Origin of the sequence: Thermoleptolyngbya sp. M55_K2018_002, assembly GCF_015295965.1 — a bacterium.
GTDB lineage: Bacteria > Cyanobacteriota > Cyanobacteriia > Elainellales > Elainellaceae > Thermoleptolyngbya > Thermoleptolyngbya sichuanensis.
The window spans coordinates 1-44,883 of sequence record NZ_DVEA01000430.1; the positions used below are offsets into that span (position 1 = coordinate 1).

A 44,883-nucleotide genomic window follows, 5' to 3' on the forward strand; every position below is an offset into this window, starting at 1 on the left:
ACGACGGCCACGAAACCACCGCCAGCCGCATTTTCCTGATTGGCACGGCGGCTCCCGGCGGCGAGGTGACGGTCAACGGGCAGCCCATCGAGCGCAGTCCAGCCGGCCACTTTGCCCCCAGTTTTCCGCTAGAACTGGGCGAAAACGTCTTCACGCTGCGGCGCGGTTCGGAGGTGGTGGTGATTCGCGTGGTGCGCGTGGCGGCGGGGGCAGCGGCTCCGGTGGGCGCTAGTTTTGCAGAGGGGTCGCTGTGGCCAGCGGTGGATGTGGCGCGGCGGCCAGGAGAGACCGTCTGCTTTGGGGCGATCGCCCCGCCCAATGCCACCGTTTCCGTCAGCCTTGCGGGGCAGACCATTCCCCTCGCGCCCCAGCCCAGCGCCGTGGATTTGCCGCCCAACTCCGCCGTGCTGACAGACTTGAACCAGCCCGCTGTGATGGAGGCTGCCCAGCGCTACCAGGGCTGCTTGCCGCTGAGCCAGCCGATCCTCACCTACGGCAACGCAATTTCCACCGGGGCCGTGCTGCCGAACCCGGCACAGACCGTCGCGCTGGGTCAGCCAGACTATCAACTCCAGCTTCGCGGCGAAACCCTGCGCCAGACGGCTCCCGGCAGCGTGTCGCTGTTGCCGCTGCTAAACCCGCCTGTGGTGCAGGTGGTCGCTGCATCGGGAACCGCCCGCACCGGCCCCAGCACCGACTATTCCCGCCTCACCCCCCTGCCCCAGGGCACGCGAGATGTAGTGACGGGGCGCGAGGGCGGCTGGCTGCGGCTGGGCTATGGCGCGTGGATTCGCGAGTCGGAAACCCAGCCCGTGCCCAATGCCGCGCCGCCCCAAACGCTGATTCGTGGCGTTCGCTCTCGCTTGGCTGGAGAATGGACGGAAATCGTGTTTCCGCTGCAAGCACCTGTGCCCGTGTCGCTGCATCAGGGCGATCGCACGGTGGCCCTCACCCTGCACCACACCATCGCCCAGACCGACACAATCTTCGTGCCGCGCGATCGCCTGATCCAGCGGTTCGACTGGCAGCAAATTTCGCCGACCCAAGTGCAATACACTGTGCTGCTCAACTCGCGCCACCAGTGGGGCTACAAGCTGCGCTATGAGGGCACTAGCCTGGTGCTGTCGCTGCGAAACCCGCCAGTGCTGTCGTCATCGCGGCGGCAACCGCTGACGGGACTGCGGATTTTTCTCGACCCCGGCCACGGTGGCCCGGATGACCTCGGCGCTCGCGGCCCCACGGGCTATCCCGAAAAAGACGTGGCGCTGATTGTGTCCAAACTGCTGCGCGATCGCCTGCAAGCGAGGGGCGCAACGGTGATCATGAGCCGCACCGAAGACATCGACCTCGGCCCCAACGAACGCGCCGCCATGATTGTGGAACAGGAGCCACACCTCGCCCTCAGCATTCATTACAACGCGCTGCCCGACGATGGCGACGCGATCAACACCGCAGGCATTGGCACGTTCTGGTATCAAAACCAGGCGCAAGACCTGGCGGAATTTCTGCATGATTATCTGGTGGAAACGCGCGATCGCCCTTCCTACGGGGTCTTTTGGAATAACCTCGCCTTGACGCGCCCCGCCGTTGCCCCATCCGTCCTGCTGGAACTAGGCTTTATGATCAATCCCTTTGAATTCGAGTGGATCGTCAATCCGCAGGAGCAGGAGCGCCTGGCCGATGCCCTGGCCGACGGCATCGAAGCATGGCTGCGGCAGACCACCCGCGAATAACCAGATTGATTCTCGATTAGTTCTCGATTAGTTCTTGATTTTGGATTTGCGATTTTGGATTTGCGATTTTAGATTGCCAGTCCAGCGCCTGTCAGCCTTCCAGCAACTTCATTAGCGCCACTCAATTAGCGCCACTCAGAAGAATTGGGCAATGTGACTCGGCAAAATTGCTGACAACTTTGTTTTAGCCTCGTTTCAGTCAAGTTTCTGTTTTTTTTTGTGGATCAGGCAGGATGCCCCGTGCCAAGATAGTCTGGATCGCAACGCTCATGGCTTGGCTTGGATGGAAATTCCCTATGGCAGTTTCAGACGAGTTTCATCAGCGCTGGTGTGCCTTGCTCGATCGGGTCGATGGCTGCAATTCTGAAAAAGCGCTGGAAACCGAAGTCATTCTGCCCATGCTAGAACTGCTGGGCTACCGGCCGCAGGATATTCTTCAGCAGGTTCCATTCGGCAAAAAGCGGGTTGATTTTTTACTCAGGGCGCAGCAATCTGCCCCCTATTGCCACTACCTGATTATCGAAGCGAAGTCGCCCAAGCAGGCGATCGCCCACAATAGCTGGCAACTACGGGATTATCTGCTCGCTTCGGGCAGCATTTTAGGACTGTTGACCAACGGCAAGCAGTTTCGCCTGCTCTACAACGATGGCGAGGCGGTTCACTCGCTCTGGAACTATAGCCGCGACTACCTCTACCAAAGCTATCGGGTGTTGGGGTCGCTGCTGTGGAAGCGAAACTGCGATCGCGTCATGGAGGCCTTTGGCAGCAGCCACCGCAAAATTCACGAACAGCTTGTGCGGGCGATCGCCCAACTGTCGCAAGACTCCCACGTCCTCTCAGTGCTGCCCATACAGCCCGATTTGTCCCCCCACACTCCACCCCGAAACGCTATGATCATCACCGTTTTCAACAACAAAGGCGGCGTTGGCAAAACCACCCTAACCATTAACCTGGCTGCGGCCCTAGCGCAACTGGGCAAGCGGGTGCTGCTGATTGACATCGACGCACAGGCAAACCTAACGACGGGCCTGGGAATCGACCCGCTAGAAGATGTGGAAAAAGTTGGTCGAAAAGACATTACCCATTTGCTCACCGAACCCCGGCTGGTGCTGGACGATGTGATTATGAAAAAGCGCTGGGGCAACGTGGTTTTAGATGTCGTGCCTTCCCACATCCGCCTCAGCAATATGGAGAATCAGTTGATTCAGATTGTGGACAGCGATCGCATTTTGGCCAAAAAGCTCAAAAGCCAGGATTATGACTTTGTGTTTATTGACCCGCCGCCCTCCTTTGGCAAGGTGAACCGCATTTCCCTGATGGCCTCTGGGGGCGTGCTAGTGCCGACTCAGCTTTCGCCCTATCCCATCCGGGCGCTGGAATTTGTGCTGGGGCAAATCGAAGAAGTCGGGCAGTTTCGCGAAACGCCGCTGCCCATCGTGGGCATTGCAGTCAGTATGCACGATCGCACCTCGCGGGCCTTTAATTTATCGATGGTCGAAGAGCTATACGGACGGCTGAATAAACTGCCTGGGGGCAACCAGGTGCAACTGTTTTCAGAAGCAACCTGGGTGCCCCGCCTCAATATCGTGTCCAAGTCTCAGAGCGAGGGCTGCCCGCTGTTTGCGGTGGAATCTCTGGACGGACTCAGCGCCCAAGACCGCACTGCTGCCGAGAATGCGCTTGCGTCCTTTGAGTCGCTGGCCCAAGAACTCCTGCAAAAGGTCGAAGCGGCGGCATAGCCTTCAGTCGCGGCATAGCCTTCAGTCACGGCATAGCCTTCAGTCACGGCATAGCCTCATGTCACAGATGAACAGACTCAGCGGCGTTGCTGAACAGATTTCCAATGACTCAGGAAGCGGCCAGGTGGGTCAACGTACCATCAGCCACAAACCAAGCCGTGCCAGTGCCTTCATAGATAGCAGCGAATGTGGCCCCTGAAGGACGGTGCGCGTCCACCGTGAGTTTTCCCTTGAGTCCGTATGCGGTTTCTTCGTATCCAGCCGTAGTCATCCGCAGGTTAACGTCATAGTAGTTGAAGTCTGGCATTTCCCTTGTAATGCTGCCTGGCGTTTTGGGGTGGAGAAACCAAACTGCGGAACCATGCACCCATTCTAGGCGGATGGGCTTCCCTGTTTCGGTGTCCCATTCAATCGTAAGCTGCTCCGCTGGACTGGGAAAACTGGCGTAATAGGCTTCATCGGTCGTAAACTTGGCGATCATACTTGTCCTCCATATCTCCATAAAAGTTGAGTAACGTGGGGCGGCTCATGGGTACAACATGAGTACGCATGAGTACGCATGAGTACGAAAGTTATTAGATAGTGAGTAGATGTGAGCAGATAGTGAGCAATTGGCTTGGTTAACGCAGAGGAGGTTTCCCATTGATGAACCGCCATTGATGAACCGCCATTGATGAACCGCCATTGATTAATCTCGATTGATTAAAGCGATGGCATCTTCAGCTTCCTGACTCACAGTCCACCATCCCTCCACAAAGGTCTTGTCGTTCTGAGCTAAGAATTGGAGCTTTGACAGGGCTTCCTTGCTTTTGAGACAGCCCGCAGCAAAGCAGGCCCAAAACCTAATGACAGCTTCCGAGTCGTCAAGTGCGGTCAATATTGCGTTCACTGCTTCCTGATGTAGAGTTAGTAACTCCTGAGAAAGTTGATTTCCCAGTCCTTCTAGGGCTTGCGCTCGAACAGAAGGAGCCTCACCCTGATGAGTTGCAACGTCAGTCAATACCCGAATCACTTGCGGGGTAATCTCGCTGTCTGATTGGAAAGAGAGAGCATACACAACACTTTCTCGCTGTGCCGGATCAAAACTCGTTTCAAGAATCGAGAGCAGGGGCCCTAAATGCCTCTGAGTCATGATTGAACTCAGGGATGCCGCTGCCTGCACCCATAATTCACTGCGTTGACCCGCTAACACATCGGCGAGCGCATCTGCATCTTGGTCATCTCCTATCTTGCCAAGTAGCCAACAAGCGGTCATTGCCTTGTCTAGGTCGAGGGTGTTGATCCAACCAGGCTGGCGAGTCGCAAGCCCCAAGGTTTCAAGAGCTTCGATGTCGCTGGCTGACTCTGGAAATAGTTGTTTGATGGATGCAAGATTCATAGACTGCCCGTGTGTTGCGTCTTGCTCTCTCAGCTTCCCCATCAGTCATACCTGAATCGCGCGATCGCGCTAACGCGGTACGGGGTATGCGTTGGCATCGACTCCCCAGGAATGTAGACGGCCAGTATTGCAGTTTCCAATCCAGCCTTCCGCGCCAATCAGCACACTCTGGGAACCACGGGCATAGTTGTTGCCCAAGAAAACATAATCTGATTCCCCTGCATTCAAGAAAGTAGTGCGACCCAATAAGCGGCGCTGACCGTCATTGGAGTACACCAGGTATCTCACGGCTGAACAGTGGGTTGACGGAGCCTTGAGCGTAACAGCATACTCTATCCCTGGCCCATCCGAGGTAAAGTTCAGCGTTGCCGTGCGGTCACAGAGTTGGCTAGTAGAGGTGCATTCAACCGTAAAGGTTTCAGCAGAGACAGCCGTAGCGAACCCCAAAACGCTCATAGCGCCAAGAGCAAAGGCCATAATGTGCTTCATAGGAAGTTACCTCAAAAATCAAAAGAACTGGTGAAATTGAGAAAATTAGGGAAACCGAGAAGCCAGAGCTGATCGATAAACCGTATCCCAAGAAAACCAAATACTTTGATTGGCTCGATCTCCAGCCTGGGATGACCTGACCAGCGCCACTCTTCAGCGGTTACGCACTTATCAGGCCATTCAGGCAACTTTACGCATCAATTTCCGAATCAATTCCGATCGATTCCAACAGGGGCGTGGCTGAACGCAGATAGCCGAACGCAGATAGCTGAACGCAGATATTGCTCACCCTGCGATAGGCAGACTACATCCCCATATATCCGAAAATATTTCCCTAGAGGAGAAGGCGGTCAGGACTCTTGTTTTCTCTCCGTTGGGAGCGACTAACCCTCATCGGCGCTTCGCTGCACTGCATAGCGCAGTTCGACAAAGGCTGTGCCATAGGTCGTTGCAGACACCAGCTTGAGCGGCGGCGTGGTGATTTGGCGTGGCAGTAGGGGCGCACCGCTGCCCAGCGTTACCGAGGCAATGGTCACGATAATTTCATCCAATAGCCCCTGGTCATAAAACTGCCCTGCCAGGTCGCCGCCGCCTACTACCCAGATGTTTTTGTCCTGGGCGATCGCCCGCATTTCCTCATACACCGGACGCACGTCGCCTTTCACAAAGCGAATATCCGCACCCGGAACGGTGGGCAGCGTGCGCGTGGTAAACACCCAAGCGGGCTGCGTGTAGCTCCAGGCGGGCTGCGCTGGGCTTGCGTTGGGATTGTCGGGGCTGTCGTGGTTGAGAATCCATTCGTAGGTGGTGGAACCCATAGCGATCGCCCCCACTTCTTGAATAAAGCTGGGATAGCTGCCGTCTTCTGGGTCGCCAAACTGAAACAGCCACTCCAAAGAATGGTTGGCATCGGCGATGTAGCCATCCAGGCTGGTTGCGGTGTAATACTGCGTTTTCATTGAGAATTCCTGACATTCCTGATCGAGACAAGCTGGGTGCGCCGTGCGTCGTGTCCAGGATTACCAAATCTTCTGGAAGCGCCTGCGTAGAATGTGGAGCAATCGCATTGGGTATTGGCTTTGGTGTCGATTCCCCATCAATAGGCTCCTACAAGAGGCTTCTACAGGGCCGCTGGAGATCTTTCAGCAGCGCTGGCTTGGCAACCCAAAATCGCCACTCTAGAATCCAAAATCTAAAATCCAGAATCTAAAATCTAAAATCCAAAATTAACAGTGTTCTATTCGGCTAGCGCTGATGTCATGTCTGCTGGCGATCGCCCCCCGCTCAAAATCTGCCCCTGCTCAAAATCTTATGCTTAAAAATCTCTACATTGCCGCAATCGAACCGGGCAACGGCAAGTCGCTGGTGCTGCTGGGGCTGATGGAACTGCTGTCGAAACGGGTGGGGCGGCTGGGCTTCTTTCGTCCGGTGATTCACGCGGGCGACACGCCAGACAACGATATTGACTTGGTGCGGAGTCGCTACGCCATTGCTGCGCCCTACAACTCGCAATATGCCCTCACCCATGAGGAAGCGCAGGCGCTATTAGCTACTGGCCGTACCGATACATTGCTGAAACGGGTGGTGGAAGCTTACAAAACGCTGGAGGCGCAGTGCGATTTCGTGGTGTGCGAAGGGGTGGACGCGACGGAAATCGGCTCTGCCTTTGTGGATGATTTTGACGCACAGGTGGCAAATTTGCTGGCGGCCCCGATCGCCCTAGTGTCGAGCGGCGAGGGCAAAACGCTAGAGGAACTGATCAGCGCAGTGCGGACGGAGCGGGAGGCGTTTTTGAACTACGGCTGTGCGATCGCCGCTACGTTCATCAACCGGATTGCGCCAGAGATGCGCGAGGAACTGGGCGATCGCCTCCAGGCTACATGGCAAACTGACGACCCCGTGTTCCTGCTGCCGGAAGAGCCGCGCATTACCAAACCCACGGTGGCCGAGGTGATGCACACCCTGGGCGGAGAACTCGTGATGGGCGACGAAAGCCAGCTTAACCGCGACGTGCTGGGCTATAAGGTGGCGGCGATGCAATTGCCCAATTTCTTGACCCATGTGCAGGAGGGGGCGCTGGTGATTGCGCCGGGCGATCGCGCGGATATCGTGCTGGGCTGTCTGACGACCATGTTTGCCGAAGACTATCCCAAAATTTCGGGCATCGCGCTGACGGGCGGGCTGGAACTGGCTCCGTCGGTGCGGGCGCTGCTGGACAGTTTTCGGCGATCGCCCCTGCCCATCTTCGCCGTCGCCACCGATACCTACGAAACGGCCACCCGCGCCAGCCAGGTTCGCGCCCAGCTCAACCCATTCAACGAGCGCAAAATCGCTGCCGCCCTGGGGCTGTTTGAATCGTCGGTGGATCTGTCCAGGCTGGAGGCCCGCATTGAGGTGGCCCGCTCGACGCGCATGACCCCACTGATGTTTGAATATGAACTGATCCAGCAGGCGAAGACGATGCGCCAGCGGATTGTACTGCCGGAGGGAACGGACGAGCGCATCCTGCGGGCCAGCGAAATCTTGCTGCAACGCAATGTGGTAGACGTGACGCTGCTGGGCAACCGGGGACAGATTCAGGAGGCGATCGCCGCCCTCGGACTCCATCTCGACGACGCAACGCTGATCGACCCGCTGGAATCCGACTGGCAGGAAGAATTTGCCCAGACCTACTACGACCTGCGGAAGCACAAGGGGATCACGCTGGAATTTGCCCACGACCTGATGCGCGATGTTAGCTACTTTGGCACGATGATGGTCTACAAAGGCCTGGCGGACGGCATGGTGTCGGGGGCGCTGCACACCACCGCCCACACGATCCGTCCCGCGCTGGAGTTTATCCGCACGCAGCCCGGTTGCTCCATCGTCTCCAGCGTCTTTCTCATGGGTCTGGAAGACCGGGTGCTGGTCTATGGCGACTGCGCCGTGAACCCCAACCCCAACCCGCAGCAGTTGGCCGACATTGCCATTAGCTCGGCGGAAACCGCTGCCTTGTTTGGCATCGAGCCGCTGGTGGCGATGCTGTCTTATTCCACAGGCGATTCGGGCAAGGGCGAAGATGTAGACAAGGTGCGGGAAGCCGTCCGCATTGCCCAAAGCCAGCGTCCCGACTTGCAAATTGAAGGGCCGATTCAATATGACGCGGCGGTGGATGCCAGCGTCGCCAAAACCAAGCTGCCCGATAGCAAGGTCGCAGGCCACGCAACGGTGTTTATCTTTCCTGACCTGAACACGGGCAACAATACGTACAAGGCCGTGCAGCGCTCTGCCAACGCCGTCGCCATTGGGCCCATCCTCCAGGGCTTGCGAAAACCCGTCAACGACCTCAGCCGGGGCTGTACTGTGCCCGATATTGTCAACACCGTCGCCATCACCGCAATTCAGGCGCAGCGGGTGCAGGCGGCGGCTGGCAGTGTGGAACCTGTGGGCGACTGGGTGGGGGCTGGCGTGTGAGAGAATGCATTGGCGGAAGTCAGGACGACCGCGCACCCCGGACAACAAAAAGTAGAACAGGCAGCGATAGAGCCTGAATCAGCACCGAAAAAATCACCAGGGCGGGCCGCGAGAAATCGTAGAGCGTGCCCATCAGGGCGCTGCCCGCAAACCACGCCAGCCCATAGCCTGTGTTGAAAATGCCGAAGGCCGAGCCGCGTCGCTGGGGCGGGACGATGCCCGCAACCGCCGCCTTCATGATGGATTCCTGTGCGCCCATGCCAATGCCCCACAGCACTATCCCCCAGATTGCCGTCTGGAAGCTGCCCAAAAGGACCAGCGGCGCGAACAGCAGCGACAGGGCGATCGCCAGCATCAGGCTGCCCAGCCCCACCCGGTCAAACCAGCGCCCAAACAGCAGCGCGGCGATCGCATCCACGCCCATCGCCAGCGCATAGAGCAGCGGAATCTGGCTGGTGGATTCCACGCCCGTCCGTTGCAGATGGAAGGCAATCAGCGGAAAGTCGGCATAGCCTGCCGCGACCAGGGCGATCGCCCCCAGATAAATCCAAAAGCGGCGCGGCAGCCCCTCCGTGTGCAAATCCGCCGGAGTCGGCGGCTCAAAGTCCCTCGGATTCGGATAAATCCGCTGCGTCACCAGCAGCACCAGCAGCCCCAGCACCGCCGGAATCACCAGAATCGCAAAGCCGCCGCGATAGCCATACTGCCAGGTCAGCATTGCCGCCACCATCAGCGGCCCGCCCACCGCCCCAATTTGATCCATCGCTTCGTGCAGCCCAAAGCCCAATCCCCGCCCGATCTGCATCGCGCCGTGGGACAGCAGCACATCTCGCGGCGGCGTGCGAACCGCCTTGCCTGTGCGTTCGGCAATCATCAGTCCGGCGGCGGCGGGCCAGGTGGTGGTCAGCGACAGCAGCGGTACGACGGCCGTGTTGATGCAGTAGCCCAGCGTGGTGATGCGCCAATATTGCCGAGTGCGATCGCTCAAATAGCCAATGACCAGCCGAAACCCGTAGCCAATCAGTTCGCCCAGCCCCGCCACCCAACCCACCACCGCACCGCTTGCACCCAGGCTGCCCAAATACGCGCCCGTGATGCTCCGTGCCCCTTCGTAGGTCGCATCCGCGCACAGACTCACCACTCCCAAACAAATTACGAACCAAAGTGCAGAGTTTTTCATGCCAAAGGATTGGTAGCAGGAGGATTTGTAGTAGACACTCTTCCAAGAGTTTCCAGGGAAGCAACTGCTTCTAGGGCATCATCAGGCAACAAGCAGATTAAGCAACACTTGTTGCATCAGAGTTTGACACGTCTTTAGGATAAATGCAACACCTGTTACAATAAACCCATGTCTGGTCAGTCCTGGAATCTGCTGATCTACCGTGTTCCCTCTCAGCCGTCCACGCAGAGGGTCTACGTCTGGCGAAAGTTAAAAGGGTGGGGAGGCTTATATCTCCAGCAATCGGTGTGCGTGCTGCCCCAGCGCCAAAATTTGCAGATACAACTAGAGACATTGACGATGGAAATTATCGACGGTGGCGGGGAGGCAGATCTGCTGACCGTCACGATTGAACAGGAGAAGCAAAACTCAAGACTGATTGAGCGATTTCAGCAGCAGGCGGAGGCCGAGTACGAGGAATTTCTGGGGCGCTGCCAGGACTTTCACAAAGAGCTAGAGCATGAGCGGCAAGAGCAGAATCTTACCTTTGCCGAACTCGATGAAAATGAAACAGAGCTAATTAAGCTGCGCTCATGGCTGCCAAAGATCCGCGAGCGAGACTTGTTTGATGCGGCTGGATATGCGACTGCGGTGGAGGCGCTAAAGCTCTGTGAGGAAGACTTTCAGCGATTCAGCCAGCAAGTTTACGAGGCTCAAGATTTGTAGCCTGCTCTCGCCTGGAGTTATCTCGCCTGGAGTTATCTTGCCTGCGATCGCCAGGCCTGGGTTCGGATTTGCAGGCCGCGTGTCAAAAACCAGTACAGCAGGCGCACGCCGATACTGGTGACCACGATGAGGGTAGACATGGCCGCAGCGGGTGCAATGTCTCCAGCATCATCCATGTTGATAATGGCCACGGCCGCCAGCGGCAACGTGGGCGGATAGAGAAAAACGATGGCAGAAATCGTCACCATCGCATTCACAAAAAAGTAAATGCCGATGTCTAAAATGGCTGGAACGCAGAGCGGCAGCGTGACGCGCCAAAAGGTTTTGTAAAATGGCACCCGCATGGACGCAGACACCGCCTCAAACTCTGGATCAATCTGTTTCAGGGCAGTGGTGGCCGTCAGAAAGCAAACGGTGAAAAAGTGGATCACATTGCATAACACCAGAATCGCCATTGTGCCGTAGAGCCAGTTCAGCGGGTTTCTGATTGCCAGTCCGCCAATATTCCAGGTGGGATTGTTGAAGAAAAACACGTAGGCCAAGCCCAGCACCAATCCGGGCAGCGCTAGGGGAATCGTCGCCAGGAAATAGTTGGACAGGCGCAGGCCCTTAAGTCCTTTGCCCTTTTCGACAAGGTAGGCGATCGCAAAGACAGCAGCAGTCCCAAAAATCGCCGTATAGAGCGACATGCGAATGCTGTTCCAGTAGGCGGCGTAGCCCCCACCCCCGACTGCATTGAAGTTATAGTGCCGCAGCGTTGGCTCAAAGTTGTAGGGCCAGACCTTGACAATCGAAGCCAGGACGATTGCCGCAAACACCAGCAGCACAAAGCAGGCGATCGCCCCACAAATCGCAAACATCAGCCAATCGAGGGCAGGCTTGGGCTTGGGCTGATAGGGCACCGACTTGGCGCTGACCATTGCCGTCTGGCGGCGCTGCACGATGCGGTCGAGGATAAATGCTAAAACCGTTGGCAGCAAAAGAAAAACGCTGATGGTTGCGCCCATCGAAAAGTTTTGCTGCCCAATCACCTGCTTGTAGATGTCGGTCGCTAGCACGTTGAAGTTGCCGCCCACCACCTTGGGCACGCCAAAGTCGGTAAAGGCCAGGGTAAAACAGACAAAAATGGCGCTCATCAGCCCATACTTGACGCTGGGCAGCGTTACCGTCAAAAACGTCCGCAGCGGCGGCGTTCTCATCACGTCGGCGGCTTCATAAAGGCGAGCATCGGTGAGGCTGAGGGCGGTCGCCAGAATCACGACTGCCTGCGGGAAGCAGTAGAGCGCTTCGCCCAAGGTAATGCCAACGGGGCCGTAGAGGCCGATATCAAACGGCGGCAACAGCCCAAAGAATCCAGTCGTAAACAGGCCCTTATTGCCAAACAGGTAAATTAGCCCAATCGCATGGGCCAGCGGCGGAATGAACAGCGGCAAAGTACCGAGAATGCGAAAGATCCCTTTGCCGCGCATGGCGGTGCGCGTCAGCGCGTAGGCATAGAGGAATCCCAAAATGACGGATAGGAGCGTACTGGCGATCGCCACTGAGAGGGTATTTGTGAACGACACCAGCAGCGAGGGCGTGGTCAGGTAGCGAACGTAGTTGGCCCAGCCCACCCAGTTGCCCTCTGTGTCCTGAAAACTCCGCTGGATCATCGGCACCAGCGGCAGCACCACGCCCGCCAGCAGAAATAACGTGGCGATCGCCAGCATCAGCCGCATGATCCAGTCTTCGCGGGTGATAACGTGGCGCACCTGTGGGGGAAAGAGGCGATCGCGCAGAGAGGAGGAAGCAGGAGATGTCGTCATGGTTCAGGCTCTCACGGGTTCCTGGGCAAAGACTTGAATGCAGTCGGGCGGCAATTGCGCCACCAGTGCTGCCCCCACTTGCAAATCCAGCAGTTCCGCCGCATCAGCAGGCAGTTCGCTGGTGATCAGATCCTTGGCATCGCCTTCCAGTCGCATCCCAATTCGATAGCCAGACCCCAGAAACTCCACTTCCTCTAGCTCCGCCACAATTACATTCGGCAGGCTGCTGTCAAAGGCATCCTTTTGCGGCAGGATTTTTACATTCTCTGGACGGATTGCAATCTGCACTGGCGTATTCACGTCAAACTCATTGCGAGGTGCATCGAGCAAGAGATTGCCGCAGCGGACTTGTCCAGAAGAAGCTACCACGCCCCGCAAAAAGTTCATCACCCCGATGAAGTTGGCTACGAACGGGGTTGTGGGGCGCTGATAAATGCTGTGGGGTGTACCAACCTGAGCAATGTAGCCCCTGTCCATCACCACGGCGCGATCGGCCATGGCCAGCGCCTCCGCTTGGTCGTGCGTCACCATAATGGTGGTAATTCCCAACCGCTTTTGCAATTGCGCGATCTCTGTCCGCAGTCGCACCCGCACCTGGGCATCCAGCGCCGACAGCGGCTCATCCAGCAGCAGCAGTCCGGGAGACAGGGCCAGCGCCCGCGCCAGCGCCACCCGCTGCTGTTGCCCGCCCGAAAGCTGGGCTGGATACTTGGCTCCAAATCCCGCTAAGCCAACGGTTTCCAGCAGTTCTGCAACGCGAGCATCAATTTGCGCCTTGGGCATCTTGGCGTTTTGCAGTCCGTAGGCGATGTTCTGCGCCGCTGTCAGGTTGGGAAACAGCGCGTAGGATTGGAACACGATGCCAAAGTCTCGCTTGGCAGGCGGCAAGCTTGAAACGTCTCGCCCTGCTTGAATCACACGCCCGCTGGTCTGTTGCTCTAGCCCCGCAATAATCCGCAGCAGCGTGGTCTTGCCGCAGCCGCTCGGCCCCAGCAAACAGACAAACTCGCCCGGATACACATCCAGGTAAATGTCTCGCAGCGCCACAAAGCTGCCGAAGCGCTTGTGAACATTCTCAATTTGCAGGTAAGGAGTTTCCAGAGCGCGATCGCCCTCGGGGTAGGCAACGGGCATCCTCACCGACGCAGATGAACTGGCTGGAGAAACTGGACGAGCCGTTGCTGGCGGATCAGGCGAGTAAGTCATGATTCTAAAAAATCTAAAAAATTAAGATAAGGCTCACAATGAAGCTCGAAAAATGCTCAGAACAGGAAAAGAGGATGAACCGATCTGCAAGCCAAAGAAACCGATTCATCCTCTGAGTGATCTCTGGACATTCCGTAGGAATCAGTGAGCGAATTCCTGGAGTTACTTCACTGCGTTACTGACCGAGCAACAAGGGCGATCGCTCTCACTCCAGCCCATGTCTCAGACTTGCTCCAGTTTTGCTCCAGTTTTGTTCCAGTCTCTATTCGCACTCACGTTCCTACTTGGGCTCCGATTTGCTGTCGTAGCGCTTTGTCCACTCGGCTAAAATCGCATCCCGGTTCTTGGCTGCCCAGTTAAAGTCATTCTTGATCAGTTGCTTGGTGGGATCAGCCGGGTATCCTTCAGGAATCGGTACATCCGTCTTTATCGCAGTCACCGGAAAGTTCTTGGCATACTCGACCATAATCTCCGGAGAAATCGCCCAATCCAGGAACGCTTTCGCTCCGGGCTTGATATTCGCCTTCTTCACTAGCGCATTCGCCTCAATATCCCACCCCGATCCTTCAGTTGGAAACACCGCAGCGATCGGCTCCCCGTCGTTTTTCTGCTTCACAGCCCGATAGTCAAAGGAAATGCCGATGGGATACTCGCCTGCGCCCGCCATCTTGCAGGGCTTGGAGCCAGAGTGGACATATTGAGCCACGTTCTGATGCAGCGCATCGAGATACTTCCAGCCCTGCTCTTCCCCCATCATTTGCAAAATAGCCGATACCGACAGGAAGCCCGTCCCCGAAGAGGCCGGGTTCGACATCACAATCATGCCTTTGTATTCAGGCTTGGTGAGATCTGCCCAAGAGGTCGGCACGGGCACACCCTTTTGCTCCAGTTCTACCGTGTTGGCACAGAAGGCGCTCATCCAGGCATCAATCCCGACCCAAGTCGGCGGGTTCCGGTCATCGCGAAACTGGGGCTGTACAGCTTCTAAGCCTGCCGGAGCATAGGGTTCCAGCATTCCCTGCTGATCAGCTACCAGCAGACTCGACACCGCCGTTCCCCACACGACATCGGCCTGGGGATTGTCTTTTTCGGCCAGCAGTTTAGCGGTGATGATTCCCGTAGAGTCGCGTACTTTATTCACTTTGATATTGGGATGAGACTTTTCAAACATAGGAATATATTCCGCAAGCTGGTCATCTTCCAGCGCGGTATACACCGTAATTGTTTCCGAACCCCCAGCTACAGTCGCTGAACCCGTCCCAGTGCCCGTTCCAGGGTTTGTGGTTACAGGGCCAGAGGTGCAGGCAGCCACCACGATGGCCAACCCAAACGCTGCCATAAATCCAGTCAAAAAGCGTGACCTACGCTTCCCAATCCATTTCTCAAGCATTGTAATAATCCATCGTTCAATGTAATTGCCGAACCAAGCTTAAAAGCGTCAGGACAGCCGAATTAGAACCGAAAACCAGAGCAGTGAGAAAATTTAAAGAAACGTGAAGACCGGGTACATAAAAAACCTTATACACCTATCTCTTTTGGATATTTAGCAGGCATTCAGAACAAGCCTGTCGGTTGCTCAGCAAAAGTTGAAATAGTAGAATGCAGATATACATGCTCTGACGGTACTATCAGCAATCTAAGAAGAGTTCAAGGAAAGATTAAGGCTGGATTATTTCATAATTCTCAAGATTTAAGCGCTGCTACCCTGTAAGAAATTTCGATATAGTAGCTACGGCTTGGGGGACTCGTCATAGTTCAAGCTTGAGTCAGTTCGCGCTGTCTGGTTTGTTCCAAGCTATCATTCAACCTACGCAGGAAAATTGCTGTGTCTAGTATTCAGCTTGTTGTGTTCGACATGGCGGGCACAACGGTTAAGGATGAGCAAGAAGTTGAGAAGTGCTTCTTTCTGGCAGCCGAACAAACCGGACTGGAAGCAACGACTGACCAGATTGTGTCCATGATGGGATGGGCAAAAAAACGAGTTTTTCAAACCCTTTGGGAAGCCCAACTTGGTGCAGGTCATCCAGATTTATCCGAACAGATTGATGTGTCCTACGCTGCATTTTGCTCGGTACTGGAGGAGCATTATCAAACCCATCCTGTTTCGCCTACAGAGGGTTGTTTGGCGATGTTCTCCTATTTGCAGAACCAGGGAGTTGCGATCGCCCTCAACACAGGTTTTTATCGAAAAGTAACGGACATCATCCTAAATCGTTTGGGTTGGGACGTGGGGCTAAATTCGGACTATGTGGGTGGCCCCAACTCCATCATTCAAGCCTCCGTTACGCCATCAGAAATTTACAACCAGGAGGGCAGACCTGCGCCCTACATGATTCAGAAAGCGATGTATAAATTAGGCGTTAAAGACCCCCAGGCGGTGGTGGTGATTGGGGATACGCCGTCTGATTTGGCCGCTGGAATCAATGCTCATGCGTGCCTGTCTCTGGGGGTTACCAACGGAACCCACGAGCGATCGCAACTGGCGGCTTATCCCAATGACGGACTGCTGGATTCGCTGATGGAGCTAAAGGGAGTCTTAGTGAGTTTGGAAGCGTCGTCGTGAACGTCCCCCAAAGACAAAATTGATGAATAAAAATGAGTAAAGTAGAGGTCATTGTTGTCGGGGCGGGGATAGTGGGGCTGGCCCACGCGCTGGCAGCCGCAAAGCGCGGTCGGCAGGTGGTGGTGTTTGAACGAAATACGCGGGCGATCGGCGCGTCGATTCGCAACTTTGGCATGGTGTGGCCGATTGGGCAACCCCAGGGAGCGCTGTATGCGCGGGCGCTAAAGTCACGTCAGATTTGGCTGGAAGCAGCGAAGGGCGCTGGATTTGGCATTGAGGAATGCGGGTCGCTGCACCTGGCCTATCGGGCCGATGAGCTGGCGGTGCTGGAGGAATTTGTCGCGGCAAACCGCGCCGCCGATTCCATCCAACTGCTCACGGCAGACGAAGTGGCCCAAAAAAGTGCGGCGGCAGTGACGGAGGGGCTGTTGGGGGCACTGTGGAGCGCGACAGAGATGACGGTTGACCCGCGAGAGGCGATCGCCCAACTGCCGGATTACTTGGCAGCCAAGTATGGGGTGGAGTTTCGGTTTGGGGAAGCGGTGACGGCGATCGCCCATCCCCAGGTGCTAGCAGGCGGCAAACCCTGGAGCGCGGAGGAAATTTTCGTCTGTAGCGGCGCTGATTTTGAAATGCTCTATCCTGACCTGTATGCTGCCAGTGGACTGACCAAGGTCAAGCTGCAAATGATGCGAACCGGGCCACAGCCCAACGGCTGGCGAATTGGGCCATCCCTCTGCGCCGGACTGACGCTGACCCACTATGCTGCCTTTGCCGACTGTCCATCGCTGCCCGCCCTGAAACAGCGCATCGCCACAGAAACGCCCTTTTTTCCCAAGTGGGGCATTCACGTCATGATGTCGCAGAATCGTGCCGGCGAACTGGTGCTGGGCGATTCCCACGAATACGGTCTGTCGCCCGATCCGTTTGACCGTGCCGAGGTGAATCAGGCCGTGCTGGAATATCTGCGAGGCTTTGCCCGCGCTCCCAGTTTTGCGATTGCCGAAACCTGGCACGGGATCTACGCCAAACTGCCAGGGCAGGTGCATTGGATTCAGCATCCCGAACCGGGTGTGACGGTGGTGAATGCGCTGAGTGGCGCGGGCATGACGCTTTCCTTTGGGCTGGCAGAAGAGGTGCTAGATCGGCAGGTCTTGGTCTAATCCAGCGCGGGCGATCGCCCCACTCCTTTCCTATCCTGCCTGCTCTGCGGCTTCCCTAAAACCAAGAGATGCCAACTTCTCCCCAGCAGGGTCGATCCCGTGTCAAAATAGACCATCGTACCCGGCCCTTCGTGCCCTGCTGCTTGACACACCGCCCTGCCCTAATGGAGTTTCACCCGTGGGTCGTTCTCCCAACTTAGCCATCACTATCTTTCTGTACGTCGCTGGCATTTTGCTGGTCATGATGGCAATCTTGCTGTTGCTGCAATCCTTCGGTCTGCTGACGGAAATCCCCAGAGAAGCGGTCTACGCGCTGGTGCTGCTGGCGATCGGGTCGGGCATCTTGGCGGGCGTTCGCAGGCGCGGCTAAGCTATCACTATCCTGTCGTTCGCCTGTGGAGAACAGGGGGCAAGAATGGAGCGAATCTGGGGCGAACCCTGAGGCGAACCCTGGGGCAAACTGCTGAGGCAAACTGCTGGGGCAAACTGCGATGAAGCCAACGACTGCGGCGTTTCTAATTCTCTTGGGCATTACGGTCACGGTCTGGGTGATGCGCGGGCTGGGCGTTCTCACGTTTATTCCCGGCGGGCTGCTGTGGATCTTGCTGCTGGCCACGGTTGGCGCAGGCGTAGTGGATATTGTGCAAAAAACTCGCCGCTGGTAGGTCAAGCTGCCTGGAAGTCCGACCTGTTCTGCTGTAGTTCTAGATCAAGACGCTGGCGCTGGCTGCTGCATGTCTAGAAGCAGGTTCAGGGGATGAAAATTCAGCTTTTGGTTTTATTCACAGGCGCGCTGCTGGGTGCAGGGATGTCCCTGGCGCTGCCACGCTCTGGGCCAACCAATCTGGCATCAGAAACCAATCTGGCATCAGAACTGGGAGCTACGCCTTGCCCTGACATCGCCGAAGTGCACGCCTCAGGCAGCCTGCGGACGCTGGAACTGCCACAGTTTGGTGTGGCGATCGCCATTCCAGAGAACTTCAGAACCCGCACGCTGCCCGACGGCACGGTAGAAGTCCTCGACCCTGGAACCTTTGAGGTGCTGCGTTGTGTGGAACAGGGGGGACGGGCGATCGCCCCTCGCGGCATTTATTCCTTCCGCATCCGCAGCCTGCCCAATCCAGCGAACCTCGCACTTCCGGACTTTCTCCGGCAGCAGGGCGAAGCAGATCCCAGCGCCCAACCAGGCAATTTGGACGCAATTCCGGTTCTGATTACTCGCCCCGAACCGGGCTACACAGTTCGCGCCTGGTTCAGGTCTCCAGACTCGCAAACCGTGATCGTACTAGCCGAAAGCTGCGACTGTGAACTGGAATACGACGACATGCGTCTTTGGCTCCAGCGCACCCACCTGCTACCCTAGCTGGCAATCAGCAAGCCCTTACTTGCCAGCCATTCGCGGTTATACAGACGCGACTGATAGCGGGCCCCACCGTCACACAGCACCGTCACAATCGTATGCCCCGGCCCCATCTGCTTGGCTAGGGCTACCGCCGCTCCCACATTAATGCCGACTGAACCGCCCATAAACAGCCCGTCTTTGTGCAAAAGCTGATAGACCACGCGCAGCACTTCATGGTCGTCAATGCGGATCGCGTCATCCACTGGCGCACCCTCCAGGTTGGCCGTCACGCGGCTCGTGCCAATCCCTTCCGTAATCGAGCTGCCTTCGATCTTGAGCTCTCCCGTTTTGAAATAGTTGTACAACGCGCTGCCCATCGGGTCAGCCAGCACGCAGCGGATATTGGGGTTCTTTTCTTTGAAGAACATCGCGGCTCCGGCGTAGGTGCCGCCTGTGCCCGTCGCCGCTACCCAGGCATCGATCTTGCCGTCTGTTTGCATCCAGATTTCGGGCCCGGTGGTTTCGTAATGCGCCCGCCGGTTGGCCAGGTTGTCGAACTGGTTCGCCCAGATGGCATTCTCTGTTTCTTCGGCAATCCGCCCCGACAGCTTCACGTAGTTGTTTGGATCGCGATAGGGCACAGCGGGCACCGGACGCACTTCTGCTCCCAATGTCCGCAGCAGCTCCATTTTTTCTTGCGACTGGGTTTCGGGAATGATGATCAGGCACTTGTAGCCTTTGGCATTGCAGATGTGGGCCAGCCCGATGCCCGTGTTGCCTGCTGTCCCTTCTACCACCGTCCCACCCGGTTTCAAACGCCCCTGCTGTTCGGCATCCTGGATGATGTATAACGCCGCCCGATCTTTCACAGAGCCGCCGGGGTTGAGAAATTCTGCCTTGCCCAAAATTTCGCAGCCCGTTTCTTCGCAAAAGCTGTGCAGGCGAATCAGGGGCGTATTCCCAATCGTGCCGATAAATCCGCTCTTAATATCCATGCCGCTGTGTCGTGAAGTCCTCCCAGCATTCTAGAGCTTGGGGTGAATTGGGGGAAACCGATCGATGGGGGTTCTGGCTGGCTTCAGGCTGCTTTTAGGGCGATCGCCCCCCGCCTGCTAGTCTAGTTTTATCCTTCTCTGGTCAGGACTTACGCAGTTGGACAATTTTTCGCAGGCGCAGCCCGCAAAAATTGTCCAAAACCCAAAGAGCTTATCGCAAGTGCGTCAGTCCTCTCTGGTCTTATCGCTCTCTACTCTACAGCCTTGGGGTCAGCGCAAATGGTGACTCAACCGCTCCAAACCCAGCCTGCTCTGCCACCGGAAACCGCTCCATCGCCCCCCCCGGTGGTCTATCCCAGTTCCGACGGTAAACCCTTGGCCGAAACTTATATTCACCTATACGCCATTATCGTGACCCTGGAAGTGCTAAAACAGTACCTCAAAGGGCAGCGGGCAACGGTGCTGGCAGATCAGTTTTTGTATTACGCCCAGGGGTTTCCCCGCCTGCGGGTGGCTCCAGACGTGATGGTGATCCAAAACGTAGAGCCAGGCGGACGCGACAGCTACAAAATTTGGGAAGAGGGCGAAGTGCCTGCGGTGATTTTTGAGATGACCTCATCCAGCACGGCCCGGCACGACGAAACCTTCAAATACACGCTGTATGAGCAGTTGGGCGTGCAGGAATATTGGCTGTTTGACCCCAAGGGCGAATGGATTCCTGAACAACTGCGCGGCTATCGGCTGCACCGTGAGGTGTATGAGCCGATTACCGACGGGCGCAGCGCCGTGCTGAACCTGCGGCTGCACCCTGATGGGGAACTCATTGCCTTTTATCGGGAAGACACGGGCGAAAAGCTGCTGATTCCTGATGAACTGTGGGACTTGGTGGAGCAGGAACGGCAGCGAGTCGAGGCAGAGCGGCAGCGGGCAGATGCAGCAGAGCGATCGCGCTACGAGGCCATTCCCAAGCTGCAAGCCCTCGGCCTCAGCGCCCAACAAATCGCCGAAGCCTTAAGCCTGCCGCTGGCAGAGGTTGAGCAGTGCATGGCTCAGGCAAACGAGCCGGCCGATTAAAACGCCTGAATCCATTCCTTCAGGTGATATTCCGTCCAGATACCCGCGCTCCAGTAGGGGTCTTCTTCGACCAGCGTGCGGGCAGCGGCCTCGTCGGGCGCGTCGTACACGCCAAACACCATCGTCAGGTCTTGGGTGGGGCCAAGGGTGACGACGGAGCCTGCGGCTTTAAGCTGAGCGAGACGATCGAGGTGGGCCTGGCGATAGGGGGCGCGTTTTTCGACGACGTTTTCACAGTAGCTGCCCCACATGACGTATTTCGGCATTTTTGCAGTTGAGAGCTATAAGCTATATCAGTTTTCGATCTTCAATCTTCGATCTTCAATTTTCAATCTTCCCCCCCGGCTTACTCCGGGCTGATTTTTCGCAGCTCGTAAATGTTCCAGAGCGCACCGCCCAGCGCAGAAAATTTTACCCCGTCTACGGTGTTTCTCACCGCCGACAGCGACAGCGCATTCACCAAGTGAATAAACGGCAGGTATTCCTGTGCAAGGCGCTGCGTTTCGGCATAGATGGCTTTGCGTTTTTCGTCGTCCAACTGCTGGCTACCTTCGATATAGAGGTCACTGATCCGCTGCTCCCAATCAGCGATGACGCGCCCTTCGATGGGGTCTTGTCCGCGCAGTGCCCCCTGATTAAAAGCGTGTAGCGTCCCGTCAACTGACCACACATTGCGGCTGCCGTCTGGCTCCACGCCCGCGCCCGAAAAGCCCAGAATATGCGCTTCCCAATCCAGCGTGTCGGAAAGCTTGCCGACCAGCGTGTTAAAAGCAATCGGCTGAAAATCCACCGTCATACCCAGCTTGTCCAAGTCTTGCTTGACTTGGGCCCCCATGCTTTCGCGGATCTTATTGCCTGCGTTGGTGATGAGGGTGAACCGAACCAGGTTGCCGTCGGCATCGGTCAGCCGCCCTTGGGCATTGGTGCGAAAGCCCGCCTGCTGGAGCAGTTCCTTTGCTTTGTCGAGGTTGTAGTCATAAACGGGCAAGCCTTCCTCTGGCGATAAGTGATAGGGGCTTTGCTTGTTAATGGGCGAGTCTTGGGGCACGCCAACACCTTGGTAAATGTTGTTGATCATGCGCTGGCGATCGAGCGCGTAGGCGACGGCCTGGCGAAACTCCACGCTGTTGAACCAGCGGGATTTGATGGGATCTACCAGGGGTCTGCCATTGCGGCTGCCCTGGTTGAGGTTGAAGGCCAGGAACGTCGTCGTCAGCGCCGGGCCGCCGTTATAGATGGTGAAGTTGCCGCGTTCTTCCTCGCGCTTCAGCAGAGCAAAATAGTCCGGCGCGACCCCCAGCACATCCAGCCCGCCGGAACGAAACTGGATTAGCGCCGTGTCGGTCGAACCTGCAATCTGCATGATGTATTGCTCGATGTAGGGCTGGGGGTTGCCCTGCGCGTCTTTGCGCCAGTAGTGGGGGTTGCGTTCCAGCGTAATCCGCTCGGCGGGCTGATAGCTTCTAAGGCGATAGGGGCCACTGCCGATTAATTCTGATGGTGGTGTGTCAGTGCCCCAAACGGAGAGAAACCGGGGCTTGCCGTCAGATCCGGTGGAGAACACGTAATCCGCTAGGGCATGTTTGGGCAGAATCGGCACCCCTCCAGCAAAGCGGAGCAGCGGGGCGAAGGGCTCCGGTGAGGCAAACTCGACCTGGCGATCGCCCACTTTCGTCACCGTGGGAAACTTGCCCTCTGTGCCAATTCGCAAGATGTCGCTCTCGCTGCTGGGAATATCTGGGTTGAAGTAGATGTCGTTGAAGCTGAACAGCACATCATCTACCGTCAGCGGTTCGCCATCAGACCATTTCAGCCCGTCGCGCAGGGTAAACGTAATGCGTTGCTGATCGTCAGAAATTTCCCACGACTCGGCTAGCTCCGGCTCTAGCTCACCTGTTTGTCCGTTTTGCGACAGCAGTCCATTAAACATCAACCCCAGCGACGGGTTGACCTCGTTACTCATAGGGGGGTTAAACGTTTTGGGATCGCTCAGTTCTGCTAGCACGATGCGCGGCACCTGGGCTGCCTGGGTGGTGAACTGCGTCGGGTTGCAGCCTGTGAGCGCGATCGCCATGACCAGCAGCACGCCCAGAGACAGCACTGCCCAGCGCAGCCTGGGGGCCACCGTCCAAGTAGGACTCTGGTGAAAGCCTGTGCGCCCAGAGCGCCATCCGCGCCGCCGACCTATGAGCCGTGAGAAAAGCCTGAAAATCATGATTCGCATGGAAGAATACGGGAGCGACCTGCAATAGTCATACCATAGCGAACTGGAGGGGCTGGCCTGACGGGGCGACCTGAGGAGGGACTGAAGCCCCTGGCTAGGGAACGGCGTGGCTTCGATAGTCGATTATTCATTCGATCCTTCGATTGACTGTGGATAGTGCGGATGTTTTAGTTATATAGTAAGGGCGATCGCCCAAAGATGTCCTCAAAACGCTGGGAAGAACGCTAGGCAGGGTCTTAAAACCTTCTAGGTCGTTGATTGCCTTGAGTCGATCCCCCCAAATTCCCCTTATTAAGGGGGACTTCCGGAGTGGTTTGGCTCGGTTCCCCCCTTTTTAAGGGGGGGCAGGGGGGATCGGCTTTAAAACACGCCCTCGCAGTTGCACCGGCAACAAACCTTCGACAAACCTGCAACAAAAAATTTAGTGGACTGAATGAGCCTTTTTTGAAAATTGCCCATACCCTTAGTAAGACTCGTGATCGACTACTGTCCAGTCCTGATCACCTAGACAAAATTGTTTAGACAAACTCTAGACAACCCCTAAACACCCCCAATCCCTTTACGCAAGATCCGACGCATGAAACCCCAATCCAACCCAGATCCTTCACTGCGGAACCCTGGGGCCGCCCTGCCCAATCCTCCTGCCGCGCCCGCTGCGGGCTACGCGCCGACGGTGCCCATGTCGGTCTATCGCGAGCTATCGGCAGAGCTTCAGGCTAGCAAAGCCATGCTGGACTCGCTGCATCAGCAGAACCAGCAGCTTGCCTATCAAAATCAGCAGTTTCGCCAGGAAATTGAGCGACTGAGTGCGTCGGTGCTAAATCTTCAGCAGATTGCAGGCATGTCTCAACCAGCATGGGTTGCGCCCACTCGCGCCGACCAGGAAGACGCAGCGGCGATCGCCCAGCAGATCCGCCCCGTTGCCCCGCCTGTCTCTCAAACGCCTTCCAAGAAATCGCCTACCTCCTCCAAACCCAAAGCCCCGCCGTCTCAGCCTGCCATCTCCGAGGCCCACGCCCTCGCAGACAGCCTCCGGTTTACAGAGCAGCCCGGTAGCCTGCCCCTTGGCGACCCATCGGAAAGCAGCCCCCGCGACCTCAGCGGACTCTGGCTCTGGTTCACCGTGCTGGCGATTATCATCACGGCTTTTGGGGCTGGGTTTATGGTGGTGCGGCCGCTGCTGCCCAACAGTAGCCGCTAGAGAGGAATCAGTCGTTTTGCGTGACTCACCCGCCTCAATCAAGCTACTAACTAGTGCAGTGTCATAGTTTAGTTTTGGGGTGATGCCTTGGCTCGTAGTATGCGCTTCAGCGCTAAAGCGTTTACACCACTGTGGACTGGGCGACCGTACTTGAAGAATTGATTGAGCCAACGTAGTACGCGCTTCAGCGCTAAAGCGTTTACTGCCAACCTAAGTTCTAGCTGTGACACAGCACTAGGACACGAGTCGGGCAAAGCGGTTCTTGCCCACTTGCAGAACTTTGCCCGTCAGCGCGTCGGGCGTATCGAAGCTGGTGTCAGGATTGTCGAGGCGATCGCCATCCAGCCGCACCGCGCCACCTTGAATCTGTCGCCGTCCGTCGCTGCTGCTCTTGCACAGGCCGCTGGCGCTGAGAATATAGGCCAGCTTGGCGGGAAACTGAATCTCTGCGAGGGAAAACTCCGGCACGGCTTCGGCCTTGGTTGCATCGCCCTGCACCAGATTCAGCGCCGCTTTCTGGGCTTCGAGAGCCGCCTCTTTGCCGTGATACTGGCTGACCACTTCGAGGGCAAGGAGCTTTTGGCGATCGCGCGGGTTTTCTGGCAGCGAGTCCAGCGGTAGGTTGGTGAGTAGCTCAAAATATTGCAGGATGGCGCTGTCGGGAATTTTCTCCAGCTTGGAATACATCGAGAGCGGGTCTTCCCGCAGCGCCACGTAGTTATTGAGCGATTTGGACATTTTCTGCACACCGTCCGTCCCCGGCAAGATCGGCATCAGCAGCCCAAACTGTGGTCGCTGCCCAAAGTGCCGCTGCAAATCGCGCCCCACCGCCAGGTTAAATTTTTGATCCGTGCCGCCCAGTTCCACATCCGCCTCCAGCGCCACCGAATCATAGCCCTGCATCAGCGGATAGAGAAACTCATGCAGATAAATCGGAGTCTCTTTTTCATAGCGCTCGGCAAAGCCCTCCTTCGCCAGCATTTGCCCCACGGTCATCGTGCCCAGCAGTTCTAGAATCTTTGCCAGGTCTAGCTTCGATAGCCACTCGGAGTTGTAGCGGATCTCCAGTCGCCCCGGCGTGTCAAAGTCCAAAATCGGCCGGAGTTGGTCGAGGTAGGTCTGGGCGTTTTGAGCCACTTCTGCCTCCGTCAACTGCTTGCGAACGTCCGACTTGCCGGTGGGGTCGCCGATGCGGGCAGTAAAGTCGCCGATTAGCAGAATAGCCGTGTGGCCTGCGTCTTGAAAGGCCCGCAGCTTGCGATAGACCGTGCTGTGCCCCAGGTGAATGTCCGTGCCCGTGGGGTCGATGCCAAACTTAATGCGTAGGGGGCGATCGCTCTCCGCTAGCCGCCGCGCCAGGTTCTCATCAGCGTTTTGAGACTCCCGCTGATCGGGAAAAATTTCGCTGATGCCCCGATACAGCCATTGAAAAGAGGAATCAGTCGATAAGTCAGCCATAGGATAAACGGTACTGGAGGAATGAGTTGACAGTAACAATTTGACAGTTATAAAAACCGCGATAGGCGCAATCGGGCAACCTTTGATGCCCCCTGTAGAGCAAATCTGCTCCCTATCTTTAGAAAACCGCGCAAGACTCGAAAATTATGTAATCATCAGCCATACTTACTGAAGGCTGTACTTCAAGTTATAAAAAAGAGTGGCGGTTCGATATAGCTCAGCTTTAGTGAGTCACAATACCTGAGTCACAATACCTATGACAAAAGCCATGACGAATCAGCAGATCCTCCGCTATCTTAGTTAGTTACTCGACTTCTTTTTCTTTTCTCTAACTCATTTAGCCTATGCTCTGAATCCATCTCGATGTAGGTTCTTCTCGATATAGGTAGTTTGTGGGGCATCCCTCAGCGCAAATTGTTCCAAAAGCCAAAGTCTCATTTTTTCACGACTCGTCTCGCTTTACTACCTGCACATCGCCATTTTTGCTGCTCAGCTTGAAGGTTCACAACTTCCCGTAGTTTTGCCAGTGAGGTCGAGTCTATCTCCTGCGGTGACGCACCCCCACTTCACCCTTTCCTCCGTCCTGTAACCCTTTCTGACTGAATCCCCAACTCTTTCCTGCCGTGTCGTCAAACACCGCCCGTCAAAAGAAGCCCCAGAAGAAAGCATCTGCCAAGGTGCGTGCTGCCAATGCTGCCGATGCGCCTCGGGTTGAGAGCTATGTTCAGACCAGTAATCTTGCCCCCATTTACAAGTTTGTGCAGGCGGTCGGCAAGGTCACGGCTGGAACGCTGCTGGGCACCACAATGCTGACCAGTTCTGTCATCGCGGGGGGGCTGGTAGGGCTGGCGATTAGCTTCCGCAACCTGCCTGATGTTCGAGTGCTGCGGAACTATATCCCTGCTGAGACGAGCTATGTCTATGACGTGAAGGGGGTGCTGCTCGACAGCATCCACGACGAATTCAATCGGGAAGTGGTGGACTTGGATGAGGTGTCACCGCACCTGAAGCGGGCCGTGCTGGCGATTGAAGACAGCTATTTCTATCAGCACCACGGTATTAACCCCACCAGCGTGGGGCGGGCGCTGCTCAGCAACCTAGAGGAAGGGCGCACGGTGGAAGGCGGCTCGACGGTGACGATGCAGTTGATTAAGAACCTGTTTCTTACGCCAGAGCGATCGCTCAGCCGCAAAATCGCCGAAGCCGTCTTGGCCCTGCGTCTAGAGCAAATCTTCACCAAGCCCCAGATCCTGGAAATGTACCTGAACCAGGTCTATTGGGGACACAACAACTACGGCGCACAGACCGCCGCCCAGAGCTATTTCCGCAAGCCCGCTTCGCAGCTTAATCTGGCGGAGGCGGCCATGATGGCTGGGCTAATCCAGGCTCCAGAAGAATATAGCCCCTTCGTGGATTACCAACTGGCTAAGCGTCGTCAGGCGGTCGTGCTGAACCGGATGCTGGAGCTAAAGTGGATCACACCCCAGGAAGCTGCCGCTGCCAAGCAGCAGCCGATTATCCTGGGCGACATTACCTCTTTCACCACCAGCCGATCGCCCTACATCACTGAAGCCGTGGAGCAAGAACTCCAGACGCGGTTTGGTCGAGATGCCGTACTTAAAGGTGGGATGCGGGTGCAGACCACTATTGACCTGAATATGCAAAATATGGCCGAACAGGTGGTTCGGGAAGGACACCGCAGCCTGCGTCGCCAGGGCGTTCGGGCAGACCAGATGGCGCTGGTGGCCGTCGATCCGCGCACCCATTTCGTGAAGGCAATGGTCGGCGGCGTGGATTATCAGACCAGCCAATACAACCGAGCGATCCAGGCAATGCGACAGCCGGGGTCTGCCTTCAAGCCGTATGTGTATTACGCAGCACTGGCTTCGGGTAAATACACGCCAGAGTCTACTGTGATGGACACGCCCGTCAGCTATCCCGACGGCTACGAAACCTACCGCCCGCAGAACTATGGCGGCGGCTTTTATGGAGCCATGAGCTTCCGGGCGGCGCTGGAGCAATCGCGCAATATCCCTGCTGTGAAGCTGGGGCAAGAAGTGGGGATTAACCGCGTCATCGAAGTCTGCCGCACCCTGGGCATCAAGAGTCCTATCGAGCCGGTTGTGTCGCTGCCCTTGGGGTCGGTGGATTTGACTCCGCTGGAAATGGCGGGTTCCTATGCCACCTTTGCTAGCGGCGGCTGGCAGTCGGACACGACCTTTATCGTCCGCGTGACGGACAGCACCGGGCGTGTGCTGCTAGACAACACTCCCCGCCCGCAACTGGTGCTAGATCCCTGGGCGGTTGCTTCCCTGAACGACATCATGCAGGGCGTGATTACTCGCGGGACGGCGCAGGGGGCAGATATCGGCCGCCCGGCGGCAGGCAAGACGGGCACAACCTCTGCGGAACGAGATATCTGGTTTGTGGGCTATGTGCCTCAGCTTTCGGTAGCCGTGTGGGTGGGCAACGACAACTATAGCCCCGTCGGACAGGGCGCAACGGGGGGGCGCTATGTCGCTCCGATTTGGCGAAACTTTATGCTGCGGGCGCTGAAGGATGTGCCTGTGGAGAATTTCCAGCCACCGTCAGCGTTTATTCGGCCATAGCGTTTCGAGGTCTGTAGTGCTGCGAGGTTCTGTGAGGGACATCGTGCTGCGAGGTCTCAAGGACTGGCTGACTTTATAGCCGCGCCCCGCTCCCTAGCACGAATAGCCCAATCATGGTAATAGCGTTCCACAGGCTGTGCAGCAGAATGGGAGCCAGCAGGTTGCGCGATCGCGTGTAGACCACGCCCAGCACCATGCCCAGCGTCGTCAGCGGGATCACTTCCGACAGGCTGAGGTGGGCCACGGCAAACAGCAGACTGCTGAGGGCGATCGCCCCCCACACAGGCACGTAGCGCGTCAGCGACGGCAGCAGAAACCCGCGAAACAGCGTCTCCTCAAAAATGGGCGCAGCGACCGCAGCGGTGAACAAAAATAGCCCCAGCGACACCGCATCGCCCTCTTCCAGGACAATTTGCAAAAGCGGATTGCTGCCGCCCTGCCCCTGCCAGATTTGCTGGTTCACCAGCGACACGCCAATCATCAGCGGCAGCGCCACCAGATAGCCGCCCAACCCCCACAGGGGCCAGCGATCGGCTCCGCGATATTGAAACCAGTCCTTGGGCAGGGGAATCCACTTGCGGATCGACCAGTACAGCACCGCCAGCCCCGACCCCGCCATCAGCAGGTAGTAGGTAAAGGCATAGACCGCCTTTGCCCGTGGCCCAAAAGCAGCCAGGACTGGACTCAGCACCCCGACAATCAGCGGCGCAACCACCTGCCCTGCCATAAAAAAGCCGACAATCAGCACTTGCCAGATGATTTCCCAATCCCAGGGTACGTCCCAGGGCACCTCGCCATTCAGCGCCAGGATCGACTGTTTGCCCTGCGTCAGCCGTTGCGCCACCAGAAAAACCAGTAGCCCCGCTCCGGCGATCGCCCCCAGCACAGGCACCGTCCCCACCAGCGCCAGCTTCAGGAGGGTTCCCTGGGCGATCGCGGCCTCGTCTGCCCGCAGCGCGTTCAGCGCCTCAGTGCGCTGCTGCAAGCTATAGAGTCGATCCAGCGCTGTATAGCGAAACCAGCCCTCCAGCCCCTTCTGAAGCTGCATTTCGGCATCGGGCACAATGCGGGGCGGCTCGTTCCAGAGGCCCGTCAGGGTTCTCGCGGTGTCCGCTGCGGGGCTGCCTGCTGCGGGGCTGCCTGCTGCGGCGTTTTCGGCCAGTTTCCCCCAGGTTTGCTGGGCAGCGGTCAGATCGCCCTGCTCCGCCTGCAAAATGCCAATGCTCAAGTCCAACTGATTGAGGAGCGATCGCTGCTGCTGGAGCGCGGTGGTCAGGCGGGTCGCTTGCGAATCGACCGTGCGCGACGGAATCGGGCGCGAGGACGCAGCGGGCGGCGGGCCAGAGTCTCCCAGCACCGCCGGATCAACCGTCGCTAGACGCTTTTCCAGCTTCGCCAGATCGGCCTCTGCCGCCTTCCGAACAGCTTGATACTGCTCCAGCGCCGTTTTCAGTGGAGACTCTCCCAGCAGCGCCTTTTGCAAGACCGCCCCGTCTACCTCTCCCGTGATCTCGGTCGCCGCTGTGGCGTGCAGCAGCAAGTTGGTCTGATAAAGCTGCAAACGGTTCGTAATTTGCGGCTCTTGAAAACTACTCCAGAGCGAACCGCCGACCAAAATTGCCACAAACAGCGTCAACACGCTGAGAATCAGTCGTTTGAGGGTCATGCCTTTTGGGGAGAGGGGTTAGAGATTCAGAGAAGAAATAAAGGGGTTGGGGCTATGCGCTGGGTTAACAGACGATGAACCTTGGGAGATTTACTGGAAGATTTACTGAGAAATTTACGGGAGGATTTACTGCGGAATTTGAGGTTGGGAATGGAACACGAACAACGGGACTAAACCCTGCTGCTTTGCGTGACAGATTGAGTAACGAATTGAGTGACGAACGTTTTGAGTGACGAACGTTCAGCCATAGCGCAGGGTTATCCCGGCATTATCTCACTGTTCCCCCGTTGCAGCAGTGATGACCGGGTGAATTCCACCGCTCGATAGAGCATCAGATTATCGAGTGACAGCGGCAAGTGTGGCAGGATGGGGTGTGATGCAGGGCGATCGCCCCCAGATCGCCCCCAGATCGTCCCCAGATCGCCCCCAGATCCTCCCCAGATTGCCCCCAGATTCTCCCCAAATTCGTCCCAGATTCCCCCCAGATTCGGAGAACGAACGGGGTAGAATGCTTCTATTTGAAAGCAACCCTCTGCACCCTGTACACCCCTTTCATACACACCCCTTTCATACACGGAGGACACGGCCCTGGCTACTCGCGTCATCCTGGTGCGCCACGGCATCAGCACCTACAACACCCTGCGCCGCATCCAGGGGCATTTTGACGAGTCTACGCTGACAGACGAAGGGCGGGAGGCGGCCCGGCTGACGGGGCTGGCATTGCGCGGGCTGCCCTTTGCCGCGATCTACGCCAGTCCGCTCCAGCGGGCGCGGGAAACGGCCGAAATTCTCACTGCCCAGCTTGAGAACCCACCAGCCCTGCAACTGCGGGACGACCTCAAGGAAATCAACATGGTGGAGTGGGAAGGGCTGCCCTTTGACGAGGTGAAGGAGCGATTTCCAGAGTCCTATCGCCACTGGCAACAGGAACCAGAAAAGCTGAAGATGCGGCTGGCGACCCCAGAAGGGGAGCAGGAATTTTTCCCGGTGGTGGACTTGTACCGTCAGGCAGAGCAGTTTTGGCGCGACACGCTGCCGCAGCACGCAGGGGAGACAATTTTGCTGGTCGCCCATAGCGGCATCAACCGGGCGCTAATTGGCACGGCTGTTGGGCTGGGACCGGCAGACTATCACGCGCTGAATCAAGCCAACTGCGCCATCAGCGTGCTGAACTTTGCGGGCGGCTTTGGCGAACCCGTGCAGTTGGAATCGGTGAATCTAGTGGATCACCTGGGCAAGCCCCTGCCAGACGTGCGCGGCAACCATCGCGGCCCGCGAATGCTGCTGGTGCGCCACGGCGAGACAGATTGGAACCGCGAAAAGCGCTTTCAGGGTCAAATCGACGTGCCACTGAATGAAAATGGGCGCATCCAGGGCGAAAAAGCCGCTTTCTTTTTGAAAGATATCCCCATCGATCGCGCCATCACTAGTCCCATGCTGCGCCCCAAGGAAACGGCGGAACTGATCCTGCAATTTCATCCCGATGTTTCCTTGGAGACAGACGATCGCCTCAAGGAAATCAGCCACGGACTGTGGGAAGGCAAGCTGGAGGAGGAAATTCAAGAGGTCTATGCCGATGAACTGGCCGCCTGGAAGGTGACCCCGGAAACGGTGCAGATGCCCGCTGGGGAGAACTTGCAGCAGGTGTGGGAGCGGGCGATCGCCGCCTGGAACGAGATCGTGGCCAGTTCGACGGGCAATTCGCGAAGCGACCCCTGCGGGAATCGCCCCCTAACAGTCCTCGTGGTTGCCCACGATGCGGTCAACAAAGCCATCCTCAGCGGTCTGATGGGCTGGGGCCCGGAAAAGTTCTGGGTGTTTAAGCAGGGCAACGGCGCAGTCACGGTGATTGACTATCCCCGCGGCCCGGAAAACCGCCCCATGCTGCAATCGCTCAACATTACCACCCACTTGGGCAGCGGCGTGCTAGACAAGACGGCCGCTGGAGCGCTGTAGAGGGGCTATGGCAAGTGAACTGTTCCGCCAGGTCAGGCTGCTTGATCCCGTGGCAGAAACGGATCGGGTGGTGGATGTGTGGATCGAGTCGGACAGCGTGCCGATGATTCGCGAAGCGATCCCTCCGGGAATTGCCGACGATGTGGAGCCGCCCAGCGCTGACGTGACGGTGACGGATGCTTCGGGGCTGGTGCTGGGGCCGGCGCTGGTGGATCTCTACAGCCATTCTGGGGAACCGGGTTACGAATCGCGGGAAACGCTGACCTCGCTGCACCGGGCGGCGCGGGCGGGCGGCTTTGGGCGGGTGCTGCTGCTGCCCGACACCGATCCGGCGATTGCCACGCCTGCCGATGTGGAGTGGATACAGCAGCACGCCCCAGCCGGATTGCCTCGCCTGCAACCCTGGGCTGCTCTGACGCTGGATGCCAAAGGTGAGCAGATGGCAGAACTGGGCGAACTGGCGCAGACGGACATTGCGGGCTTTGCCGACGGGCGACCCATCCGCCAGTGGGGACTCTTGCGGCGATCGCTCGAATATGCCCAAGCGTTGCACCGGCCGATTGCCCTCTGGTGCTGCGACGAAACCTTGCGGGGCAACGGCGTGATGCGCGACGGCCCAGACGCGATTCGGTTTGGGCTACCCGGTGCGCCTGCGATCGCCGAAACTGCCCCCCTCGCGGCCCTGCTAGAATGCGTCGCCCAGATCGGCACACCCGTTCACCTGATGCGCGTCTCCACGGCTCGCAGCGTGGATCTCATTGCCCAGGCCAAGGCCCGTGGTTTACCGATTACCGCCAGCACCACCTGGCATCACCTGCTGCTGAATACCCAGGCCGTGGGTGGCTACGACCCCCATCTGCGGCTGGAGCCCCCCCTGGGCACGCCCGCAGATCAGGCGGCGCTAATCCAGGCAGTGCGCGATGGGGTGATCGAGGCGATCGCCATTGACCACAGCCCCTACACCTACGAAGAAAAAACCGTCCCCTTTGCCGAAGCGCCGCCGGGGGCGATTGGGCTGGAACTGGCGCTGCCCTTGCTCTGGCAGCAGTTGGTGGAGCCAGGACAGTTGCCCGCACTGACGCTGTGGCGGGCGCTGAGTACGAATCCGCTGCGGTGTTTGGGAGAGGAGTTGAGGGCGATTCCCGTCGGGATCGATTCGCAAAGCGCCCCTGACACGCCTACCCCTCTGACGCTATTCGACCCGCGCCCGCTGTGGAAAGTCACCCACCAAACGCTTCATTCCTGCTCTGCCAATACGCCCTGGCTGGGCCAAGAGATTCAGGGACAAGTGATCAAGGTTTTCTTCTGACCACGTGCGTTCGTTTCTCAAGAAGCACTGGTCAACGCGGTCGAGCGGGCGCGGAATCCGGCTCGGTTCAGCGCGGTTACAGCGGCCTGATAATCCTGCACGCGGAACTGATTGCCCAGACGCACCAGTTCCCGACGATGCGCCCCAGCGACGATCGCCACGACGGGCGTTTTGCACTGGTCTTCGTCGCCCCGGTTTTTGAGAATGACCTCGCGCAGGGTGTTTTGCTGCACAATGTCGCCTGCAATCTGTGCGTCTAGCTCTACCATCACCAACTGCACGTCCTCCACGGGTTCGGCATCCTCGACAATCAGTTGGCTGCGCTCGTCGCGCCTGTCCACCTTGCCCCAGATCATCAGCCGCGCCTCCTGCACGATGAGGCTGCCGATGCGCTCATAGGTGCGCGGAAAGACGACGGCTTCGGAGTGCCCCGTCAGGTCTTCAAGCTGGATGATGGCCATGCGATCGCCCTTTTTCGTTACCACAGGCTTCACGCCCGTCAGCATGGCGATCGCGCTGATGCTGCTGCCCTCCGGCTGCTCTTCCAAGCTACTCAGGTTAATCGGAGCCAGGATTCTGGCGGCTTCTCGAATATTTTTCAGGGGATGATCCGACACATAGAAGCCCAACAGTTCCTTTTCCAGCTTTAGCCGCTCCTGCTGTGGAAAGTCTTCTACGGCGGGAGCCTTGGGCGCAGACTCGAAGCTCCCCGGCGCTTCGCTGACGCTGCCCAGCATATCAAACAGGTTCCCCTGCCCAATTGCCCGATCCTTGGCCCGCGACTGCGCCCACTCCAGCACCAAATCCAGATCATTCATCAACTGCCGCCGATTCGTCTCGATGCAGTCCATCGCTCCGCACTGGATCAGCGCCTCCAGCGCTCGCCGGTTCACCGTGCGCGGGTCGATGCGGCTACACAGATCGCCCAGAGACTTGAAGGGGCCATCGGACTCTCGCGCCTGCAAAATATTCTCGATCGCGCCTGCGCCGACGTTTCGCACCGCCGACAGCCCAAACAAAATGCTGCGCTCCAGCGGCGTAAAGTCCACTCCCGATCGGTTGATGTCCGGCGGCTCCACGGTAATGCCCATCATCGTGCAGGAGGAGATATATTTCTGCACTTTGTCCTGGTCGTCGCTGTTGGCCGTCAGCAGCGCCGCCATATATTCCACGGGGTAATTGGCTTTTAGATACGCCGTTTGAAATGTGACGTAGCCGTAGGCCGTAGAGTGGGATTTATTAAAACAATTGGAGGCAATCAGACTGTTTTCCAGCACAAAATTGTGATCGCGCTCAACGCCGATATCGTAAACCCATTGGGTGCCTAATGACTTGCGGCTGATAATTTTAACCATCTTGGCGATCGCCCCTTCCCCTTCCGTCTGTGAAACCTACCGTGAAACCCAACTTAAAAATCCAATCTTTACTACCGATTCATGCCTATCCCAATCTCGATTACTCCCTAAACATCGCCTGACTGCAACTGACGAACCCACGCCCGCAGTGCACGACTTGCCTCTACTTCATCGCGGCTAGCCTGCTGCAAAAACTCATAGAACTTGTCTTTGGGTACTTTAGGAAACGTCGGGCTATGTTCTACTTCAACATAGGCTTGAGATTGCAGTTGGTAGATGCCTAAGGCGGTGCCGTTAAAGCGCCAAAACTCCGGAACCCCGATGCTGGCATAGAGGCGGTTTTTATCAATATCCGTGTGCGTAATGTCGATTTCCACGACTAAATCAGGCGGGGGATCTTGCTCAAAATTAATGCGTCGCCCGCTCACCTTCGCCTGATTTTGAATATAGTAAGCGTTATCCGGTTCAACGCTGCACTCCTGATTCGGATACTCCAGCGCTGTAGAACCGATGGACTTCATTTTTAACCCAAACTCTTCCACCAAAATCCGAATCAATAGCCCAATCCATTCTGCAAAACTTTCGTGTTCTTCCAGGGGCATGGTTAGCTCTAGCGTGCCTTGGTCGTAGGCGAGGCGGGGCGATCGCCGCTCTCCCAAGGCCTGTTGAATCTGCTGATAGCCCTGCCAGTTGAGCTGATGAATCGTGACCCGCCGCTCTCCAGCCAGGGCAGACCGAGGAATTGAAAATTGGGGATCAGTGCTAACCATTTCAGGACTCACCAGGGTAAAGGCTTGGGGAGATCATTGCTCAAACTCTCGAACCGGCAGGCACAGGGACGGCAACTCGTTTTAGCGCCAGATTTTTCTCGAAGATCTCGTCAATGGGGCGCATTTCGCCATCTTCCGTCATGAACTTGTGATCGGGGGTAGCGCGGAGGGTGGAACCGTCTTCCAGGGTGTATTCAAAGACCTCTTGCAGCCCGCGAGGGTGCCACTGGGCGATCGCCTGCGTGTAAACAAACCCGTTGGCATCGACGCTGAACACGGTGCAGGGAAGCTGGCGTTCTACAACTTCACCAATGGCGATCGCCCCATATTCCACAGTCAAAATCTTCGTGTCATAGCTCAGACAATACTCCGCAAACTTCACCATCTGGTCAAACAGATCTGCCGCCACCTTCTTGGGCACGCCGTTCTTTTCTGCGCCTTCGGTGAAGATGCTCTGATGCTTCTCCATCTCCTCTTTTTTCTTTTTGCCCATCGCCCGCCGCAGCAGGTCGGCTTGCCCCAGCGAATAGCCCCCCATGTCCTGGGCGATTTTCATGATCTGCTCCTGGTAGACCATGATGCCGTAAGTCTCATTCAGAATGGTGGTGAGCAGCTCGTGTTCATATTCGATCCGTTCGCGACCGTGCTTGCGGTTGATGAACTTGGGAATTAGCCCTGCATCCAGCGGACCGGGACGATACAGCGCCAGCACCGAGGAAATATCCTCCAGGCCCGACGGCTTCAGATCGCGCACAATCTGCCGCATCCCGGAGGATTCTAGCTGGAAGATGCCCTCCAGTTCCCCCCGCGCCAGCAGTTGATAGGTGGCCGGATCTTCCATCGGCAAATTGTCCAAATCAACCTGGATGCCGTGGGTCTTGCTGATGAGATCCACCGCTTTCTGAATCATCGTCAGGTTCTTTAGCCCCAGGAAGTCCATCTTCAGCAGGCCCAGCAGTTCGATGTCCTCCATTGGGTATTGCGTCGTCACGCCGCCTTCCTTGCTGCGTTCCAGCGGCACCACTTCGTCCAGAGGTTCTGCCGAAATCACCACGCCCGCCGCATGAACGCCGGTTGATTTGTTGGTGCCCTCGATCCGCATGGCCATGTCAATCCAGCGGCGGTAGGTGACGGGCGGATCGCTGCCAGGCACAACGGCATCGCTATCGTATTTCTCCTTGAATTCCGGCGTGGGCGTTTCGTCAGAAATCATGACCTTGAGCTTGGTGGGCTTGCCGCGCACGACGGGAATCATCTTCGCCATCTTGTCGGATTCCCCGTAGGGAATATCCAGCACTCGCGCCACATCCTTGAGGACGGCTTTGGAGGTCATGCGGTTGTAGGTGATGATTTGCGCCACCCGGTCGGTGCCATACTTTTCGGTGACGTACTGAATCACTTCGCCCCGACGTTCGATGCAGAAGTCTGTGTCGATATCGGGCATGGACTTGCGCTCAGGGTTCAGGAACCGCTCGAACAGCAAGCCATGATGCACCGGATCGATATTGGTGATGCCCAGCGAGTAGGCCACCAGCGACCCCGCCGCCGACCCGCGCCCTGGGCCCACGGGAATGCCATGATCTCGCGCAAACTTGATGTAGTCCCACACCACCAGAAAGTAGCCGTCGAAGCCCATCTGGTGCATCATTTGCAGCTCGTATTCCAGCCGCTCCTGATAGTCTGGGGGGACTTCACGGTAGGTGGCGACCTGAAGGCGCTTGGCTAGCCCAGATCGGGAGGTTTCTTCGAGGTAAGTGGCAGGCGTGTAGCCGTCGGGCACGGGGTAGTTGGGAATGCGCGGTTCCCCCAGAATTTTGTAGCCTTCGACCTTTTCGGCGACTTCTAGCGTATGGGCGATCGCCTCTTCCACCACATCCGGCGGCAGGTGATCGCGGAACAAAAGCCGCATCTCATCGGCGGATTTCAAATACTCCGTGCCCGTGTAGCGCAGCCGCTTCTCTTCCACGATGGATTTTCCCGTTTGGATGCAGAGCAGCGCGTCGTGGGCTTCCACGTCGTAGCAGGAGATATAGTGCGAATCGTTGGTGCAGACCAGCTTGATGTCTAGCTCGCGGGCAATGCGGACGATTTCGGGGTTGACGATGCGCTCTTCTTGCAGCCCGTGGTCTTGAATTTCCAGATAGTAATCGTCGCCAAACACGTCCTTATACCACTGGGCAACGCGCCGCGCCACATCCGGACGGCCCTGCATAATCGCCTGGGGCACTTCGCCGCCGAGACAGGCGCTGGTGACGATCAGCCCGTCCTTATACTGCTCCAGCAGTTCTTTGTTGACACAGGGGCGCGAAAAAATGCCCTTCCCCTGCACACCCTGGAGGTGAGAAATGGTGGTCAGCTTGACGAGATTCTTGTAGCCCTGCGTGTTTTTGGCAAGAACAACCTGATGATAGCGGGGGCGACGCTCCTGCTTGGTGATGTCGCCGTTGATCACATACATCTCGTTGCCGATGATGGGCTTGACGGCGTTGTCGCGCTTTTTGCATACCTTGAGGATCTCGATCGCGCCGTACATCACGCCGTGATCCGTAATGGCGATCGCTGGCATTCCTAGCTCGATCGCCCGGTCGATGAGCTGGTCAAGCTGACTCGCGCCGTCTAGCAGGCTATAGTCGCTGTGAATATGCAGACCGACAAAGGACATAACTCAAACCGCAAACAGGGCTGAGCATCAGATTAACACCATCCCTGGATTTTGAAGCGCAATTCTTGTAACGGAAACTCTAGATGTGGAGTCTGTCGATCAAGAAGTGGGCAGCGCCAAACCCGTTTCTGCATGGCAGTTGCGAGAAATTTTATAGTACTAAGGTATCAAATTTCGACGGGGTTTTCGCGTAAGCCTTCTCTCGATTTTCCCCCTTTCCGCCGCTAGGGATCTGGGATTAGGATGCGACTGATGCTTCTTTCGCACTGTCTTCGCACTGCCTACGTCTAAGTCATCTAAGTCATACGTCTAAGTCATCTAAGTCAATTGAGCGTCGTAGCCGATTTCGACAATGCGATTCCTGGAAGGATCGCTCTGCAAATCGCCCTCTAGTTTGAACCACAGCGCTGCCGCATACTCATCGGGTACACCGTAGAACAGCAGGGTGTAGCCCTCTTCTTCGCGGATGCCGTCTGGCGGGCCATAGGTCTGAAGCAGGGTTTGGTGCGAGTCGCCGACGCGAATGCCGGCCCGCGTTGCCAGGTCGGGGTTGCGCGTTCTAAAAGAAAAAACCTCAAACGTGCTGCCGTCTGGACTTTCTAGCAGCTTGATCGTGGTATCCGGAGCATAGCCCAAGATTCGCACCATGCCGCAGCAGGCCCAGTCTTCATCCACCTGGCTCAGGGGTTCTCCAAACCGCTGTCGGACGGCTGACTCTGGAGCCTGGAGCGGAATGCCTGCGATCGCCATTTGCTCAATGGGCAGGGGAGTGCCAAGGGTCTGGGTGACAGGGGCAGGCGGCTTTGGCGCAGGGCTGGGAGACGTGCCCCTTGATCCAGCTCCCGCATCGGTCTGAGGTTCAGCCTGGGGAACCGGGGCCGACGGGGCAACCCCAGACGTTGGGCTAACCGAGGCTTGTGGCTGCATAGAGGAGCAGCCCACCGAGAGCATCGTGGCGATCGCCAAACTGCCGAAAATTGCTTGAATAGGACGCATGATCATGGGCCTCAACCGCAGTGCTTTAGAGATAGACTTCAGGAACAACAGGGTGACTTCTACACAGTGACTTTTTCACAGTGAGTTTTGGAGGGCGCATCCTAAGTTATGCAAATTCGCCCTCATCCCCCAGCCCCTTCTCCCAAAACGGGAGAAGGGGAGCCGGATTCAAAGTCCTTCTCCCGCTCTGAGAGAGGGATTTAGGGTGAGGGTTACAAAAGTGGGATGCACTCCTTTTGCACAGTGACTTTTTCAAAGTGACTGCTGCATTGACTGCTGCATAGTGACTTCTACACCCCAGACGACTCATTTCCCGGCTATGTCATCGTCACCAGAGGCCTCGCCATAAGAGTCCTCGCCATAAGAGTCCTCACGAGAATAGTCCCCACGCTAGTCCTCCCCAGCGATCGCCCCCGGTGCCCATACCCGCCCAGCTTGTTTGAGAGAGACCCTGCCGGGGCGATCGCGCCTTTTAACCCGAGTTCCCTATGTCACGCCAGCGAGACTCTCGCGCCCTTGCCGATGCCAGCGCCCTCCAGCGCATTCGCACGCTAGCCTACCTGCTGGATGACGCTATTCCGATTCCGGGTACGGCCTATCGCATCGGGCTAGACCCGATCATGGGACTGATTCCGGGGGGCGGCGACGTGGTGGGGCTATTTTTGTCGGCCTATCTAGTGCTGGAGTGTCTGCGGTTTCGCCTGCCCACGGAAACGCTATTCCGCATGGTGGGCAACCTCGCCCTAGACAGTATTTTGGGGCTGCTGCCGGGGATGGGCGATTTTTTTGATGCGGTATGGAAAAGCAACGCCCGCAACCTGGCCCTGCTGGAGGCGCACCTGGCCAACCCCGCCCAGAGTGAGGCTGCCGATCGCCAAACGGTGGCCCTGATTGCGATCGCCGTTGTTGCCATTGTGGGCGGTATTTCGCTGCTGATGGCCTCGCTGCTGAGGGCGCTGCTGGCCGCACTGACGGCCGTGGGCTAGACAAAGCTTTTAGCAGGTCTTCTGAAAAGTTGCGGGAAACCTGCCATAATAATCCAGCCCCTCAAAACTGCTCCTGCCAAACGCTAGATATGGTTGCCGCACCCTATATTTCTGACCTCACATCCACCACCCCTGAGGTTGATCTGACCTTTCAGCTTCCTGACCCAGAGGATGAGCAGATTTCCGACTACGAGTTTCAGCAGCAGATCGAGGCGGCGTGGCAGGTGTGCGATCGCTTCGATTTGCAGACCGACATCTGGCGCGGGCGCATTTTGAAAACCGTGCGCGATCGTGAAAAGCGCGTCGGCAATGCGGGTGGCGCTGGCTTCTTGCGCTGGCTGGCAGATAGAGAAATTAGCAAAAGCCATGCCTATAACCTGATGGAGCTGGCCGACAGCGCCGACCTGCTGCTGCAAGAGGGCCTGCTGGAGCCGCAAGATGTGAGCCAATTTAGCAAACGCGCCTTCATCGAAACGGCCCAGGCCGCGCCGGAAGTGCAGCAGATGGTGAGCGAGGCCGCCCATCGGGGCGATCGCATTACGCGGCGAGAGGTGCGGCAACTGGCGGACGAGTGGACCGCTGTCACCTCTGACCTGCTGCCCATCGAGGTGAAGGAAAAAGCCGCCGACCACACCCTGCCCACGCGCTATCTGGCTCCGCTGGTGCGCGAAATGGAAAAACTGCCCGAAGCGCACCAAGTTCACCTGCGAGACGAAGTGGCAGAAAATCCTGACATCGACACCGTGAAGCAGGTCACCGCCGAAGCCCGCTTTTTGGCAAAATACCTCAATGCTGCAACCCAGGTGCAGGCGCTCAACCGCGACGGGCTGGATCTGGAAAGCGCCCTAGAAGAAGCGATGCGAATCGGCTGCCTGAACAGCACCGCCGACCTGGTAAACCAGGCAGCCCAACTCGAACAGGCGATCGCCAAACTTTACACCACCTGGCGGCGCATCGTCAGCCTGTCAGAGCGGGTCTACCTCGACAGCGGCAGCAGCACCCCAAACCTGCGATCGCTCCTCGCATACCTGACTCCGCTCTCCGGCGAAATTTTGGAACTTCAACTGGGCGACCCGGCCAGCGGCACCTCCCGCCGCATTCGCCTCAAGGTCATGGCGGAAGAAGAGGGCGATCCCGCTGGAGACTGGGAGTAGGAAGCTTTTCGCGTCACCCAAAACCCCGTCCCTCAAGCAGAGCTACGCATAAGATCGCTGGAAGTCCCAAAACGCTGAATAAATTAGCACCCAAACTTTATGCCCAAATCCACCAGCGGCGAACCGATTCCAGCGTCAACCGTCGGAGGGCAAAGCCGACGAGCCGATCGTCTGCTGATGCGGGATTGTTAATATTCAGCGGCAGCGTGTGGCTGAGGCGGAAGGTGAAGCGGGCGAAGGGCTGGGGGCTGCGGAGGGCAATTCCCGGAATCGTGCCCGTCAGCACCCCCCCGCCGGTCTGTCGCGTTTGCCATTGCAGCGGAACGGGATGCTGGTTGACCGTCAGTTCCAGGCTGTCGAGCAGGTCGGGGGCGCTTTCCGACGGGATCGCTTCGCGAATCGCCTGCTCGATCTCCAGCGTCAGTCGCACGTCGGCCTTGCCCGCTAGCGGCCCTGCCAGCGGCAAATCCAGCACCGACACCGGGCCCGGGCCCGACCAGCGTGTGGCATCCTGCGGCGAAATGCCGTTAAAGCGACCGTTGCGCCGATGCCAGCCTTCGCCAGAGAGCGGCTGTCGAAAGTCGTAAACGAACCGCTTGCGGGAGACCTCGGGAAACTGCTCCGGTGGGTGCGTCGCCGTATAGTGGCGGGCGTAGTGCTTCTGGAGCGCGGCCTGCACCGCGGCCGGGTTGCTGGCATCTTGCAAGTTCTCGTGCTGGTTTAGAGCCTCAAGCATCTGCTGATATTGGGCAGCAAAGCGGGCCTTGGCGTGGTCGTAAAGCGCTTGGTCGAGGGCGTTGTGCTGAGCGATCGCCTCGATCACCGCTGGCGACAGACCTTCCCGCCGCGACCGATGCGTCACCACGCGCAGGTTTTGATATTCCGCCGCCGGATACCAGCCAAATCGGTAGTTCAAAAGCTGCACCGAGGCTTGAAACTGTTCCATCAGCCCCACCCAGGCAAAGCGATCGACACTGGCGCAGGCCGACTGGAGGCAATTCGCCAAGTAATCCCCTTGGGAATCGCCCGCCGACCGCGCCGCCTCATCCCCCTCCCAAATCGCCAACTGTCGCGTCTGAAAATTGCTCGTCCGCTGCTGCACAATGGGGTCGGGATGCAGCACAAAGCCCAACAGGTCGTGTTCCGCCGCCGCCCGCATCAGCACTTCGTATTCCGGCGTTTCCGCAGTGCCCCGCTGGGCCGCCCGCCGAAAAAATTCATACAGCGAGATCACCCGATCCACCGGGTCGCGTAGCACGGTGATGTAGACCGGGCGCGTCAGAAATTGCCGAATCAAGTTGTGGCTGAAGTGTCCCCGGATAAAGCGATAGCGCGTGAGCAACTGCCGCAATTCGGTGGGCGATCGCCCCTGAGCCGCCGGATCAAGCGCAGGTAGCTGATACGGCCCTGGCGCGATCTGGCGCACGTCGAACTGGGCATCGGCGATCGCCGTTAGGGTAGACCCCGCTGTTTTGGGAATGTGAATATAGCAAAGCTGGTCGGTCGCCGCCAAGGGGCAATACAGGGTGGAAGCAGTGGAAAAATCGTCCATGCCGCTATTATCAACCGCCGCGCCCGCAAAATTCAGCAGGATCTTCGCCCTCATCCCCCAATCCCTTCTCCCAAAAAGGGAGAAGGAGAGCCGGATTGAAGTCCCTCTCCTGCGGGAGAGGGATTTAGGGTGAGGGCTAGCTCTTGCTGGATTCCTGGCGCGGCTTCTCGCGGGGCTTTTTTGAAAGTGAGTCCGCGCATATCCATGTCAAAAAATGCTGGGCGATCGCGCCCGCTTAGCAAGCCTTCAATCGTCAAGATTTGAATGCGCGGATAATCTTTGCCATTTCCCGCCCGATAGAACCCCGCAGATGCCGCTTCTTTGATCATCGGCTTAGTTGGCGGAGCCAGCGTCACAAACAGCCCCATCGCCGCTTTGTTTCCCTGCACAGTGGCGATCAAATCCTTCAGCATCGTCAGCGTCACGCTTTCACCACCCTTCACGCTGACGATGATTTTTTTGATCACCACCTGATCTTTTTTGATTGGGTCAGCCCAATCGCTAAAGAAAATTTGCCCGTCGATGCCGCCATCTGCGCCTTTCTTTTTGCCCTGAAACGGTTGAGCATTCACCAACGAACAGGCCCACCACTGAAACTGATACTTATCGCGCCGTGCCAAATCTTTCGCCCCGTCCAAATCTTCCGGGTCGCCCACCACCTCAAACTGAATTCCCGGAAACGCATCGCGCAACCGCTTTTCGATCAGCGAAATCGCCAAATGCGTAATGTCAATGCCAATCCAATGTCGCCCCAGCTTTTCGGCTGCATGAACCGCCGTGCCGCAGCCACAAAATGGATCAAGCACGACATCCCCCGGATTGCTGCTGGCTTCCAGGATTCGTTCTAGTAATGCCAGCGGTTTTTGTGTGGGATAACCTAGTTTTTCCTTGGCTCGAACATTAATAGGTTGAATGTCAGTCCAAACGTTACCAACGGGTAGTCCTGGATTTTCATCTAGATAGCGTTTGAGCAGAATTCGACCATCTTTTTTTGCAGGAAACTTCAACCTACCTTCTGCGTCAAGCTGTTGCATTTTCTCAAGTGACACCCGCCAACCAAACGGAGGATGTTGATATCCCTTGTAGTCATACATCAGGTTTGGACGAGGGTTTGGGCTAGCTAAGTTATCGAGACGGTAACGGCGACCATCAGTGTCGATGTGGCGATAATCTCGGTTGAGATAGCTCTCATCATGCTCTGTAAACTGACGCTTGAATAGGTATTTGTCTGTTTTGGAGTAAAACAGAATCGTATCGCTTACAGAACCAAACCTTCGCCGAGCATCGCCATGACCGCTCGTGCGTTTCCAAATAATCTCATTCCGAAAATTTGCTGCGCCAAAGATGATGTCTAAAATCATCTTGAGATAGTGAGAAGCATTTGGATCGCAGTGCAGATAGATGCTGCCTGTTGGCTTTAGGACGCGATGCAGTTCTACCAGGCGAATTGCCATCATCACCAGATAGGCCGACAGCGAGTTTTTGCCCAGCGTTTGCACGACCAAATCCAGCAGTTGCGCCAAGTCGCCATTTGAAAACTTGAGCTGTTCTAATGAGCGGGCGGACTCTGGGCCCCATTCCCAGGTGTCTTCAAAGGCGGTGATTTGCGCTTCGGAGTGTTCGCCTTTGGGCGTTTTGAACAGGACGTTGTAATCAGTCTTGCTGTTGAAGGGCGGATCGAGATAGATCAGGTCGATGGTTTCGTCGCTGATGTGTTCGCGCAAAACATCGAGATTGTCGCCGTAGTAGAGGCGCTTCATAGCAAGGGGCCGGGAGAGGAGCGGGTGAGGAGCAATTTCTTTGATCAAGATACCCGCTGATTTGGGTGTTGCACCAAATCTTTTAATTTTTAGGGTCATTTCAGAGGCAATTTTGGGATGCGTCCTTGCGCCCCCGGCCCTGCGATACACTGTTGAAGTTGAGAAACGTTAGGACTAGCAAGGCGCACGGAGCCGCCGGGTTTGGAGAATCGCACCTATGGCGACGTTTTTATTAGAAGTGGGGACAGAAGAACTGCCCGCCGGGTTTGTGGCAAGCGCGATCGCCCAGTGGCAGACGAAAATTCCCGCCAGCCTCAGTGAACATTTTCTAAATCCCTCAGCGGTGAATGTCTACGGCACGCCGCGCCGTCTGGCAGTGGTGATCGAGGGCTTGCCAGAG

General features: G+C 57.2%; 36 protein-coding genes. 17 read left to right on the forward strand and 19 right to left on the reverse strand.

The genetic code is table 11. The annotated features are described in order from the left end of the window. Together IGS51_RS21430 and IGS51_RS21435 are read left to right on the forward strand one after the other, a co-directional pair. Positions 1 to 1,733, forward strand: a 1,733-nt coding sequence (locus tag IGS51_RS21430) for an N-acetylmuramoyl-L-alanine amidase (RefSeq protein ID WP_297080801.1), incomplete at its 5' end; no start/stop codon positions are given. Positions 1,734 to 2,029: 296 nt separating this feature from the next. Continuing rightward, on the forward strand, positions 2,030 to 3,472 hold the full coding sequence (locus IGS51_RS21435) for an AAA family ATPase (protein WP_297080803.1): 1,443 nt from the start codon (positions 2,030 to 2,032) through the stop codon (positions 3,470 to 3,472). Between the two features lie 109 nt (positions 3,473 to 3,581). Here the strand turns inward: IGS51_RS21435 and IGS51_RS21440 are convergent, their stop codons facing one another. From IGS51_RS21440 to IGS51_RS21455, 4 genes are all read right to left on the reverse strand, one after another. Next, positions 3,582 to 3,953: a hypothetical protein gene (locus tag IGS51_RS21440; protein WP_297080805.1), complete on the reverse strand. Its 372-nt coding sequence runs from the start codon at positions 3,951 to 3,953 to the stop codon at positions 3,582 to 3,584. Between the two features lie 207 nt (positions 3,954 to 4,160). After that, positions 4,161 to 4,850, reverse strand: coding sequence for a HEAT repeat domain-containing protein (locus IGS51_RS21445; RefSeq protein ID WP_297080806.1), 690 nt, complete (start codon positions 4,848 to 4,850; stop codon positions 4,161 to 4,163). 69 nt (positions 4,851 to 4,919) lie between these two features. Next, positions 4,920 to 5,339, reverse strand: a complete 420-nt coding sequence (locus IGS51_RS21450; RefSeq protein ID WP_297080808.1) for a hypothetical protein — start codon at positions 5,337 to 5,339, stop codon at positions 4,920 to 4,922. 383 nt (positions 5,340 to 5,722) lie between these two features. Continuing rightward, positions 5,723 to 6,298: a dihydrofolate reductase family protein gene (locus IGS51_RS21455; RefSeq protein ID WP_297080810.1), complete on the reverse strand. Its 576-nt coding sequence runs from the start codon at positions 6,296 to 6,298 to the stop codon at positions 5,723 to 5,725. A 352-nt stretch (positions 6,299 to 6,650) separates the two neighbouring features. Here IGS51_RS21455 and pta point away from each other — a divergent pair, with 352 nt between their 5' ends. Then, positions 6,651 to 8,792: a phosphate acetyltransferase gene (pta, locus tag IGS51_RS21460; protein ID WP_367279406.1), complete on the forward strand. Its 2,142-nt coding sequence runs from the start codon at positions 6,651 to 6,653 to the stop codon at positions 8,790 to 8,792. A 19-nt stretch (positions 8,793 to 8,811) separates the two neighbouring features. Here the strand turns inward: pta and IGS51_RS21465 are convergent, their stop codons facing one another. After that, positions 8,812 to 9,972 (reverse strand): MFS transporter, encoded by a 1,161-nt coding sequence (locus IGS51_RS21465; RefSeq protein ID WP_297080814.1) that lies wholly within the window; start codon positions 9,970 to 9,972, stop codon positions 8,812 to 8,814. A gap of 168 nt (positions 9,973 to 10,140) precedes the next feature. Between IGS51_RS21465 and IGS51_RS21470 the strand changes: the two genes are divergently transcribed. Beyond that, complete coding sequence (locus IGS51_RS21470; RefSeq protein ID WP_367279405.1) at positions 10,141 to 10,677, forward strand: Chromate resistance protein ChrB; 537 nt, start codon at positions 10,141 to 10,143, stop codon at positions 10,675 to 10,677. A gap of 32 nt (positions 10,678 to 10,709) precedes the next feature. Here IGS51_RS21470 and IGS51_RS21475 read toward each other — a convergent pair whose 3' ends face one another. The 3 genes from IGS51_RS21475 to IGS51_RS21485 form a co-directional block, all read right to left on the reverse strand. Further along, positions 10,710 to 12,482, reverse strand: coding sequence for a putative 2-aminoethylphosphonate ABC transporter permease subunit (locus IGS51_RS21475; protein WP_297080818.1), 1,773 nt, complete (start codon positions 12,480 to 12,482; stop codon positions 10,710 to 10,712). 3 nt (positions 12,483 to 12,485) lie between these two features. Beyond that, on the reverse strand, positions 12,486 to 13,616 hold the full coding sequence (locus IGS51_RS21480) for a putative 2-aminoethylphosphonate ABC transporter ATP-binding protein (protein ID WP_367279407.1): 1,131 nt from the start codon (positions 13,614 to 13,616) through the stop codon (positions 12,486 to 12,488). Between the two features lie 352 nt (positions 13,617 to 13,968). Continuing rightward, a complete protein-coding gene (locus tag IGS51_RS21485) occupies positions 13,969 to 15,027 on the reverse strand; it encodes a putative 2-aminoethylphosphonate ABC transporter substrate-binding protein (RefSeq protein WP_297080822.1) in 1,059 nt (352 codons plus the stop codon). 486 nt (positions 15,028 to 15,513) lie between these two features. Between IGS51_RS21485 and IGS51_RS21490 the strand changes: the two genes are divergently transcribed. The 5 genes from IGS51_RS21490 (at position 15,514) to IGS51_RS21510 (ending at position 18,777) form a co-directional block, all read left to right on the forward strand. Further along, positions 15,514 to 16,251, forward strand: a complete 738-nt coding sequence (locus tag IGS51_RS21490) for an HAD family hydrolase (RefSeq protein ID WP_297080824.1) — start codon at positions 15,514 to 15,516, stop codon at positions 16,249 to 16,251. Between the two features lie 32 nt (positions 16,252 to 16,283). Continuing rightward, positions 16,284 to 17,414, forward strand: coding sequence for a TIGR03364 family FAD-dependent oxidoreductase (locus IGS51_RS21495; RefSeq protein ID WP_297080826.1), 1,131 nt, complete (start codon positions 16,284 to 16,286; stop codon positions 17,412 to 17,414). A 178-nt stretch (positions 17,415 to 17,592) separates the two neighbouring features. Continuing rightward, positions 17,593 to 17,784 (forward strand): hypothetical protein, encoded by a 192-nt coding sequence (locus IGS51_RS21500; protein ID WP_172354028.1) that lies wholly within the window; start codon positions 17,593 to 17,595, stop codon positions 17,782 to 17,784. A 121-nt stretch (positions 17,785 to 17,905) separates the two neighbouring features. Next, positions 17,906 to 18,079, forward strand: coding sequence for a hypothetical protein (locus IGS51_RS21505; RefSeq protein WP_297080830.1), 174 nt, complete (start codon positions 17,906 to 17,908; stop codon positions 18,077 to 18,079). Positions 18,080 to 18,171: 92 nt separating this feature from the next. Beyond that, positions 18,172 to 18,777 (forward strand): hypothetical protein, encoded by a 606-nt coding sequence (locus IGS51_RS21510; RefSeq protein ID WP_297080832.1) that lies wholly within the window; start codon positions 18,172 to 18,174, stop codon positions 18,775 to 18,777. On the opposite strand, the gene IGS51_RS21515 is transcribed toward IGS51_RS21510, so the two are convergent. Beyond that, on the reverse strand, positions 18,774 to 19,751 hold the full coding sequence (locus IGS51_RS21515; protein ID WP_297080835.1) for a cysteine synthase A: 978 nt from the start codon (positions 19,749 to 19,751) through the stop codon (positions 18,774 to 18,776). The genes IGS51_RS21510 and IGS51_RS21515 overlap by 4 nt on opposite strands. A gap of 279 nt (positions 19,752 to 20,030) precedes the next feature. On the opposite strand from IGS51_RS21515, the gene IGS51_RS21520 reads away from it, so the two are divergent. Continuing rightward, positions 20,031 to 20,825 (forward strand): Uma2 family endonuclease, encoded by a 795-nt coding sequence (locus IGS51_RS21520; protein ID WP_297080837.1) that lies wholly within the window; start codon positions 20,031 to 20,033, stop codon positions 20,823 to 20,825. Here the strand turns inward: IGS51_RS21520 and IGS51_RS21525 are convergent. Together IGS51_RS21525 and IGS51_RS21530 are read right to left on the reverse strand one after the other, a co-directional pair. Beyond that, complete coding sequence (locus IGS51_RS21525; protein ID WP_277773324.1) at positions 20,822 to 21,091, reverse strand: YciI family protein; 270 nt, start codon at positions 21,089 to 21,091, stop codon at positions 20,822 to 20,824. The genes IGS51_RS21520 and IGS51_RS21525 overlap by 4 nt on opposite strands. A gap of 80 nt (positions 21,092 to 21,171) precedes the next feature. Further along, positions 21,172 to 22,899 (reverse strand): ABC transporter substrate-binding protein, encoded by a 1,728-nt coding sequence (locus IGS51_RS21530; RefSeq protein WP_367279408.1) that lies wholly within the window; start codon positions 22,897 to 22,899, stop codon positions 21,172 to 21,174. Between the two features lie 727 nt (positions 22,900 to 23,626). Between IGS51_RS21530 and IGS51_RS21535 the strand changes: the two genes are divergently transcribed. Continuing rightward, the gene (locus tag IGS51_RS21535) at positions 23,627 to 24,250 is read left to right on the forward strand and encodes a hypothetical protein (protein WP_297080843.1); all 624 of its coding nucleotides are present in this window, start codon (positions 23,627 to 23,629) and stop codon (positions 24,248 to 24,250) included. A 234-nt stretch (positions 24,251 to 24,484) separates the two neighbouring features. Here IGS51_RS21535 and tyrS read toward each other — a convergent pair whose 3' ends face one another. Continuing rightward, complete coding sequence (gene tyrS / locus IGS51_RS21540) at positions 24,485 to 25,708, reverse strand: tyrosine--tRNA ligase (RefSeq protein ID WP_297080844.1); 1,224 nt, start codon at positions 25,706 to 25,708, stop codon at positions 24,485 to 24,487. 746 nt (positions 25,709 to 26,454) lie between these two features. Between tyrS and IGS51_RS21545 the strand changes: the two genes are divergently transcribed. Further along, entirely contained in the window at positions 26,455 to 28,317 is a 1,863-nt protein-coding gene (locus IGS51_RS21545; RefSeq protein WP_367279409.1) for a transglycosylase domain-containing protein, read from the forward strand. 73 nt (positions 28,318 to 28,390) lie between these two features. Here IGS51_RS21545 and IGS51_RS21550 read toward each other — a convergent pair whose 3' ends face one another. Further along, positions 28,391 to 29,983 carry a CPBP family intramembrane glutamic endopeptidase gene (locus tag IGS51_RS21550; RefSeq protein WP_297080846.1) on the reverse strand — a complete coding sequence of 531 codons (1,593 nt, stop codon included), beginning with the start codon at positions 29,981 to 29,983 and terminating at the stop codon, positions 28,391 to 28,393. 609 nt (positions 29,984 to 30,592) lie between these two features. Here IGS51_RS21550 and IGS51_RS21555 point away from each other — a divergent pair. Then, entirely contained in the window at positions 30,593 to 31,939 is a 1,347-nt protein-coding gene (locus tag IGS51_RS21555) for a histidine phosphatase family protein (protein WP_297080848.1), read from the forward strand. Between the two features lie 7 nt (positions 31,940 to 31,946). Further along, complete coding sequence (locus IGS51_RS21560; protein WP_297080850.1) at positions 31,947 to 33,248, forward strand: dihydroorotase; 1,302 nt, start codon at positions 31,947 to 31,949, stop codon at positions 33,246 to 33,248. A gap of 17 nt (positions 33,249 to 33,265) precedes the next feature. On the opposite strand, the gene IGS51_RS21565 is transcribed toward IGS51_RS21560, so the two are convergent. From IGS51_RS21565 to IGS51_RS21580, 4 genes are all read right to left on the reverse strand, one after another. Further along, a complete protein-coding gene (locus IGS51_RS21565) occupies positions 33,266 to 34,603 on the reverse strand; it encodes an OB-fold nucleic acid binding domain-containing protein (RefSeq protein WP_297080852.1) in 1,338 nt (445 codons plus the stop codon). A 107-nt stretch (positions 34,604 to 34,710) separates the two neighbouring features. Continuing rightward, positions 34,711 to 35,373, reverse strand: coding sequence for a Uma2 family endonuclease (locus tag IGS51_RS21570; protein WP_297080854.1), 663 nt, complete (start codon positions 35,371 to 35,373; stop codon positions 34,711 to 34,713). A gap of 40 nt (positions 35,374 to 35,413) precedes the next feature. Next, entirely contained in the window at positions 35,414 to 38,035 is a 2,622-nt protein-coding gene (locus tag IGS51_RS21575) for a DNA polymerase III subunit alpha (protein ID WP_297080856.1), read from the reverse strand. Positions 38,036 to 38,353: 318 nt separating this feature from the next. Further along, on the reverse strand, positions 38,354 to 39,031 hold the full coding sequence (locus tag IGS51_RS21580) for a hypothetical protein (RefSeq protein ID WP_297080858.1): 678 nt from the start codon (positions 39,029 to 39,031) through the stop codon (positions 38,354 to 38,356). Positions 39,032 to 39,519: 488 nt separating this feature from the next. Here IGS51_RS21580 and IGS51_RS21585 point away from each other — a divergent pair, with 488 nt between their 5' ends. Together IGS51_RS21585 and IGS51_RS21590 are read left to right on the forward strand one after the other, a co-directional pair. After that, positions 39,520 to 40,017 (forward strand): DUF4112 domain-containing protein, encoded by a 498-nt coding sequence (locus tag IGS51_RS21585; RefSeq protein ID WP_297080860.1) that lies wholly within the window; start codon positions 39,520 to 39,522, stop codon positions 40,015 to 40,017. 89 nt (positions 40,018 to 40,106) lie between these two features. Then, positions 40,107 to 41,171: a hypothetical protein gene (locus IGS51_RS21590; RefSeq protein WP_297080862.1), complete on the forward strand. Its 1,065-nt coding sequence runs from the start codon at positions 40,107 to 40,109 to the stop codon at positions 41,169 to 41,171. A gap of 97 nt (positions 41,172 to 41,268) precedes the next feature. Here the strand turns inward: IGS51_RS21590 and IGS51_RS21595 are convergent, their stop codons facing one another. Further along, positions 41,269 to 42,777, reverse strand: a complete 1,509-nt coding sequence (locus tag IGS51_RS21595; protein WP_297080864.1) for a sulfotransferase family 2 domain-containing protein — start codon at positions 42,775 to 42,777, stop codon at positions 41,269 to 41,271. Beyond that, a complete protein-coding gene (locus IGS51_RS21600) occupies positions 42,774 to 44,483 on the reverse strand; it encodes a DNA methyltransferase (RefSeq protein WP_297080865.1) in 1,710 nt (569 codons plus the stop codon). The genes IGS51_RS21595 and IGS51_RS21600 overlap by 4 nt, the downstream gene beginning before the upstream one ends. A 217-nt stretch (positions 44,484 to 44,700) precedes the next feature. On the opposite strand from IGS51_RS21600, the gene IGS51_RS21605 reads away from it, so the two are divergent. Further along, positions 44,701 to 44,883, forward strand: a 183-nt coding sequence (locus IGS51_RS21605; RefSeq protein WP_297080867.1) for a glycine--tRNA ligase subunit beta, incomplete at its 3' end; no start/stop codon positions are given.

Bases quoted from the DNA above. Each gene is read 5' to 3' on its own strand.
- IGS51_RS21525 (WP_277773324.1), bottom strand. From the start codon at position 21,091: ATGCCGAAATACGTCATGTGGGGCAGCTACTGTGAAAACGTCGTCGAA.
- IGS51_RS21495 (WP_297080826.1), top strand. From the start codon at position 16,284: ATGAGTAAAGTAGAGGTCATTGTTGTCGGGGCGGGGATAGTGGGGCTG.
- tyrS (WP_297080844.1), bottom strand. From the start codon at position 25,708: ATGGCTGACTTATCGACTGATTCCTCTTTTCAATGGCTGTATCGGGGC.
- IGS51_RS21570 (WP_297080854.1), bottom strand. From the start codon at position 35,373: ATGGTTAGCACTGATCCCCAATTTTCAATTCCTCGGTCTGCCCTGGCT.
- IGS51_RS21550 (WP_297080846.1), bottom strand. From the start codon at position 29,983: ATGACCCTCAAACGACTGATTCTCAGCGTGTTGACGCTGTTTGTGGCA.
- IGS51_RS21585 (WP_297080860.1), top strand. From the start codon at position 39,520: ATGTCACGCCAGCGAGACTCTCGCGCCCTTGCCGATGCCAGCGCCCTC.
- IGS51_RS21465 (WP_297080814.1), bottom strand. From the start codon at position 9,972: ATGAAAAACTCTGCACTTTGGTTCGTAATTTGTTTGGGAGTGGTGAGT.
- IGS51_RS21595 (WP_297080864.1), bottom strand. From the start codon at position 42,777: ATGAGGGCGAAGATCCTGCTGAATTTTGCGGGCGCGGCGGTTGATAAT.
- IGS51_RS21510 (WP_297080832.1), top strand. From the start codon at position 18,172: ATGAAAATTCAGCTTTTGGTTTTATTCACAGGCGCGCTGCTGGGTGCA.
- IGS51_RS21445 (WP_297080806.1), bottom strand. From the start codon at position 4,850: ATGAATCTTGCATCCATCAAACAACTATTTCCAGAGTCAGCCAGCGAC.
- IGS51_RS21515 (WP_297080835.1), bottom strand. From the start codon at position 19,751: ATGGATATTAAGAGCGGATTTATCGGCACGATTGGGAATACGCCCCTG.
- IGS51_RS21560 (WP_297080850.1), top strand. From the start codon at position 31,947: ATGGCAAGTGAACTGTTCCGCCAGGTCAGGCTGCTTGATCCCGTGGCA.
- IGS51_RS21600 (WP_297080865.1), bottom strand. From the start codon at position 44,483: ATGAAGCGCCTCTACTACGGCGACAATCTCGATGTTTTGCGCGAACAC.
- IGS51_RS21565 (WP_297080852.1), bottom strand. From the start codon at position 34,603: ATGGTTAAAATTATCAGCCGCAAGTCATTAGGCACCCAATGGGTTTAC.
- IGS51_RS21450 (WP_297080808.1), bottom strand. From the start codon at position 5,339: ATGAAGCACATTATGGCCTTTGCTCTTGGCGCTATGAGCGTTTTGGGG.
- IGS51_RS21590 (WP_297080862.1), top strand. From the start codon at position 40,107: ATGGTTGCCGCACCCTATATTTCTGACCTCACATCCACCACCCCTGAG.
- IGS51_RS21530 (WP_367279408.1), bottom strand. From the start codon at position 22,899: ATGGCGATCGCGCTCACAGGCTGCAACCCGACGCAGTTCACCACCCAG.
- IGS51_RS21485 (WP_297080822.1), bottom strand. From the start codon at position 15,027: ATGGCAGCGTTTGGGTTGGCCATCGTGGTGGCTGCCTGCACCTCTGGC.
- IGS51_RS21455 (WP_297080810.1), bottom strand. From the start codon at position 6,298: ATGAAAACGCAGTATTACACCGCAACCAGCCTGGATGGCTACATCGCC.
- IGS51_RS21475 (WP_297080818.1), bottom strand. From the start codon at position 12,482: ATGACGACATCTCCTGCTTCCTCCTCTCTGCGCGATCGCCTCTTTCCC.
- IGS51_RS21520 (WP_297080837.1), top strand. From the start codon at position 20,031: ATGGTGACTCAACCGCTCCAAACCCAGCCTGCTCTGCCACCGGAAACC.
- IGS51_RS21535 (WP_297080843.1), top strand. From the start codon at position 23,627: ATGAAACCCCAATCCAACCCAGATCCTTCACTGCGGAACCCTGGGGCC.
- IGS51_RS21435 (WP_297080803.1), top strand. From the start codon at position 2,030: ATGGCAGTTTCAGACGAGTTTCATCAGCGCTGGTGTGCCTTGCTCGAT.
- IGS51_RS21480 (WP_367279407.1), bottom strand. From the start codon at position 13,616: ATGCCCGTTGCCTACCCCGAGGGCGATCGCGCTCTGGAAACTCCTTAC.
- IGS51_RS21580 (WP_297080858.1), bottom strand. From the start codon at position 39,031: ATGCGTCCTATTCAAGCAATTTTCGGCAGTTTGGCGATCGCCACGATG.
- IGS51_RS21440 (WP_297080805.1), bottom strand. From the start codon at position 3,953: ATGATCGCCAAGTTTACGACCGATGAAGCCTATTACGCCAGTTTTCCC.
- pta (WP_367279406.1), top strand. From the start codon at position 6,651: ATGCTTAAAAATCTCTACATTGCCGCAATCGAACCGGGCAACGGCAAG.
- IGS51_RS21505 (WP_297080830.1), top strand. From the start codon at position 17,906: ATGAAGCCAACGACTGCGGCGTTTCTAATTCTCTTGGGCATTACGGTC.
- IGS51_RS21575 (WP_297080856.1), bottom strand. From the start codon at position 38,035: ATGTCCTTTGTCGGTCTGCATATTCACAGCGACTATAGCCTGCTAGAC.
- IGS51_RS21470 (WP_367279405.1), top strand. From the start codon at position 10,141: ATGTCTGGTCAGTCCTGGAATCTGCTGATCTACCGTGTTCCCTCTCAG.